The 54,987-nt window shown below is 66.9% G+C and carries 55 protein-coding genes (2 of these 55 running past the window's edge); 17 read left to right on the top strand and 38 right to left on the bottom strand.

Annotation, left to right across the window (positions count from 1 at the left end):
- From LE197_RS29615 to LE197_RS29605, 3 genes are all read right to left on the bottom strand, one after another.
- A protein-coding gene (locus tag LE197_RS29615; RefSeq protein ID WP_003112641.1) for an adenosine deaminase crosses the window boundary here: on the bottom strand, window positions 1–670 show its 5' portion. It extends 281 nt beyond the left edge of the window; only the first 670 of its 951 coding nucleotides appear in the window; it begins with the start codon at window positions 668–670; its stop codon lies beyond the left edge, outside the window.
- A 104-nt stretch (window positions 671–774) separates the two neighbouring features.
- Window positions 775–1,737: an oxidoreductase gene (locus LE197_RS29610; protein ID WP_003112640.1), complete on the bottom strand. Its 963-nt coding sequence runs from the start codon at window positions 1,735–1,737 to the stop codon at window positions 775–777.
- A 72-nt stretch (window positions 1,738–1,809) separates the two neighbouring features.
- Window positions 1,810–2,907 carry a BMP family ABC transporter substrate-binding protein gene (locus tag LE197_RS29605; protein ID WP_003118576.1) on the bottom strand — a complete coding sequence of 366 codons (1,098 nt, stop codon included), beginning with the start codon at window positions 2,905–2,907 and terminating at the stop codon, window positions 1,810–1,812.
- Window positions 2,908–3,145: 238 nt separating this feature from the next.
- Between LE197_RS29605 and LE197_RS29600 the strand changes: the two genes are divergently transcribed.
- Both LE197_RS29600 and LE197_RS29595 read left to right on the top strand, forming a co-directional pair.
- Window positions 3,146–3,661, top strand: coding sequence for a nucleoside 2-deoxyribosyltransferase (locus LE197_RS29600; RefSeq protein WP_003106720.1), 516 nt, complete (start codon window positions 3,146–3,148; stop codon window positions 3,659–3,661).
- Between the two features lie 121 nt (window positions 3,662–3,782).
- The gene (locus tag LE197_RS29595; protein ID WP_003106722.1) at window positions 3,783–4,409 is read left to right on the top strand and encodes a nucleoside 2-deoxyribosyltransferase; all 627 of its coding nucleotides are present in this window, start codon (window positions 3,783–3,785) and stop codon (window positions 4,407–4,409) included.
- Window positions 4,410–4,436: 27 nt separating this feature from the next.
- Here the strand turns inward: LE197_RS29595 and LE197_RS29590 are convergent, their stop codons facing one another.
- Both LE197_RS29590 and LE197_RS29585 read right to left on the bottom strand, forming a co-directional pair.
- Window positions 4,437–5,489: a nucleoside hydrolase gene (locus tag LE197_RS29590; protein WP_003106723.1), complete on the bottom strand. Its 1,053-nt coding sequence runs from the start codon at window positions 5,487–5,489 to the stop codon at window positions 4,437–4,439.
- Between the two features lie 107 nt (window positions 5,490–5,596).
- Entirely contained in the window at window positions 5,597–6,946 is a 1,350-nt protein-coding gene (locus tag LE197_RS29585; protein ID WP_003106724.1) for an 8-oxoguanine deaminase, read from the bottom strand.
- Window positions 6,947–7,403: 457 nt separating this feature from the next.
- On the opposite strand from LE197_RS29585, the gene ppk2 reads away from it, so the two are divergent.
- A complete protein-coding gene (gene ppk2 / locus LE197_RS29580) occupies window positions 7,404–8,300 on the top strand; it encodes a polyphosphate kinase 2 (RefSeq protein ID WP_003121626.1) in 897 nt (298 codons plus the stop codon).
- A 79-nt stretch (window positions 8,301–8,379) separates the two neighbouring features.
- Here ppk2 and ahpF read toward each other — a convergent pair whose 3' ends face one another.
- The 5 genes from ahpF to LE197_RS29555 form a co-directional block, all read right to left on the bottom strand.
- Window positions 8,380–9,945 carry an alkyl hydroperoxide reductase subunit F gene (ahpF, locus tag LE197_RS29575; protein WP_003083830.1) on the bottom strand — a complete coding sequence of 522 codons (1,566 nt, stop codon included), beginning with the start codon at window positions 9,943–9,945 and terminating at the stop codon, window positions 8,380–8,382.
- Between the two features lie 143 nt (window positions 9,946–10,088).
- On the bottom strand, window positions 10,089–10,652 hold the full coding sequence (gene ahpC / locus LE197_RS29570; RefSeq protein WP_003083828.1) for an alkyl hydroperoxide reductase subunit C: 564 nt from the start codon (window positions 10,650–10,652) through the stop codon (window positions 10,089–10,091).
- Between the two features lie 164 nt (window positions 10,653–10,816).
- Window positions 10,817–11,743: an ABC transporter permease gene (locus LE197_RS29565; RefSeq protein WP_003083821.1), complete on the bottom strand. Its 927-nt coding sequence runs from the start codon at window positions 11,741–11,743 to the stop codon at window positions 10,817–10,819.
- Between the two features lie 21 nt (window positions 11,744–11,764).
- Window positions 11,765–12,862, bottom strand: coding sequence for an ABC transporter permease (locus tag LE197_RS29560; protein ID WP_003107144.1), 1,098 nt, complete (start codon window positions 12,860–12,862; stop codon window positions 11,765–11,767).
- Window positions 12,862–14,433 carry an ABC transporter ATP-binding protein gene (locus LE197_RS29555; protein ID WP_023112603.1) on the bottom strand — a complete coding sequence of 524 codons (1,572 nt, stop codon included), beginning with the start codon at window positions 14,431–14,433 and terminating at the stop codon, window positions 12,862–12,864. Before LE197_RS29555 ends, LE197_RS29560 begins: the two co-directional genes overlap by 1 nt.
- A gap of 1,110 nt (window positions 14,434–15,543) precedes the next feature.
- On the opposite strand from LE197_RS29555, the gene guaD reads away from it, so the two are divergent.
- Complete coding sequence (guaD, locus tag LE197_RS29550; RefSeq protein WP_003142418.1) at window positions 15,544–16,914, top strand: guanine deaminase; 1,371 nt, start codon at window positions 15,544–15,546, stop codon at window positions 16,912–16,914.
- Between the two features lie 112 nt (window positions 16,915–17,026).
- Here guaD and bauR read toward each other — a convergent pair whose 3' ends face one another.
- Window positions 17,027–17,944 (bottom strand): HTH-type transcriptional activator BauR, encoded by a 918-nt coding sequence (gene bauR, locus LE197_RS29545; RefSeq protein ID WP_003083805.1) that lies wholly within the window; start codon window positions 17,942–17,944, stop codon window positions 17,027–17,029.
- Between the two features lie 134 nt (window positions 17,945–18,078).
- Between bauR and bauA the strand changes: the two genes are divergently transcribed.
- The 4 genes from bauA to gabP all read left to right on the top strand — a co-directional run bounded on the left by bauA (window position 18,079) and on the right by gabP (window position 22,885).
- The gene (gene bauA / locus LE197_RS29540) at window positions 18,079–19,425 is read left to right on the top strand and encodes a beta-alanine--pyruvate aminotransferase (protein WP_003083801.1); all 1,347 of its coding nucleotides are present in this window, start codon (window positions 18,079–18,081) and stop codon (window positions 19,423–19,425) included.
- On the top strand, window positions 19,425–19,712 hold the full coding sequence (gene bauB / locus LE197_RS29535) for a beta-alanine degradation protein BauB (RefSeq protein ID WP_003083790.1): 288 nt from the start codon (window positions 19,425–19,427) through the stop codon (window positions 19,710–19,712). The genes bauA and bauB overlap by 1 nt, the downstream gene beginning before the upstream one ends.
- Before the next feature lie 83 nt (window positions 19,713–19,795).
- Window positions 19,796–21,289 carry a CoA-acylating methylmalonate-semialdehyde dehydrogenase gene (locus LE197_RS29530; protein ID WP_003083788.1) on the top strand — a complete coding sequence of 498 codons (1,494 nt, stop codon included), beginning with the start codon at window positions 19,796–19,798 and terminating at the stop codon, window positions 21,287–21,289.
- A 168-nt stretch (window positions 21,290–21,457) separates the two neighbouring features.
- Window positions 21,458–22,885, top strand: a complete 1,428-nt coding sequence (gene gabP / locus LE197_RS29525) for a GABA permease (protein ID WP_003083784.1) — start codon at window positions 21,458–21,460, stop codon at window positions 22,883–22,885.
- Between the two features lie 81 nt (window positions 22,886–22,966).
- On the opposite strand, the gene LE197_RS29520 is transcribed toward gabP, so the two are convergent.
- Window positions 22,967–23,308, bottom strand: a complete 342-nt coding sequence (locus LE197_RS29520) for a zinc ribbon domain-containing protein YjdM (protein ID WP_003101229.1) — start codon at window positions 23,306–23,308, stop codon at window positions 22,967–22,969.
- 72 nt (window positions 23,309–23,380) lie between these two features.
- Window positions 23,381–23,881, bottom strand: a complete 501-nt coding sequence (locus tag LE197_RS29515) for an LEA type 2 family protein (RefSeq protein WP_057386938.1) — start codon at window positions 23,879–23,881, stop codon at window positions 23,381–23,383.
- A 100-nt stretch (window positions 23,882–23,981) separates the two neighbouring features.
- Between LE197_RS29515 and LE197_RS29510 the strand changes: the two genes are divergently transcribed.
- From LE197_RS29510 to LE197_RS29495, 4 genes are all read left to right on the top strand, one after another.
- Window positions 23,982–24,602, top strand: a complete 621-nt coding sequence (locus LE197_RS29510) for a hypothetical protein (RefSeq protein ID WP_003101226.1) — start codon at window positions 23,982–23,984, stop codon at window positions 24,600–24,602.
- Window positions 24,603–24,777: 175 nt separating this feature from the next.
- A complete protein-coding gene (locus tag LE197_RS29505) occupies window positions 24,778–25,005 on the top strand; it encodes a CopG family ribbon-helix-helix protein (protein WP_003083775.1) in 228 nt (75 codons plus the stop codon).
- Window positions 25,002–25,283 (top strand): type II toxin-antitoxin system toxin ParE, encoded by a 282-nt coding sequence (parE, locus tag LE197_RS29500; protein ID WP_003083773.1) that lies wholly within the window; start codon window positions 25,002–25,004, stop codon window positions 25,281–25,283. Before LE197_RS29505 ends, parE begins: the two co-directional genes overlap by 4 nt.
- 299 nt (window positions 25,284–25,582) lie before the next feature.
- A complete protein-coding gene (locus LE197_RS29495) occupies window positions 25,583–26,491 on the top strand; it encodes a LysR family transcriptional regulator (RefSeq protein ID WP_057386940.1) in 909 nt (302 codons plus the stop codon).
- Between the two features lie 31 nt (window positions 26,492–26,522).
- On the opposite strand, the gene LE197_RS29490 is transcribed toward LE197_RS29495, so the two are convergent.
- The 7 genes from LE197_RS29490 to LE197_RS29460 all read right to left on the bottom strand — a co-directional run bounded on the left by LE197_RS29490 (window position 26,523) and on the right by LE197_RS29460 (window position 32,332).
- Window positions 26,523–26,933 carry an aegerolysin family protein gene (locus LE197_RS29490; RefSeq protein ID WP_003110659.1) on the bottom strand — a complete coding sequence of 137 codons (411 nt, stop codon included), beginning with the start codon at window positions 26,931–26,933 and terminating at the stop codon, window positions 26,523–26,525.
- Between the two features lie 179 nt (window positions 26,934–27,112).
- On the bottom strand, window positions 27,113–27,847 hold the full coding sequence (locus LE197_RS29485) for a GntR family transcriptional regulator (protein ID WP_003117208.1): 735 nt from the start codon (window positions 27,845–27,847) through the stop codon (window positions 27,113–27,115).
- 100 nt (window positions 27,848–27,947) lie between these two features.
- Entirely contained in the window at window positions 27,948–28,634 is a 687-nt protein-coding gene (locus LE197_RS29480; RefSeq protein ID WP_003083762.1) for a FadR/GntR family transcriptional regulator, read from the bottom strand.
- A gap of 48 nt (window positions 28,635–28,682) precedes the next feature.
- Entirely contained in the window at window positions 28,683–30,032 is a 1,350-nt protein-coding gene (locus tag LE197_RS29475; protein WP_003119513.1) for a C4-dicarboxylate transporter DctA, read from the bottom strand.
- A gap of 229 nt (window positions 30,033–30,261) precedes the next feature.
- On the bottom strand, window positions 30,262–30,849 hold the full coding sequence (locus tag LE197_RS29470) for a 2-hydroxychromene-2-carboxylate isomerase (protein WP_003119512.1): 588 nt from the start codon (window positions 30,847–30,849) through the stop codon (window positions 30,262–30,264).
- 24 nt (window positions 30,850–30,873) lie between these two features.
- Window positions 30,874–31,602, bottom strand: coding sequence for an SDR family oxidoreductase (locus tag LE197_RS29465; protein WP_003083755.1), 729 nt, complete (start codon window positions 31,600–31,602; stop codon window positions 30,874–30,876).
- Between the two features lie 256 nt (window positions 31,603–31,858).
- Entirely contained in the window at window positions 31,859–32,332 is a 474-nt protein-coding gene (locus LE197_RS29460; RefSeq protein ID WP_003083753.1) for a winged helix-turn-helix transcriptional regulator, read from the bottom strand.
- A gap of 131 nt (window positions 32,333–32,463) precedes the next feature.
- Between LE197_RS29460 and LE197_RS29455 the strand changes: the two genes are divergently transcribed.
- Window positions 32,464–32,916, top strand: a complete 453-nt coding sequence (locus LE197_RS29455) for a GNAT family N-acetyltransferase (RefSeq protein ID WP_003083750.1) — start codon at window positions 32,464–32,466, stop codon at window positions 32,914–32,916.
- A 39-nt stretch (window positions 32,917–32,955) separates the two neighbouring features.
- On the opposite strand, the gene senC is transcribed toward LE197_RS29455, so the two are convergent.
- The 5 genes from senC to LE197_RS29430 all read right to left on the bottom strand — a co-directional run bounded on the left by senC (window position 32,956) and on the right by LE197_RS29430 (window position 37,042).
- The gene (gene senC / locus LE197_RS29450) at window positions 32,956–33,591 is read right to left on the bottom strand and encodes a cytochrome c oxidase copper chaperone SenC (RefSeq protein ID WP_003083748.1); all 636 of its coding nucleotides are present in this window, start codon (window positions 33,589–33,591) and stop codon (window positions 32,956–32,958) included.
- Between the two features lie 25 nt (window positions 33,592–33,616).
- Window positions 33,617–34,531, bottom strand: coding sequence for a heme o synthase (cyoE, locus tag LE197_RS29445; RefSeq protein ID WP_003083746.1), 915 nt, complete (start codon window positions 34,529–34,531; stop codon window positions 33,617–33,619).
- Between the two features lie 25 nt (window positions 34,532–34,556).
- On the bottom strand, window positions 34,557–35,630 hold the full coding sequence (locus tag LE197_RS29440; RefSeq protein ID WP_003115033.1) for a COX15/CtaA family protein: 1,074 nt from the start codon (window positions 35,628–35,630) through the stop codon (window positions 34,557–34,559).
- Between the two features lie 64 nt (window positions 35,631–35,694).
- Window positions 35,695–36,273, bottom strand: coding sequence for a hypothetical protein (locus tag LE197_RS29435; RefSeq protein ID WP_057386942.1), 579 nt, complete (start codon window positions 36,271–36,273; stop codon window positions 35,695–35,697).
- Entirely contained in the window at window positions 36,248–37,042 is a 795-nt protein-coding gene (locus tag LE197_RS29430) for an SURF1 family protein (protein WP_073666586.1), read from the bottom strand. Before LE197_RS29430 ends, LE197_RS29435 begins: the two co-directional genes overlap by 26 nt.
- 15 nt (window positions 37,043–37,057) lie before the next feature.
- Here LE197_RS29430 and LE197_RS29425 point away from each other — a divergent pair, with 15 nt between their 5' ends.
- Window positions 37,058–37,267 (top strand): twin transmembrane helix small protein, encoded by a 210-nt coding sequence (locus LE197_RS29425; protein ID WP_003110653.1) that lies wholly within the window; start codon window positions 37,058–37,060, stop codon window positions 37,265–37,267.
- A 15-nt stretch (window positions 37,268–37,282) separates the two neighbouring features.
- On the opposite strand, the gene LE197_RS29420 is transcribed toward LE197_RS29425, so the two are convergent.
- The 4 genes from LE197_RS29420 to coxB are packed head-to-tail and all read right to left on the bottom strand — an operon-like array spanning window position 37,283 to window position 41,472.
- Complete coding sequence (locus LE197_RS29420) at window positions 37,283–38,170, bottom strand: cytochrome c oxidase subunit 3 (RefSeq protein ID WP_003083728.1); 888 nt, start codon at window positions 38,168–38,170, stop codon at window positions 37,283–37,285.
- Between the two features lie 10 nt (window positions 38,171–38,180).
- Window positions 38,181–38,735: a cytochrome c oxidase assembly protein gene (locus LE197_RS29415; RefSeq protein ID WP_003083725.1), complete on the bottom strand. Its 555-nt coding sequence runs from the start codon at window positions 38,733–38,735 to the stop codon at window positions 38,181–38,183.
- A gap of 10 nt (window positions 38,736–38,745) precedes the next feature.
- Window positions 38,746–40,338, bottom strand: a complete 1,593-nt coding sequence (ctaD, locus tag LE197_RS29410) for a cytochrome c oxidase subunit I (RefSeq protein WP_003083723.1) — start codon at window positions 40,336–40,338, stop codon at window positions 38,746–38,748.
- A 9-nt stretch (window positions 40,339–40,347) separates the two neighbouring features.
- Complete coding sequence (gene coxB / locus LE197_RS29405; RefSeq protein ID WP_003101203.1) at window positions 40,348–41,472, bottom strand: cytochrome c oxidase subunit II; 1,125 nt, start codon at window positions 41,470–41,472, stop codon at window positions 40,348–40,350.
- Window positions 41,473–41,843: 371 nt separating this feature from the next.
- Here coxB and LE197_RS29400 point away from each other — a divergent pair, with 371 nt between their 5' ends.
- Window positions 41,844–42,482 carry a hypothetical protein gene (locus LE197_RS29400; protein WP_003161047.1) on the top strand — a complete coding sequence of 213 codons (639 nt, stop codon included), beginning with the start codon at window positions 41,844–41,846 and terminating at the stop codon, window positions 42,480–42,482.
- Here the strand turns inward: LE197_RS29400 and LE197_RS29395 are convergent.
- The 9 genes from LE197_RS29395 to vgrG1b all read right to left on the bottom strand — a co-directional run bounded on the left by LE197_RS29395 (window position 42,469) and on the right by vgrG1b (window position 53,332).
- Window positions 42,469–44,040: a SulP family inorganic anion transporter gene (locus LE197_RS29395; RefSeq protein ID WP_057386944.1), complete on the bottom strand. Its 1,572-nt coding sequence runs from the start codon at window positions 44,038–44,040 to the stop codon at window positions 42,469–42,471. The two genes, LE197_RS29400 and LE197_RS29395, sit on opposite strands and share 14 nt — an antisense overlap.
- A 210-nt stretch (window positions 44,041–44,250) precedes the next feature.
- The gene (locus tag LE197_RS29390) at window positions 44,251–44,979 is read right to left on the bottom strand and encodes a carbonic anhydrase (protein ID WP_057386946.1); all 729 of its coding nucleotides are present in this window, start codon (window positions 44,977–44,979) and stop codon (window positions 44,251–44,253) included.
- A gap of 375 nt (window positions 44,980–45,354) precedes the next feature.
- Complete coding sequence (locus tag LE197_RS29385) at window positions 45,355–46,587, bottom strand: TIGR02270 family protein (protein WP_015502134.1); 1,233 nt, start codon at window positions 46,585–46,587, stop codon at window positions 45,355–45,357.
- 6 nt (window positions 46,588–46,593) lie between these two features.
- Window positions 46,594–47,508 carry a WD40/YVTN/BNR-like repeat-containing protein gene (locus tag LE197_RS29380; RefSeq protein WP_003110650.1) on the bottom strand — a complete coding sequence of 305 codons (915 nt, stop codon included), beginning with the start codon at window positions 47,506–47,508 and terminating at the stop codon, window positions 46,594–46,596.
- 10 nt (window positions 47,509–47,518) lie between these two features.
- Window positions 47,519–48,466, bottom strand: coding sequence for a DUF4150 domain-containing protein (locus LE197_RS29375; protein WP_057386948.1), 948 nt, complete (start codon window positions 48,464–48,466; stop codon window positions 47,519–47,521).
- Window positions 48,467–49,504 carry a 3-oxoacyl-ACP synthase gene (locus LE197_RS29370; RefSeq protein WP_003161052.1) on the bottom strand — a complete coding sequence of 346 codons (1,038 nt, stop codon included), beginning with the start codon at window positions 49,502–49,504 and terminating at the stop codon, window positions 48,467–48,469.
- Window positions 49,501–50,613, bottom strand: coding sequence for a DUF2169 domain-containing protein (locus tag LE197_RS29365; protein WP_023105767.1), 1,113 nt, complete (start codon window positions 50,611–50,613; stop codon window positions 49,501–49,503). The genes LE197_RS29370 and LE197_RS29365 overlap by 4 nt, the downstream gene beginning before the upstream one ends.
- A 16-nt stretch (window positions 50,614–50,629) precedes the next feature.
- Window positions 50,630–51,079: a DUF6484 domain-containing protein gene (locus LE197_RS29360; protein ID WP_003101196.1), complete on the bottom strand. Its 450-nt coding sequence runs from the start codon at window positions 51,077–51,079 to the stop codon at window positions 50,630–50,632.
- Between the two features lie 27 nt (window positions 51,080–51,106).
- The gene (gene vgrG1b / locus LE197_RS29355; protein ID WP_059309747.1) at window positions 51,107–53,332 is read right to left on the bottom strand and encodes a type VI secretion system spike protein VgrG1b; all 2,226 of its coding nucleotides are present in this window, start codon (window positions 53,330–53,332) and stop codon (window positions 51,107–51,109) included.
- Between the two features lie 253 nt (window positions 53,333–53,585).
- On the opposite strand from vgrG1b, the gene eagT6 reads away from it, so the two are divergent.
- Window positions 53,586–54,020, top strand: a complete 435-nt coding sequence (gene eagT6 / locus LE197_RS29350) for a type VI secretion system effector EagT6 (RefSeq protein ID WP_003083692.1) — start codon at window positions 53,586–53,588, stop codon at window positions 54,018–54,020.
- A 15-nt stretch (window positions 54,021–54,035) separates the two neighbouring features.
- Window positions 54,036–54,987 carry the 5' portion of an NAD(P)+ glycohydrolase Tse6 gene (tse6, locus tag LE197_RS29345; protein WP_003104959.1) on the top strand. 341 nt of this gene lie beyond the right edge of the window, so the window shows 952 of its 1,293 coding nt (coding positions 1–952); it begins with the start codon at window positions 54,036–54,038; the stop codon falls past the right edge of the window.

Genomic DNA, 54,987 nt, shown 5'->3' with positions numbered 1-54,987 from the left:
CGAAGGCGCGTACGCCGTGGTCGATGCGCTCGACCTTGAGCAGGTCGAGGGCTTCCCATATGTACTCGGGCGGCCCCTCCTCGCCGGCATGGGCGACGGTGAGGAAGCCTTCGCTGCGGGCCCGGTCGAAGACCCGCTGGAACTTGCTCGGCGGATGCCCTACTTCCGAGCTGTCGAGGCCGACGGCGATGAAGGCGTCGCGGAACGGCAGCGCCTGGTCGAGGGTTTTCTGCGCCTGTTCCTCGCTGAGGTGGCGGAGGAAGCTGAGGATCAGCCCATGGCGGATGCCCAGCAGCTTCTCGCCGTCCCGTAGCGCGGCGCGGATGCCGGCGAGCACCACCTCGAAGGGAATGCCGCGATCGGTGTGGGTCTGCGGGTCGAAGAACGGCTCGACGTGGACGACGTTCTGCGCCTTGCACTTCTGCAGGTAGGCCCAGGTCAGGTCGTAGAAGTCCTGCTCGGTGCGCAGCACGTCGGCGCCGGCGTAGTAGAGGTCGAGGAATTCCTGCAGGTTGTTGAAGGCGTAGGCCTTGCGCAGGGTCTCGACGTCGTTCCAGGGCAGGGCGATGCGGTTGCGCTCGGCGAGGGCGAACAGCAGCTCCGGCTCCAGGGTACCTTCCAGGTGCAGGTGCAGTTCGGCCTTGGGCAAGGCGTTGAGCCATTCGTACATGGGGTGGGTTCTCGATCAGGCTGGTCTTGGCCGGCAAGTTTAACCTGTCCCGGGAGTCAGGCCCGCGGCAAACCCACGAGCCGCTCCCGCGCGCGACGGGCGGCTCAGGCCGTTTCGCCGCGCCGATAGGCATAGGTCTGCGCGAAGCGCGAGGTCAGCCAATCGCCACAGGTGGTCGGCGGATACTTCGGCGGGTTGTCCGCGTCGAAGCAGCCCGGCAGGCAGCGGATCTCGGTGTCCATGTGCGGTTCGGCGAAGAACGGCATGGAGTAGCGGTGCACCCCGCGCGGGCTGATCACCCGGTGCGGGGTCGAGCGGTAACGGTCGTTGCTCCAGCGCGCCATCATGTCGCCGATGTTGACCACGAAGGTGCCGTCGATGGGCGGCGCGTCGATCCATTCGCCCTGGCGGTTCTGCACTTGCAGGCCACCGGCGGCGTCCTGGTAGAGCAGGGTCACGCAGCCGTAGTCGGTGTGCGCGCCGGCGCCGGGCTGGTCGGCGCTCTGCCGGGCCGAGGCCGGCGGATAGTGGATCAGGCGGAACACGCTGACCGGCTGCTCGAAGCGGCGATCGAAGAAGTCCTCCTCGATCCCCAGGGCGATGGCCAGGGCGCGCAGCACGGTACGGGCCAGCGCCAGCATGTCGGCATAGTGTCCTTCCAGCAGGGCCTCCCAGCCGGGCAGGTCGGGGTGTCGGTTGGGCCCGTAGAAGGATTTGCCGGCGCGCACGTCGGGATGCTCCGCCGGCAGGTGCAGGGCCATGTCGAAGGTCTCCTTGAAGTCGCTGGGCAACGCCGGGTCGAGCTGCTCGGTGGCGATCGCGCCATAGCCGCGATGATTGCGGCTACGGGTGATATCGATCTTCAGCTTCTCTTCGACGGGCAGCGCGAAGAACTCCCGCGCCGCCGCCAGCAGGGCTTCGAAGCGCGCGGCCGGCAACGGGTGTCCGGCGATGTAGAAGAAGCCCCACTCGCGGCAGGCCTGGTCGATCCGCCGCGCCACGTCGTTCCAGGCGCCACGGTCGGCGCCGTAGAGCGGGGCGATGTCGATGATGGGTAGACGGTCCAATCGCGCTCTCCTCGATGGGTCCTGTACGGAAAGTGCCTGCGCTCGGCGACTTTTTCCATACAAGGCCAGGGCTCACTTCGGCAGGTCGGCCTTGATGCCTTCCACGTAATAGTTCATCGACGCCAGGTCGGCATTGGTCGCGCTGACGCCGGCGGCGAAACGCTCCTTGCCGGACTGGTCGCGGATCGGCCCGGTGAAGGGGTGGAAGGCTCCGCTGCGGATCGACTCGATCAGCCTGCCCGCCTCTTCCCGCACCGGCGCCGGCAGCACCTCCTGGTTCAGCGGCAGGACCACCGTACTCTCGGCCAGGCCACCCCAGAAGTCCTCGGATTTCCAGGTGCCGTCCATCACCGCCTGGGCCGAGCGGATATAGTGCGGGCCCCAGTCGTTGACGATCGAGGTGAGCACGGTCTTCGGACCGAAGTGCTGCATGTCCGAGGCGTAGCCCACGGCGTACACCCCGCGACGCTCGGCGGCCTGGATCGGCGCCGGGCTATCGGTGTGCTGGAACACCACGTCGACGCCCTGGTCGATCAGCGCGTTGGCCGCGTCGGCCTCCTTGCCCGGATCGAACCAGGTGCTCACCCACATCACCTTGAGTTCGGCCTGCGGGTCGTATTTGTCCAGCGCCAGCTGGATCGCGTTGATGTCGCGGATCACCTCGGGAATCGGAAACGAGGCGATGTAGCCGATCTTGTGGCTGCGGGTCATCTTCGCCGCGAGGAAGCCGCCGACGTAGCGTCCCTCGTAGGAGCGCGACAGGTAGGTGCCGAGGTTCCTGTCGCGCTTGTAGCCGGTGGCGTGCTCGAAGGTCACCTTGGGAAACTGCCGGGCCACCTTGGCGGTAGGGTTCATGTAGCCGAAGGAGGTGGTGAAGACCAGGCCGTAGCCGTCTTTCGCCAGGTTGCGGATGACCCGCTCGGCGTCGGCGCCCTCGGCGACGTTCTCGACGAAGCTGGTCTTCACCTTGTCGCCGAAGTGCTCCACCAGTTCGCGGCGGCCCAGTTCGTGCTGGTAGGTCCAGCCGTGGTCGCCGACCGGGCCGACATAGACGAAGCCGATCTTCAGTGGTTCGGCGGCCTCGGCGGCGAGAGCGCAGGCGCCGAGGCCGAGGACGGCGGCAAGGCGGCGCAGGACGGACATGCGGGATTGCGTGCGACGGTGTTTCATGGATGGGCGTGCTCCGGTGAGTGCAGGGTTGGCCATCGGGCGTGGCTTCGCGTTCAGCCCGCCCGCCGATGCAATTACCTGACCACCCGGACAACTCCGCTCAAGCTCGCGCTTCTGCGCGCCGCGTCATGCCGGCGCGGCTGCAGGACGGTGCAGCGCGCCATCGCTTGGTGCATGCCGGCGCCGCCACGATGGCGCTACCATGGGCGCTGGCTTTCCGTAACAAGGCACGCACGCGATGACCGCGATCTACCTGGCCGGGCCGGACGTCTTCCGCCCCGACGCCGAAGCCCATGGCGAAACCCTCAAGGCGCTCTGCGCCGAGTTCGGCTTCGTCGGCCTCTACCCGCTCGACCACGCCCTGCCCGCCGACATCCGCGAGCCAGCCGCACAGGCCGCCTGGATCTACCGCGCCAATGTCGGCCTGATCGAGCGCGCCGACTGCGTGCTGGCCAACCTCGAACCGTTCCGCGGCAGCGAGCCGGACAGCGGCACCGCCTTCGAAGTGGGTTACGCCCTGGCCCTGGGCAAGCCGGTATATGCCTACCTCAGCGATGCCGGCGCCTACGCCGAGCGCCTCGCCCGGCTGGCCCCGGAATGGCTCGGCGAGCACCCCGGCGAGGACCGCGACGGTTGGCAACTGGAGGGTTTCGGCCTGCCATTGAACCTGATGCTGGCGGTGCCTTCGCGGCTGGTCGCCGGCGGCCCGCGCGAGGCCCTGCGACGCCTCGCCGAGGAACTCGAGCGCGCCTGACATCGCGGGAAGGCCGTCGCCTAGCTGCTGGCAGATAGCCGCCGCCCGGCCCGTCGCTTGCCGGCCATAATCCTGGACAACAACGGCCCCATCCGGGAGGCCGGCCTGCAAGAGGCATCCGATGAACCGATCCAAGGGTTCCAGCAGCCGTCGTACCTTCCTGCGCCTGGCAGCCCTGCTGCTGCCCGCCGGCGCCCTGCTCGGCAGCCTGCCGGGCGTACGCGCCGCGGCCAGGCCGCGGAAACTCTATCTGGCCGGTCCCGATGTGTTCCGCGCCGACGCCGTCGCCCACGGCGAAGCACTCAAGGCACTGTGCGCACGCTACGGTTTCGAGGGCCTCTACCCGCTGGACAACGCGCTGCCGAAACAGCTCGCCGAGCCGCGCGAACAGGCGGCCTGGATCTACCGCGCCAACATCGGCCTGATCGAACGCGCCGACGCGGTGCTGGCCAACCTGAACTTCTTCCGCGGCGCCGAGCCGGACAGCGGCACCGCCTTCGAGGTCGGCTATGCCACCGCCCTCGGCAAGCCGGTCTATGGCTACGTCGACGACGCCGGCAGCTACGCCGAGCGGATCCGCCGGCACACCCCGGAGCTGATCGGCGAGGATCCGACCCGCGACCGCGACGGCATGACCCTGGAAGAGTTCGGCCTGCCGCTCAACCTGATGCTGGCGGTGCCGGCAACGCTAGTCGTCGGCGACGCCGAGCAGGCCCTGCGCCAACTCGCCAGCCGGCGCCACGGCTGACCCGGCGCCGGCCGTACGGCGAGAGACTCAGGGCAGGCGGGCGATACGCTCGGTGAGCAGGTCGAAGAACCCCTGGGCGTCGCCCTCGTTGATCCACTCGACGTTGGCCGGCTGCTTGAGGCCGCCGTACCAGTCGGCCACGGTCTGGCCGAAGGTGATGCCCTCGCGGCTGTCGACCTGCACGTTGATCCGCTTGCCCTTGAACAGCGAGGGCTTGAGCAGGTAGGCGACCACCGTGGCGTCGTGCACCGGGCCGCCCTTCAGGCCGTAGTACTTGATGTCGTACTGGACGTAGGCGTCGAGGATGTCGGCGACGGTCTTGCCGGCCTGGTTGCCGAGGTTGCGCAGCTTGGCGATGCGCTCGGGGCTGGTGAGGATCTTGTGGGTCACGTCGAGCGGCAGCATGGTGATCGGCGCCCCGCTCTTGAGCACGATTTCCGCCGCGTGGGGGTCGGCGAAGATATTGAATTCGGCGGCCGGGGTGATGTTGCCGCCGTTGAAGTGGGCGCCGCCCATGATCACGATCTCGCGGATGCCCTTGACGATGTCCGGGGCCTGGGTCAGGGCCAGCGCGAGGTTGGTCTCCGGGCCGAGCATGGCCAGGGTCACGCTCTTCTCCGGCGCCGCACGCAAGGTGCGGATCAGGTAGTCCACGGCGTTACCTTCGGCCAGCGGCTGCTTCGGCTCATGCACCTCGACGCCGCTGATGCCTTCGCTGCCGTGCACGTCGGCGGCGTAGATCGGCGTGCGCAGCAGCGGTCGCGGGGCGCCGGCGTAGACCGGGATATCCGGACGCTTGCCCCACTCGCGGGCCAGCCGGGCGTTACGCGCGGTCTTTTCCAGCGGCACGTTGCCGGCGACGGTGGTCAGCGCCTGGATCTTCAGCTCCTTCGGCGAGGCCATGGCGAACAGCAGGGCGATCACATCGTCGGCGCCCGGATCGGTGTCGATGATCAGCGTCCGCGGCGATGGCGGCGCCACCGTTTCGGCAGCGGACAGAGGAAGGCTGGCGGGCATCAGCAGGGCGAGTCCTAGCAGAAGGCTGCAAAAGCGATTGCATGGGCGGGCGGCGCGTGACATGGGGCGGCTCCTGGTGGGGAATGCCACAGTCTAGCCAGTTGCGGGCCACGCGCCGACCTATGCGAACCGACAGAGGAAGCCTGGCGCCTCCTCTGTCGGCGCCCGCCTCACCCGGCGATCAGGGCGCTCGCCGCCTCGCGGTGGCGGGCGATCAGGGCGGCCAGGTCGAGCCCTTCCACGGCACCGTCGACCACTCGCCAGGCGCCGCCGACCATTACCCGGTCGGCACGGTCGGCAGCGCACAGCAGCAGCGCCGAGAGCGGGTCGTGGCTACCCGAGAAGCGCAGCTCGTCGAGCTTGAACAAGGCCAGGTCGGCCTGCTTGCCGGGGGCCAGCTCGCCGATGTCGCTGCGCCCGAGCAGGCGTGCCGAGCCACGGGTTGCCCAGCCCAGGGCGAGTTCCGGGGTGATCCGCTCGGCGCCGTAGCGCAGGCGTTGCAGGTACAGGGCCTGGCGCGCCTCGAGGATCATGTTCGAGGCGTCGTTGGAAGCCGAGCCATCGACTCCCAGGCCGATCGGCGCGCCGGCCGCCTCCAGCTCCACGGTCGGGCAGATGCCCGAGGCCAGGCGCATGTTCGAACTCGGGCAATGGCAGATACCGGTGCCCGCCTCGCCGAGCCGGCGGATCTCCTCGGCGTTGAAGTGGATGCCGTGGGCCAGCCAGGTGCGCGGGCCGAGCCAGCCGACGCTATCCAGGTAGTCCACGGTACGCAGGCCGAAGCGCTGCAGGCAGAAGTCTTCCTCGTCGAGGGTCTCCGCCAAGTGGGTGTGCAGGCGTACGTCGTGGCGCGCCGCCACTTCGGCGCTGGCGCGCATGATCTCCGGAGTCACCGAGAACGGCGAGCAGGGCGCCAGGGCGATCTGCACCCGGGCACCGTCTCCGCGCTGGTGGTAGCGGGCGATCAGTCGCTCGCTGTCGGCGAGGATGGTCTCGGCTTCCTGCACCGTCTGCTGCGGCGGCAAGCCGCCGTCCTTCTCGCCGAGGCTCATCGAGCCGCGGGTGAGCATGGCGCGCATGCCCAGTTCCTCGACCACCCCGGCCTGCACGTCGATGGCCTGTTCGAGGCCGCCGGGAAACAGGTAGTGGTGGTCGGCGGCAGTGGTACAGCCGGACAACAGCAGCTCGGCCAGCGCCACCTTGGTGGCCAGTGCGAGTTTCTCCGGGGTCAGCCGCGCCCAGACCGGGTAGAGGGTCTTCAGCCAGGGGAACAGCGGCTGGTTGACCACCGGCGCCCAGGCGCGGGTGAGGGTCTGGTAGAAGTGGTGATGGGTGTTGACCAGCCCCGGCAACACCACGTGCCGGCTGGCGTCGAACTGGCTGGCGCAGGGCTGCGCGGGCTGTTGGCCGGCGCCGAGCAGCTCGACGATGCGGCCGTCTTCGACGACCAGGCCGCCGGCGGCGTCGAGACCGTTGGCGGTGAAGATGGCGAGGGGATTGCGAATCCAGGTGCGGGACATGTGCGGACCTTCGTCGGATCGGCGGGCCGGCGCGAACGCTGCCGGCCCTCGGTTGATGAGAGCCAGCTCAGTGTTCACCCTGTCTGCTGATCCAGGTCCGCGGGGCGACGACGGGGCGCCACGCGCGTGGCGATATCCTACAAGGGATTTCTGGAGAGGTGTAAGGCTTTCCTCCCGGTGGCGGCCGGGCGCGGTTTGATGGGGGTCAACGGACGCCTCCCGGCAGGGGCATAGAGTGGGGGACTGCATAGCTGAAAACGTAGAACGGAAGGAGTCCCGCATGAGCGAAGAACCCACTGTCAGTCCCCCCTCCCCCGAGCAACCCGCCGCGCAGCCGGCCAAGCCGGCCCGGCCAGCCGCCCGCCGCGCCCCGCGCAAGCCGGCGACCCGCCGCCCGCGAGTGGCCAGCCCGGCGCAGAAGGCCCGCGAGGAGATCCAGGCAATCAGCCAGAAGCCGGTGGCCCTGCAGGTCGCCAGTGCGCCCCACGGCAGCAGCGAGGACAGCACCTCGGCGAGCCTGCCGGCGAACTATCCCTATCACACGCGGATGCGCCGCAACGAGTACGAGAAGGCCAAGCACGACCTGCAGATCGAACTGCTCAAGGTGCAGAGCTGGGTGAAGGAGACCGGCCAGCGCGTGGTGGTCCTGTTCGAAGGCCGCGACGCCGCCGGCAAGGGCGGCACCATCAAGCGCTTCATGGAACACCTGAACCCGCGCGGCGCGCGGATCGTAGCCTTGGAGAAACCGTCCTCCCAGGAGCAGGGCCAGTGGTATTTCCAGCGCTACATCCAACATCTGCCCACCGCCGGCGAGATGGTCTTCTTCGACCGCTCCTGGTACAACCGCGCCGGCGTCGAGCGGGTCATGGGCTTCTGTTCGCCGCTGCAATACCTGGAGTTCATGCGCCAGGCGCCGGAGCTGGAGCGCATGCTCACCAACAGCGGCATCCTGCTGTTCAAGTACTGGTTCTCGGTGAGCCGCGAGGAACAACTGCGGCGCTTCATCTCGCGCCGCGACGATCCGCTCAAGCACTGGAAGCTGTCGCCCATCGACATCAAGTCTCTGGACAAGTGGGACGACTACACCGCCGCCAAGCAGGCGATGTTCTTCCATACCGACACCGCCGACGCGCCGTGGACGGTCATCAAGTCCGACGACAAGAAGCGCGCACGACTCAACTGCATCCGCCACTTCCTGCACTCGCTGGACTACCCGGACAAGGACCGGCGCATCGCCCATGAGCCGGACCCGTTGCTGGTGGGGCCGGCCTCGCGGGTGATCGAGGAGGACGAGAAGGTCTACGCCGAGGCGGCCGCCGCGCCGGGCCACGCGAACCTGGATATCCCGGCCTGAGGCGGGCGGTCGCGCCAACGAAAACGCCCGGGGCGCTTTCGCGCTCCGGGCGTCCCTGGTTCGACGGTCGCTGGCCGGGTCACTCCGGCGCGGAGGTCCGGATCAGGTGGTCGAAGGCGCTCAGCGAAGCCTTGGCGCCCTCGCCCACGGCGATCACGATCTGCTTGTACGGCACCGTGGTCACGTCGCCGGCGGCGAAGATGCCGGGCAGCGAGGTCTCGCCACGGGCGTCGACGATGATCTCGCCGCGCGGCGACAGCTCGACGCTGCCCTTGAGCCACTCGGTGTTGGGCAGCAGGCCGATCTGCACGAAGATGCCTTCCAGCTCGATCGACTTGAACTCCTCGGAGTTGCGGTCCTTGTACACCAGGCCGGTGACCTTCTGGCCGTCGCCCTTCACTTCGCTGGTCAGGGCGCTGGTGATCACCTCGACGTTCGGCAGGCTATAGAGCTTGCGTTGCAGCACGGCGTCGGCGCGCAACTTGCTGTCGAATTCCAGCAGGGTCACGTGGGCGACGATGCCGGCCAGGTCGATGGCCGCCTCGACGCCAGAGTTGCCGCCGCCGATCACCGCCACGCGCTTGCCCTTGAACAGCGGGCCGTCGCAGTGCGGGCAGAAGCACACGCCCTTGGCCTTGTATTCCTGCTCGCCGGGCACGCCCATTTCGCGCCAGCGAGCGCCGGTGGCGAGGATCAGGGTCTTGGCCTTGAGGCTGCCGCCGCTCTCGAACTGCACCTCGTGCAACTCGCCGGTGTTCTTCGCCGGAACCAGCTTGCTGGCGCGCTGCAGGTTCATGATGTCGACCTCGTAGTGACGCACGTGCTCTTCCAGCGCCCGCGCCAGCTTCGGCCCTTCGGTCTCCTGCACCGAGATGAAGTTCTCGATGGCCATGGTGTCCAGCACCTGGCCGCCGAAGCGCTCGGCGGCGACGCCGGTGCGAATGCCCTTGCGCGCGGCGTAGATCGCCGCCGCGGCGCCGGCCGGGCCACCGCCGACCACCAGCACGTCGAAGGCGTCGCGGGCGGTCAGCTTCTCGGCGTCGCGGGCGGCGGCGCCGGTGTCGATCTTGGCGAGGATCTCTTCCACGCCCATGCGGCCCTGGCCGAAGACTTCGCCGTTGAGGTAGATGCTCGGCACCGACATGATCTGGCGCGCCTCGACCTCATCCTGGAACAGCGCGCCGTCGATGGCGACGTGACGGATGTTCGGGTTGAGCACGGCCATCAGGTTCAGCGCCTGGACCACGTCCGGGCAGTTCTGGCAGGACAGCGAGAAGTAGGTTTCGAACTCGAAGGTGCCCTCGATGCCCTTGACCTGCTCGATCACGTCCGCGTCGAGCTTGGAGGGGTGGCCGCCTACCTGCAGCAGGGCCAGCACCAGCGAGGTGAATTCGTGGCCCATGGGGATACCGGCGAAGCGCAGGCCGATGTCCGCACCGGGGCGGTTCAGCGAGAACGACGGTTTGCGCGCATCGCTGCCGTCGGTCTTCAGGGTGATCTTGTCGGTCAGGCCGACGATGTCTTGCAGCAGGCCCAGCAGCTCGCGGGATTTGTCGCTGTCATCGAGGGACGCGACGATCTCGAACGGCTGGCTGACCTTTTCCAGGTAGGCCTTCAACTGGGTTTTAAGATTGGCGTCCAACATGGTTCAGCTCCTCGAAATTCGGGCAAACGTATCCCCGGCGGATGGGACATCCGCCCTGCACGGCGCGTTGGCTGGGTGAAGGGCGGACGATCCGCGAGGATCGTCCGCCGGAGAGGCTGGCGGCGAATGCCGCCGGCGCGGTCTTAGATCTTGCCGACCAGGTCCAGGGACGGAGCGAGGGTCTTCTCGCCTTCCTTCCACTTGGCCGGGCAGACTTCGCCCGGGTGGGCGGCGGTGTACTGGGCGGCCTTCAGCTTGCGCACGGTCTCGCCGACGTCACGGGCGATCTCGTTGGAGTGGATCTCGACGGTCTTGATCACGCCTTCCGGGTTGATCACGAAGGTACCGCGCAGGGCCAGGCCTTCTTCCGGGATGTGCACGCCGAAGGCGTTGGTCAGCTGGTGGGTCGGGTCGCCGATCAGCGGGAACTGGGCCTTGCCGACTGCCGGGGAGGTTTCGTGCCAGACCTTGTGCGAGAAGTGGGTGTCGGTGGTCACGATGTAGACCTCGGCACCGGCTTTCTGGAACTCGCCGTAGTTGTTGGCGGCGTCTTCGATCTCGGTCGGGCAGTTGAAGGTGAAGGCAGCCGGCATGAAGATCAGGACCGACCACTTGCCCTTCAGGGATTCCTCGGTCACCTCGATGAACTTGCCGTTGTGGAAAGCGTTGACCTTGAACGGTTGGACTTGAGTGTTGATCAGGGACATCAGTCGTTCCTCTCTCAGTTGAATGGGGTGTTTCAAATCGACTGGGAGAATCTTAACGGGGTTCGGCAAAAATGCCCCATTGATTTAGGCCATCAGTGAAATTATCTAAATCTATCGAAGAATATATAAATAGTTAAAACAACTAATCGAAGAACCTGCCCTCGTCAGTGCCCGGCCTTCCACGGCTGGCCCAGGGAAACCGGGGCATACAGCCGGGTGCGCAGGGCATCGCGGGAGAGCAGGACCAGCACCAGGATGGTCGCCGCATAGGGCAGCATCGCCAGCAGGTTGGCCGGAATCGACAGCCCGATCCCCTGGGCCACCAGGTGCAGGATGCTGGCCAGGCCGAACAACCAGGCACCGAGCAGCACGCGGAACACCCGCCAACTGGCGAAGACCACCAGCGCCAGGGCGATCCAGCCGCGTCCGGCGGTCATGTTCTCCGCCCACATCGGCGTGTAGGCCAGCGATAGGTAGGCACCGGCCAGGCCGGCCATGGCGCCGCCGAAGAGCACCGCCAGGGTGCGCACGCGCAGCACCGGCAGGCCCATCGCGCTGGCCGCGTCGGGGTTCTCGCCGACCGCCTGGAGAACCAGCCCGGCGCGGCTGCGCAGGAGCATCCAGGCGACCGCGGCGAACAGCGCCAGGCTCAGGTAGACCAGCGCGTCCTGGGCGAACAGCATGCGCCCGAGCAGCGGCAACTCGCCCAGCACCGGCAGCGCCAGCGGGGCGAACCCTTGCAGCGGCTTGCCGACCCAGGCGGCGCCGACGAACGACGACAGGCCGACGCCGAAGATGGTCAGCGCCAGCCCGCAGGCCACCTGGTTGGCGTTCAGGTACAGGGCGACCCCGGCGAACAGCGCCGCCAGCAGCATGCCGGCGAGCACCGCGAGGAGCACGCCGAGCCACAGGCTGCCGCTGGAGAAGGCGACCATGAAGCCGATCACCGCGCCGAACAGCATCATCCCCTCCTGGCCCAGGTTGAGCACCCCGCTTCTCTCGCAGACCAGTTCGCCCAGGGCCACCAGCAGCAGCGGAGTACCGGTGCGGACCATGGCGAACAGCAGGTTGTCGAGCAGATCGATATCCATCGTGGTTCCTCGGCGGTTCGGTCAGGCCAGGGCGTCGCGCAGCGCCGGGCGCTTGCGCCAGCGTCCGTGCAAACGTGGGCGGTAGAGGATCAGCACGTCACAGGCGAGGAGGAAGAACAGCATCATCCCCTGGAACAGCCCGGTCAGCGCCAACGGCAGGTTGAGGCTCATCTGCGCGGCCTCGCCGCCGAGGTAGAGCAACGCCATCAGCAGGCTGGCGCAGAGGATGCCGAACGGATTGAGACGGCCAAGGAAGGCCACGGTGATCGCCGCATAGCCGTAGCCCGGCGAGACCTGCGGCACCAGTTGGCCGATCGGCCCGGCGACCTCGCAGACGCCGGCCAGGCCTGCCAGCGCGCCGGAGAACAGCAGCACGAACCAGACCAGGCGCTTCTCGCGGAAACCGACGAAACCGGCGGCGCGGCGGTCGAGGCCGAGCACGCGGACCTGGAAACCGAGGAAGCTGCGCTGCGCCAGCACCCAGACCGCCGCCAGCGCCAGCAGGCCGAACAATGCGCCAAGGTGCACCCGGCTGTCCTCGAACAGCGCCGGCAGGCGGCTGGCCTCGCCGAACAGCGCCGACTGCGGGAAGTTGAAGCCATCCGGGTCCTTCAACGGCCCGTGCACGCCGTACAGCAGCAGGTTCAGCGCGATGTAGTTGAGCATGATGGTGGTCAGGATCTCGTTGGCGTTGAAGCGCGTTCGCAGCCAGGCGGCGAACCCGGCCCAGAGCGCCCCGGCAGCGGTGCCGGCGAGCAGCACCCAGGCCAGCGCCCAGCGGCTCTGCCAGTCGAGCAACTGGATCGCCACCGCGCTGCCGGCCAGGGCGCCGACCAGCAACTGGCCCTCCGCGCCGATGTTCCACACGCGCGCCTGGTAGGCCAGTGCCAGGCCGAGGGCACAGAGCAGGATCGGCATGGCCTTGACCAGCAGCTCGCCGAGCCCATAGAGGTCGCTGAGCGGCTGTACCAGCACGGTATGCAGGGTCTGCCACGGATCGTGGCCGAGACAGGCGAACAGCAGCGCACCGCAGACCAGGGTCAGCAGCCCCGCCAGCAGCGGAGAGGCCAGCAGCATCCAGCGTGACTGTCGGCCGCGCGGTTCCAGGGACAACAGCATCACAGGCTCCCTTGGGCAACGGCGCCGGCGACCGCCGCCGGCGCCTCGAATTGACCGGCCATCCAGCCGCCGACCTGCTGCGGCGAAGCGCTCGCGGTGGCGACCGCCGGGCACAGCCGACCCGAACACAGCGCGGCGATGCGGTCGCTGAGCAGGAACAGCTCGTCGAGGTCCTCGGAGACCACCAGGATCGCCGTACCGGTATCGCGCAAGGCGATCAGCGCGCGGTGGATCAGCGCCGCCGCGCCGACGTCCACGCCCCAGGTGGGATGCGCCGCCACCAGCAGGCGCGGGGCCTGGAGGATCTCGCGGCCGAGAATGAACTTCTGCAGGTTGCCGCCGGAAAGGCTGCGTGCCGGCGCCCCGGCACCCGGGGTCTTCACGGCGAAACGGCGGATGATCTCCTCGGCCAGCGCCAGCACCTTGCGCCGCCGGACCAACCCGCGCTTCACCAGACCCTGCTGGAAGGCGGTGAGCAGCGCATTGTCCGCCAGGCTCATCTCCGGCACCGCGCCGTGCCCCAGCCGCTCGGCGGGCACGAAGGCCTGGCCGGCGCGGCGCCGCGCATCCGGCGCCAGGTGCGCGCCGGCGCAGCCGCCGAGGCGGATGCGCTCGGCCTGGGCGCGCGGCAGGCGCACTTCGCCGCTGAGCAGGGCAAGCAACTCGTCCTGGCCGTTGCCGGCGACCCCGGCGATACCGAGGATCTCGCCGCTGCGCACCTCCAGGTCGAGGCCAGCGAAGGACACGCCGAAGGGGTCCGGGTTGCGCCAGTGCAGGTCGCGCACCTGGAGGAAAGGCGCGCCGCCGGTGACCTTCGGATACTCCGCCGCCAGGCCCTCGGCGTCGCCCACCATCAGCCGCGCCAGCTCGAGATCGGAACATTGCGCCGGCACGCACTGTCCGGCCACCCGTCCGCCGCGCAGCACCGTGGCGCGCTGGCAGAGCGCACGGACCTCGGCCAGCTTGTGGCTGATGAAGAGGACACTGCAGCCCTCCTCCGCAAGACGGCGCAGGGTGACGAAGAGATCCTCGGCCTCGCGCGGGGTCAGCACCGAGGTCGGCTCGTCGAGGATCAGCAGGCGGATGTCCTGCATCAGGCAGCGCACGATCTCCACCCGCTGGCGCTCGCCGATGGACAGCCCATGGACCAGCCGGCGAGGCTCCAGCGGCATGCCGTAGCGCTGCGACACCTCGCGAATACGCGCCTCCAACCGGCGCGGGCTGCCCGCCTCGGCGCCGAGGGCGAGCGCGATGTTCTCCGCCACGCTGAGCGTCTCGAACAGGGAGAAATGCTGGAACACCATGCCGATCCCCAGCGCCCGGGCGCGAGCCGGGTCGCGTACCTGCACCGGCTCGCCCTGCCAGCGGATCTCGCCAGCATCGGGACGGGTCACGCCGTAGATGATCTTCATCAGCGTGCTCTTGCCGGCGCCGTTCTCACCGAGCAGGGCGTGGATCTCGCCGGCGTCGATGCACAGGTCGATGCGGTCGTTGGCCAGGCAACCCGGATAACGCTTGCTGATCCCGCGCAGTTCGAGGCGCGGCGGCGCGAAGGAGGAAGGTGCGGACATGGCGGACCCGATCGGTTGCTCGACGATGCGGCGGCCGGTGCAAATACCTGGCCAGGAGGTCAGGAAAGCCCTGGAACGCGGCTTGCACCGGGAGCCACGGGCCAGGCTCCCGCGCCGAGCGGCACCAAGCCGGGGCACGCCTGGGACGCCGCGGCACATTTGCGGGCAACCCTGCGGCGCACCCGCGTGAGCATTTGTCGCAAAACAGTCATCACCACCTTGCTCACAGAGTTATCCACAGCGTGTCGGGAGCCCATCCGGGACCTTGGGAAGCCTCCCGCGCCGATCGTCCCGGCGATTTTCGCAACATTGGCGATGGACAGAAAACAGCCAACCCGGCAGGCCATGGGCGCGACCTGGCAAGGCATTTTTTCCAACACTTTGCCAACAGCTTTATCCACAAGATATCGACAGCCGTTCGGAGGAGCACGGCAGGACGATCTCTCCCGGCCAAGCCACGGGTCGGCCGAATCCCTGGGGCAGCCCCGGCGGCCCGCTTCCGGCAAAGTTTGCCAACAGCTTTTCCACAGGAAACCCGCGGAACGGGAATGCCCGTGAAAATGTCTCCAGGACTTCCCCTTTAGACGCCATGATGCCCATGAATACTGGGTTTTCCGGCTTTCCAGGAAAGTCCGCGGCGATCGACGGAAGCATGCTCGGCGGCGCCATGGGTGGATCCGCTGTCCACAGTTTCGCGATGCACCGTCGTGGCGCATTCCACAGCACCTTTTCCCTGGCTCTTTCGCCAACCGGGAGAAATCCTGCGGCTCCGTCCAATGCCTTTCCCCCGACCGCCGAAGGCATTTTTTCAACGGGGAATGCGAACAGCTTTTCCACAGACAAACCCACAGAAGCGCCAGTTGCCGACCGGGCATTGCGCAAGGCGGATTCAAGGTGCCGGAACGCTTTCCGCGGATCGCCTGCCGGAAGCCAGATGGGCACATCCCGCAATGGCTCGTGCAATCTTTCCGCACACGCGCTACACACAGACTTATCCACAGCATGCGCACAGTGCATAATGGCGGAAGCGAGATCACGCGCCAAAGACGGGATATTTCCGTCGATTTCCCGGACTAAAGAGGCGAAAGCGCCATTCCGGCAGCAGAGGAGATGAACGATGCAGTACCTGCTGGCAACTTCGTCCCCCCACTTATCCTGCACTCCGACCACGGCGGGAGCGCGATGAGCAGTTCGGCCCATCGCGGGCGGATCCTGCATTTCCTCGGCGACCCGGCGAAACTCGGCGACAAGGCCTGGGAGTATTTCGAGGACGGCCTGCTGTGGATCGAACACGGCCACGTGCGCGCGCTCGATCACGCAACCTACCTGCTGCCGCAACTGCCCGCCGACCTGCCGCTGGAGGAGCATCCGCAGCGCCTGCTGCTGCCCGGCTTCGTCGATTGCCATGTGCATTACCCGCAACTCGGAGTGATCGCCTCCTACGGCACCCAACTGCTGGACTGGCTGGAAACCCACACCTTTCCCGCCGAGCAGCGCTTTGCCGATGCCGGCTACGCCGCCGCCCAGGCCGAGCTGTTCCTCGACGAACTGCTGCGCCACGGCACCACTACCGCGCTGGTGTTCGGCACGGTCCATGCGGTATCCGCCGAGGCATTCTTCCAGGCCGCGCAGAAGCGCCGCCTGCGGATGATCGCCGGCAAGGTGCTGATGGACCGCAACGCGCCGCCGGCGCTGTGCGATACCGCGGCCAGTGGCTACGCCGAGAGCCGCGCGCTGATCGAGCGCTGGCACGGCAACGGGCGCCTGCAATACGCGGTCACCCCGCGCTTCGCGCCGACCTCCTCGCCCGAGCAACTGGCCGCGGCGGCGCGCCTGCTGGACGAGTATCCCGGCGTCTACCTGCACACCCATCTTTCGGAGAACCTCAAGGAAGTCGCCTGGGTCGGCGAGCTGTTTCCCCAGGCGCAGGACTACCTGGACGTCTATCATCGCGCCGGCCTGGTCGGCGAACGCAGCGTGTTCGCCCATGGCATCCATCTCTCCGAACGCGAATGCCGCTGCCTGGCGCACAAGAACGCGGCGCTGGCGCACTGTCCCAGTTCCAACCTGTTCATCGGCTCCGGCCTGTTCGACCTTGGCCGCGCCCAGCAATACGGCATCCGCGTCGGCATCGGTAGCGACGTCGGCGGCGGCACCAGCCTGTCGCTGCTGGCCAACCTCGCCGACGCCTACAAGATCCAGCAATTGCGCGGCACCAGCCTCGATCCGTTCCAGGCGCTCTACCTGGCCACCCTCGGCGGCGCCAGGGCGCTCGACCTGGACGGCCTGGTCGGTAACTTCCTGCCCGGCCGCGAAGCCGACTTCGTCGCCCTCGACCTGGCCGCCACGCCGATGATCGCCCAGCGCATGGAGCATGCGCGCGGCCTGGCCGATACCCTGTTCGTGCTGAACACCCTGGGCGACGACCGCGCGGTGGCGGAGACCTGGGTGATGGGGGAGCGGCGCCATGTGAAGGGGTGAGAGTCTCTTTCCCGCGTTGGCTCGGCCCGTCGCTGCATGCCACCTCCTCGCGCCGTAGAGAAAAGACGCCGTTCGGCGGGCGGCCGAAGCTCGCGTTACTCCATCCGCGCCCTCACGACACCGCCACCGCCTCCAGGAAGCGCTCCAGCACCAGGTTCGGCCGGCGTCCCTTGCGGGTCACGATGGTCAGCGCGATGGCATAGTGGAAACGCTCCGGCAGCAGGGGCCGCAGCATCCCGGCGGCGACCCAGTCGGCAGCGTAGTGCGACGGCAGGTAGCCGATGAAGTTGCCGGTCAGGATCAGGAATGCCATGCCCTCACGGTCCGAGGCGCTGGCGCTGTTGTTCAGCTCCTGATGGCGCGCCTGGGCTTCGGCGGGCAGGCGGTAGCTGGGCGCCACGGCGTCCGCGGCGAGCACCTCGTCCACCGCGATATCGCCGTCGGCGCGCTCGAACAGTGCGTGGCCGCGGCTGCAATAGAGCTGCGCGTGCTCGTCATACAGCGGCAGGTACTCGAGCCCCGACAGCGGACTGATCAACGGCACCACGCCGACATGCAGGTGGCCGTCGAGCACGCCCAGTTCGATCTCGTTGGGGGTGGTCATGCCGATGTTGATCCGCACCTGCGGTCCCTGCCCCTTGAGCGCGCTGAGAGCGTGGGTGATGCGCATCTGCGGCAGGGTCACCAGGTTGTTGATGATGCCGATGTTGAGTTCGCCGCGCAGGTGCTGGTGCAGGTCGTTGACCTCGGCGCGGAACCCCTCCAGCGCCGCCAGCAGGGTCTGGGTCGCGCGATAGACCTCGCGGCCCTCGTCGGTCAGGGCGAAGCCGGCGCGGCCGCGCTGGCACAGGCGCATGCCCAGGCGCTTCTCCAGGTCGCCCATGTGCAGGCTGATCGCCGAGCGGCTGAGGCCGAGAGTGCTCTCCGCGGCGGAGAAACTGCCGCACTCGACGATGGTCTTGAAGATGCGCAGCAGGCGGATATCGAAATCGCTGACCTGGCCGAGCGACGGGTTGCGGGATTTGGCCATTATTGTTTTACCCAGTCGAAACTAAACGTGAGAAGAATAAGCTTTATCTAACCTTTCGTCAGGGCCAAGCTTGATCCAACGCTCCGCCGCCGCGTGCGCGGAACCTTCCAACAAGAAAGCCCGAGGATCGAACGATGAACCAGCCGCTCAACGTGGCCCCGCCGGTTTCCAGCGAACTCAACCTGCGCGCCCACTGGATGCCCTTCTCCGCCAACCGCAACTTCCAGAAGGACCCGCGGATCATCGTCGCCGCCGAAGGCAGCTGGCTGACCGACGACAAGGGCCGCAAGGTCTACGACAGCCTGTCCGGCCTGTGGACCTGCGGCGCCGGCCACTCGCGCAAGGAAATCCAGGAGGCGGTGGCTCGCCAGCTCGGCACCCTCGACTACTCGCCGGGCTTCCAGTACGGCCATCCGCTGTCCTTCCAGTTGGCCGAGAAGATCGCCGGGTTGCTGCCAGGCGAACTGAACCACGTGTTCTTCACCGGTTCCGGCTCCGAGTGCGCCGACACCTCGATCAAGATGGCCCGCGCCTACTGGCGCCTGAAAGGCCAGCCGCAGAAGACCAAGCTGATCGGCCGCGCCCGCGGCTACCACGGGGTCAACGTCGCCGGCACCAGCCTCGGCGGGATCGGTGGCAACCGCAAGATGTTCGGCCAGCTGATGGACGTCGACCATCTGCCGCACACCCTTCAACCGGGCATGGCGTTCACCCGCGGGATGGCCCAGACCGGCGGCGTCGAGCTGGCCAACGAGCTGCTCAAGCTGATCGAACTGCACGACGCCTCGAACATCGCCGCGGTGATCGTCGAGCCGATGTCCGGCTCCGCCGGCGTACTGGTACCGCCGGTCGGCTACCTGCAGCGCCTGCGCGAGATCTGCGACCAGCACAACATCCTGCTGATCTTCGACGAGGTGATCACCGCCTTCGGCCGCCTGGGCACCTACAGCGGCGCCGAGTACTTCGGCGTCACCCCGGACCTGATGAACGTCGCCAAGCAGGTCACCAACGGCGCCGTGCCGATGGGCGCGGTGATCGCCAGCAGCGAGATCTACGACACCTTCATGAACCAGGCGCTGCCCGAGCACGCGGTGGAGTTCAGCCACGGCTACACCTACTCCGCGCACCCGGTCGCCTGCGCCGCCGGCCTCGCCGCGCTGGACATCCTGGCCAGGGACAACCTGGTGCAGCAGTCCGCCGAGCTGGCGCCGCACTTCGAGAAGGGCCTGCACGGCCTGCAAGGCGCGAAGAACGTCATCGACATCCGCAACTGCGGCCTGGCCGGCGCGATCCAGATCGCCCCGCGCGACGGCGATCCGACCGTACGTCCGTTCGAGGCCGGCATGAAGCTCTGGCAACAGGGTTTCTACGTGCGCTTCGGCGGCGATACCCTGCAATTCGGCCCGACCTTCAACGCCAGGCCGGAAGAGCTGGACCGCCTGTTCGACGCGGTCGGCGAAGCGCTCAACGGCATCGCCTGATGAGCGGCCGCCCGCAAGCCGTACCCACCGTGCAGGTGGACAACGCCGAGGTGATCGTGACCGAATGGCGCTTCGCCCCCGGCGCGGAAACCGGGCGCCACCGCCACGGCCACGACTATGTGGTGGTACCGCTGACCGACGGCACGCTGCTGCTGGAAACCCCCGAGGGCGACCGCCACGCGCCGCTGGTCGCCGGACAGGCCTACTTCCGCAAGGCCGGCGTCGAGCACAACGTGATCAACGCCAGCGCACACGAAGTGGTCTTCGTCGAGACCGAGATCAAGTAATCCGCACCCGCTCCCCAGGGAGCGGGTAAAGGGAAAGGGCCACGGCCCTTTCGTCACCCCTAGCGAAGAGAGAACAAGACAAGATGGGCACCCTCCACCACCTGATCAACGGCGAAATGGTCGCCGACAACGGCCGCAGCGCCGACGTCTTCAACCCCTCCACCGGCGAAGCCATCCACAAGGTCCCGCTGGCCGACGGCAAGACCCTGCAGAAAGCCATCGATGCCGCCAAGGCCGCTTTCCCGGCCTGGCGCAACACCCCGCCGGCCAAGCGTGCACAGGTGCTGTACCGCTTCAAGCAACTGCTGGAGCAGAACGAGGCGCGGATTTCCAAGCTGATCAGCGAAGAGCACGGCAAGACCCTGGAAGACGCCGCCGGCGAACTCAAGCGCGGCATCGAGAACGTCGAGTACGCCTGCGCCGCCCCGGAAATCCTCAAGGGCGAGTACAGCCGCAACGTCGGCCCGAACATCGACGCCTGGAGCGACTTCCAGCCGATCGGCGTGGTCGCCGGGATCACCCCGTTCAACTTCCCGGCGATGGTGCCGCTGTGGATGTACCCGCTGGCCATCGCCTGCGGCAACACCTTCATCCTCAAGCCCTCCGAGCGCGACCCCAGCTCCACCCTGCTGATCGCCGAGCTGTTCCACGAAGCCGGCCTGCCGAAGGGCGTGCTGAACGTGGTGCACGGCGACAAGGAAGCCGTGGACGGCCTACTCCAGGCGCCGGAAGTGAAGGCCATCAGCTTCGTCGGCTCGACCCCCATCGCCGAATACATCTATGCCGAGGGCACCAAGCGCGGCAAGCGCGTGCAGGCCCTGGGCGGCGCGAAGAACCATGCGGTGCTGATGCCCGACGCCGACCTCGACAACGCCGTCAGCGCGTTGATGGGTGCCGCCTACGGCTCCTGCGGCGAGCGCTGCATGGCGATCTCGGTGGCGGTATGCGTCGGCGACCAGGTGGCCGACGCGCTGATCGCCAAGCTGGTTCCGCAGATCAAGGCGCTGAAGATCGGCGCCGGCACTTCCTGCGGCCTCGACATGGGCCCGCTGGTCACTGCCGCCGCGCAGGCCAAGGTCACCGGCTACATCGACAGCGGCGTGGCCCAGGGCGCGGAGCTGGTGGTGGACGGCCGCGGCTACCAGGTCGCCGGCCACGAGAACGGCTTCTTCCTCGGCGGCAGCCTGTTCGACCGGGTGACCCCGGAAATGACCATCTACAAGGAAGAGATCTTCGGCCCGGTGCTGTGCGTGGTTCGCGTCAACAGCCTGGAAGAGGCCATGCAGTTGATCAACGACCACGAATACGGCAACGGCACCTGCATCTTCACCCGCGACGGCGAGGCCGCACGCCTGTTCTGCGACGAGATCGAGGTCGGCATGGTCGGCGTCAACGTCCCGCTGCCGGTGCCGGTGGCCTACCACAGCTTCGGCGGCTGGAAGCGCTCGCTGTTCGGCGACCTCCACGCCTACGGCCCGGACGGCGTGCGCTTCTACACCCGGCGCAAGGCCATCACCCAGCGCTGGCCGCAGCGGGCCAGCCACGAGGCCTCGCAATTCGCCTTCCCCAGCCTCTGAAGGCTGACGACGACAGGCATGGTCGGTAACGACCATGCCTTTTTTCTTTTTCCGCAATCAGGAGTCCGCAACGTTCCACCGCCGTGAAACCTCACCCACGGCCGCACCCATGGCGTCGCCCACAAGGCGGCCCAGACCTTGCCCAAGAACAATTAAAGGGTCTCAACGATGTCCAAAGTCGTACTGGCTTCACAACTGCCGAACAAGCGCAACGCCTCGCTCGCGCCCGGCCTGAAACAACGCCACGTCACCATGCTGTCGATCGCCGGGGTGATCGGCGCCGGCCTGTTCGTCGGCTCCGGCCATGCCATCGCCGCCGCCGGCCCGGCCGCCCTGCTCGCCTACCTGATCGCCGGCACCCTGGTGGTGCTGGTCATGCGCATGCTCGGCGAAATGGCGGTCGCCTCCCCCGATACCGGTTCCTTCTCCACCTACGCCGACCGCTCCATCGGCCGCTGGGCCGGTTTCACCATCGGCTGGCTCTACTGGTGGTTCTGGGTGCTGGTGATCCCACTCGAAGCGATCGCCGCCGCGGCCATCCTCAACGCCTGGTTCCCGGCCATCGACACCTGGATCTTCGCCCTCGCGGTGACCTTCCTGCTCACCGTCACCAACCTCTTCAGCGTGGCCCGCTACGGCGAGTTCGAGTTCTGGTTCGCGCTGCTCAAGGTGATCGCCATCATCGCCTTCATCGTGCTCGGCGCGGTGGCCATCGTCGGCGGCCTGCCGGAGCGTGAGGTCAGCGGCCTGTCCAGCCTGATGGCGAGCCACGGCGGCTTCGTGCCGAACGGCTACGGCGCGGTGCTCGGCGCCCTGCTGACGACCATGTTCAGCTTCATGGGCACCGAGATCGTCACCATCGCCGCCGCCGAGTCCAAGGACCCGGCGAAGCAGATCACCCGCGCCACCAACTCGGTGATCTGGCGGATCGGCCTGTTCTACCTGGTGTCGATCTTCATCGTGATCTCCATCGTGCCGTGGAACGACCCGCTGCTGATCCAGGTCGGCTCCTACCAGCGCGCCCTGGAGCTGCTGGACATCCCGCACGCCAAGCTGATCGTCGACCTGGTGGTACTGGTCGCCGTGGCCAGTTGCCTGAACTCGGCGATCTACACCTCGTCGCGGATGGTCTTCTCCCTGGCCAAGCGCGGCGACGCCCCGAGCGTGCTCAAGCTGACCAACACCGCCCACGTACCACGCCCGGCGGTGCTGGCCAGCACCGCGGTGGGCTTCCTCACCACCATCGTCAACTACTTCGCACCGGAGAAGGTCTTCACCTTCCTCCTCGCCAGCTCCGGCGCCGTGGCGCTACTGGTGTACCTGGTGATCGCCGTGGCCCAGTTGCGCATGCGCAAGCAATTGCAGGCCAGCGGCCAGCCCATCGAGTTCCGCATGTGGCTATATCCCTGGCTGACCTGGGCGGTGATCCTGTTCATCGTCGCCGCGCTGAGCATCATGCTGATCATGCCGGAGCACCGTCACGAGGTGTTCGCCACCGCTCTGCTGACGATCTTCACCGTCTGCCTCGGGCTGCTCAACGCGCGACGCAAGCCGCGCCTCGGCGAGGACTACGCCGGGAAGACGGCGCGGGTCTGAGTCCACCACCGGGGGAAGAACACAGACAGCCCTCCAAAGAAAAGCCCGGCCAATGGCCGGGCTTCTTCAGGCAAGGTCGTCTCAGACCTTCCTGACGAATTCCGATTTCAGCTTCATCGCGCCAATGCCGTCGATCTTGCAATCGATGTCGTGGTCGCCGTCCACCAGGCGGATGTTCTTCACCTTGGTGCCGACCTTGACCACCAGCGAGGAACCTTTCACTTTCAGGTCCTTGATCACGGTGATGGTATCGCCGTCCTGGAGAACGTTGCCCACCGAATCCTTGATCACCTTGCCATCATCGGACGCCGTAGCGGCCTCGTTCGGCGACCATTCATGGGCGCACTCCGGGCAGACCAGCAGCGCACCATCCTCGTAGGTATATTCGGAGTTGCATTGGGGACAGGGCGGCAGCGTGCTCACGGCATTCTCTCTTCAGCAGGGGGACGAAAACCGCAGATTATATAGGGTTTCTCGCTCCCCTGCCGAACCGACTCAGAGCCCCTTGGTCTTCGGCGCGTCGACGGCCGGCCCGGAGAAGTCGAGGGTGCCCTTTTCGCTGAAGCGCACGGTGCCGAACAGGCCTCCGGCGAGCTTGCCCTTCACCACGTAGGGCATGCCCCGGGTCGGCGCGTTGTTGCTCAGGCCCCAGGCCTGGCGGAAGGCGGAAAAGGCGGAGACGGTCAGCGGCACGCTCACCACCCGCTCGCCGAAGCGCGGCACCTCGCCGGTCTGGTCGCTGACGCCGCTGGCCAGGGGCTGGCCGTTGACGTCGAGGTCGAGGGCGATGCCGTTGTATTCGATCGGCTCGTCGTTGGGGTTCTGTACCCGCAGCTTGACCATGAAGCGCATCTCCATGCCTTGCCCCGGCAGGGGTTCCAGGCCGACCAGGTCGATACGCAACGGATCGCGCTGGCCGAAGGTGCTGCAGGCGCTCAACAGGACGCCCAGGCACAGGGCCGGCAGCAGGCGGCCGAGGTTCGCAGGCAGGCGCATGGGTTCTCCTCCTTGGGTCGAATGTGCGCCCATGGTGCCACAGCCGCTAGAATTCGCCGCGCAGCCGATCCGGCTGCGCCAATGGACAAAGGACATGCCCATGCCTACACGCGTTCTGCGCGGCCTCGTCGCCGCCCTCCCACTGTTCCTCGCCGCCTGCTCGGACTCCGCTCCATCCAGCGAGGAGATCGCCCGCCTGCTCGCCGAGCGCGGCTTCGACAAACCCGCCTGCGCCAGCTCCACCCTGTTCAAGACGTTCCCGGTGACGCTCTCCGACAGCTTCTCCGGCCCCGGCCCGGCGAAAGGCAACGCTGCGGTCTACGACGCGCTGGTCGGCGTCGGCCTGCTGCGCCGCGACGGCGATTCCTACGACCTCACGCCCGCCGGCCGCGAGGACTACAAGCCCGAGTCGAAGGCCTTCTGCTACAGCAGCGGCTTCGACGTCAGCGTCCGTTCGGTGGACCCCGCCAAGCCCGACGACTACGGCCCGGCCGTGGAAAAGGGCTGGTTGGTCACCGTCGAGGTCAAGCCACGCGAAGTGAAGGACTGGGCGAAGAACCCCGAGGTGCTCAAGCAGGCCAGCCTGACCACCCTGCAACAGATCACCCAACCACAGGTCGGCCAGGTCTCGCTGGTCAAGCCACGCGGCGAGGAAGGCTACAAGCTCGTCAACACCCGCTTCTCGCCCAGGCAGGGCTTCCACTTCAACCAGGCCTGGTAATCCCGCGCCACCCTTCCGCCCGCCCCGCTCGGGGCGGGCTCCTCATTCAACCCACTGATCGATAAAGGTTTTTTCGTCGGACGAAACAGCCTGGCGATTGCTCGCCCGAGGGCTTTCGTATACATTCGTTTTCACTGTAAACACCGTATACAACGAAAACGAAGCTGATCAGAAAATGAGCACCGTAGTCTCGTTCCGCGCCGATGACGCCCTGGTCGCGGCCCTCGATGAACTGGCCCGCGCCACCCACCGCGACCGCCCGTATCACCTGCGGCAGGCGCTCGCGCAGTACCTGGAAAGGCAGCAGTGGCAGGTCGCTGCCATCGATGAAGGCTTGGCCGATGCCAATGCCGGTCGCCTGCTGGAACACACCGAGATCGAGAAGCGCTGGGGGCTGCAATGAGCCTGAAGTGGACCCGCAAGGCGGCCGCCGACCTGGACGCCATCTACGACCATTACGTCGTGCTGATCGGCCCGGAAAAAGCCCTGAAAGCCGTCCAGGACATCGTCGAGCAGGTGAAACCGCTGCAGCAGGTAGCCAACCAGGGGGCAGGGCGGCCCAGCGAGGTGCCAGGCGTACGCACCCTGACCCTGGAGCGCTGGCCGTTCAGCGCCCCTTTTCGGGTAAAAGGTAAGGAAATCCAGATTTTGCGCATCGACAGGGTCGAAATTACCCCCTAAAAGTGGTCACACGGTTACAAGATGTTTCAAAACGAATATTTACCTTGACTTGTACGTAGTTACTTATTTCGGACAAAACATCCATAACTCACAAGAAATGGACATTTTTCGACCAGACAAATGAGAGCGACCAACTTGCGACCACTGCAACCTGATTAGTTCTTTAACTGACTTATGCTTCGCTCCCATACGCATCCGTATTTTTCCGAAACCCGACGACCTCGCCCGCTGGGCACGCTTTCTCGCGCTTTTTCCGGTGATTTTTTCCCAGACGCAGTCTCCCGCAAGGAGGAACCGGCATGGATTCGCTGAAAGGCATGGCGATCTTCGCCACTGTGGTGGACAAGGGCTCGATGGCAGCCGCGGCCCAGAGCCTGGGCATGACCCCTTCGGCAGTCAGCCAGCAGATCCGCAAGCTGGAGAGCCGCGCCCAGGTCACTTTGCTGCATCGCACCACCCGCCGGCTGACCCTGACCGAGGCCGGCGAGGCGTTCTATCGCAGTTGCGCGCAGATGCTGGCGATCGCCGAGGAAGCCGAGCGGCGGCTTGGCGAATGGCGCGATGCGCCGGTGGGCGAGTTGCGCTTGGCGGCGCCGGTGGGGTTCTCCGGCACGCTGATCACCCAGGCGCTGAAACCGTTGCTGGAGAACCACCGCCAGTTGCGCCTGCAACTGTTCTTCCAGGACGAGCGCATCGATCTGGTCGCCGAGCGCATCGACCTGGCGATCCGCGTCGGCAATCTCGCCGACTCCAGCCTGGTGGCGCGCCACCTCGGCGACTGGAGCAGCGTGCTCTGCGCGGCGCCGGCCTATTTGCGCCAACGGGCGCCGATCAACCGTCCGGAGCAGTTGACCGAGGTCGACTGGATTTCCCTGAACACCTCGAACCACCTCAACCACCTGACGCTCAGCGGGCCGGACGGGGAAGTCTGCAAACTGCGCCTGGAGCCACGGGTGGCCGCCAACGGGATGCTCGCGGTGCGTCAGTTCACCCTCGACGGACTCGGCGTGTCCTACCAGCCGCTGCCGGAGGTGCGCGACGCGCTGAACGACGGGCGCCTGCAACAGCTATTGCCGGAGTGGAGGATTCCCGGGCTCGGCATCTATGCGGTGACGCCACGGCGCGAGGCCCAGCCGGCCAAGGTGAAGGTCGCCATCGAGGCGCTGCGGCGAGCGTTCGCCACGGACGGGGATGAGCGCTGGAGCTGACCGACGGACTGCCGGCCAGCTCCAGGTACCGTCAGGAGAAGCGGCCGAGGGTCAGGGTGACCTCGCCGATGTCCGTGCCCGTGGCGTTGCCGCCGCTGGTGATGCCGGCATAGTCCGCCGATGCCGGCGTGAAGCCCCAGGTGTTGGTGGCGCCGGATTTCCACGGGTCATCCCAGCTGAAGGTGCCCATCTTGGTGTTGCCGTCGTAGCAGTCGAAGCTGCCCTGGGTGCCGGACGAAGCGTTCTCCCGTCCGCAGGAGGCGATCCATTGCGGGCTGCCGGCCTGCACGTTCATGCTGCTGACTTCCTCGGTGGAAATCTCGTCGTCCTTGTTGGTGTAGCGGTAGAACTTGCCCCATTGCAAGGTGGCGTTGCGGATGCCCACCGTGCCGATGGATTTGGATACCACGACCTTCACTGCGATCCATTCTGCGTATGCCATGTCGATCTCCGTTAACCATGCGTTCACAGCTTCCTGTAGGACGTCACGGACAGGACCGGGCGCTCACAACGGACCCTTGGCTACTTCGACCAGCACGGCGCCATCCCTGACCCGCTTCACTATAGGCTGGCCACCAGCCACCACCGCCTGCCAGATCTGGTAGGCGGCGGCCGGGGAGGTCAGGCCCTCCGGCGTTTTTCCCCGCGAGGGGCCTTCATGCCGAATGCCTCGCGCAGGTCGGTGGTGGGTGGCGGCAGGAAGCGCATGCGGGCGAACAGGCCTCGCAGGTAAGCGTCCATCAGCGCAGCCGCCGCCGCGCTGTCGCCGTCCTCCAGGGCATCGAGCAAGGCGCGCTGCGCGGCGCAGGCCTCGGCGGTATAGACCGCCCCCTTGTTCAGCGCGATGTCCAGCGAGGCGCGTGCCACCAGGCCGCGGACGAAACCCTGCAGCAAGGGATTCTCGGTCAGTTCGGCCAGGCGCAGGTGGAAGCGCCCGGCGAGACGGATCAGCCCGGCGCTGTCGCGGGCCGCGAGGCAAGCCTGCTCCTCGTCGACCAGCGCCCGTAGCTCGGCAAGGGCGGCGGGATCCAGCCCCGCGGGCAGTTGCCGCACCACTTCGCTTTCCACCAGCAGGCGCGCGTCCAGCACCTGCCGCGCCTGGCGCTCGTCCGGGCGGGCGACGCTGGCGACCTCCTTCGGCGGCATCACCACCGCGCCGTCCTCGGCGAGACGGGTGAGGGCACGCTGGATGGTGCCGTTGCTGACCCGGAAGATCTGCCCGAGGGTTTCCTTGCTCAGCTTGGCGGCCGGCGCCAGGCGCTTTTCCAGGATTGCCGTGTAGATGCTTTCGTAGACGAAATGGCTGGTGGGGCGCAGCGCGGCGCCCTGCTGGGTACGTGCTTCGAATCCGACCATGTTCACACCTGTCGAGTCGTGCTTGTGGGCCTTCGCAGGCGGCGGACGAAAGCCGTCCGGGCGCCGCGACGGACCCGGGTTGGAACCCTGGCGCGGGCGATCAGACCTGCGGCAAGCGCAGGTCGATGTTCAGGCGCGCGCCTTCGTTGAGGATGTGCTGACGCATCGCCTGGCTCGCCCGCTCGCTGTCGTGCTGGCGGATCGCACGGAGGATGGCGTCGTGTTCCTGAAGGATCTCCTCGGCGTATTCCGGCTGGCGGCGCACCAGGTTGTCGCTGCGCTCCAGGGCGCTGCCGATCTGTTCGGAAACGCTGAGGAAGATCGGGTTCGAGGTGAGCTTCACCAGGCGCCGGTGGAAGGCCGTGTAGGCCTCAACCAGAGCCTGCGGGTCGCCATCCTCGACCGCTTCGCGCAGGTCCAGCAGCAACAGCCGCAGTTCGCTGATCTCCGCCGCCCCGGCGCTCTGCGCGACGATGCCGACGATGAACGGCTCCAGCGCATAGCGCAGTTGCAGGACGTCTTCCATGGTCGCCTCGCCGGGCGCCGCGACCTCGCGCAGCGGTTCGCTGCGTTCGAGGACCATCACGCCCTTGCCCGGCAGCGAACGGACCACGCCCAGGGTCTCCAGGACCATGATCGCCTCGCGCAGGCTCGGCCGGCTGATTTCCATCTGTTCAGCCAGCTCGCGCTGGCCGGGCAACATCTGGCCGGCGACCCAGCGACCCTGCTCGATGGTGTCGAGCAGGCGCTGGGCAACCGCGTTGACCAGCTTGGACGAAGAAAACATGTCGCCTCCCTTTACTTGCCAATCGGACGTGCAACGCGCCTCGGCGCGTCAGCCATGCAGCTTGCCTTCCCCGGCCACCGCGCTGCGCTTGAGCGGCTCGCCGTCGGCCTTGGCCGGCGCCTCCAGGCGCCCGTCGAGTATGGCCTGCGCGCGCGGCATATCGATGTCGTTTTCCCAGCGGGCGATGGTCACGGTGGCCACGCAGTTGCCGATCAGGTTGGTCAGCGCGCGGCCGATGCCCATGAACCAGTCCACCGAAAGCACCAGCACCAGGCCGGCCACCGGGATCGCCGGCACCGCGGTGAGGGTGGCGGCGAGGATCACCAGGGCCGAGCCGGGAATGCCGTGGGCGCCCTTGGAGGTGACCAGCGAAACCAGCAGGATGGTGACCAGGTCGGTCATCGCCAGCGGCGTGCCGGTGACGTGGGCGATGAACACCACCGCCAGGGTCAGGTAGATCGAGAATCCGTCGAGGTTGAACGAGTAGCCGGTGGGAATCACCAGGCCTACCGTGGAGCTGCGGATGCCCATGTGCTCGAGCTTGCGCATCACCTGCGGCAGCACCGCGTCGGAGGAGGCGGTGCCCATCACGATCAGCAGCTCTTCGCGGAAGTAGCGCAGGAACGGCAGCATGCGCACCCCGGAGAGACGCAGGACGCTACCGAGCACCGCCATGACGAAGACCAGGCAGGTGGCGTAGAACACCAGCACCAGCGCGCCCAGGTGGCTGAGCGAGTCAACGCCGTAGCGGGCGGTGGTGAAGGCCACCGCGCCGAACACGCCGAGCGGTGCCAGGCGCACGATCATGCCCATGATGCGGAACACGATGTGGCTGAATTCGTTGATCAGGCGGGCCACGCCGCTGGCCTGCTCGCCGACCAGGTTCAGGGCGCTGCCGAACAGCACGGAGAACAGCAGGACCTGGAGGATGTCGTTCTCGGCGAAGGCGCTGAACACAGAGGTCGGGATCAGGCCCATGAGGAATGCCACGGGGCCGTGGATCTCCTGGGTGCGCCCGGTATACAGGGCGACGTCGCCGGCGGGCAGTTCGTTGAGATGGATGTTGGCGCCGCTGCCCAGGCCCAGGCTGTAGGCGACCACCAGGCCGAGGACCAGGGCGATGGTGGTGAGGATTTCGAAGTAGATCACCGACTTCAGGCCGATGCGGCCGACCTTCTTCAGGTCGCCGGCGCCGGAGATGCCGTTGACCACCACGCAGAAGACGATCAGTGCGATGAGCATCTTGATCAGCTTGATGAAGCCATCGCCCAGCGGCTTCATCTGCACGGCCAGGTCGGGAATGCCGACCCCGCAGATCACGCCTATCACCAGGCCAATCACGACTTGCAGGAATATCGAGCGGGAACAGCGCTTGATGAACATCGCAGGAGTCTCCATTCGGCGCTTCCATCGGGCCTCGCGGAGGCGGGCGATGAACGCATTTTTATTGTGGTATTACCGGTCTGACCAGTTCAGCCTATACGCAAAGAAGTCAGCCTGACAAGCCGCTATCGGCGGGCGCGACGAATGGCCAGGAACGACGGCACGCGCGGGCCGCAGCCGGGAGGAGGGCGCTCGGATGGCGCAAGGCGGCGGGCCAGAGCGGCTCGCCGCGGGGAAGGGGAGGTCAGCCGGCGAGGGCCTCGGCGACGAAATCGAGGCGATCCTGGCCGAAGAACAACTGGTCGCCGACGAAGAAGCTGGGCGCGCCGAAAACGCCGCGCCGCACCGCCTCTTCGGTGGTCGCCTTGAGCCCCTCCTTGACCTGCTCGTCGCCAACCAGGCGGAGGAACTCATCCGGATCGAATCCAGCCTCCGCCAGCACCTGGGCGACCACCTCGGGCTTGCCGAGGTTCTGCTGTCGTACCCACAACGCTTCGAACACCGCTTTCAGGTAGGGCTGGAACCCTTCGCCGCCGAGATAGCCCTGGGCGCCGCGCATCAGCGTCAGGGTGTTGATCGGGAAGGCCGGGTTGAAGGCCAGCGGCACGCCGTAGCGTTTCGCATAGCGCGCCAGGTCGTGGAGGGTGTAGCGCCCCTTGGCCGGCACCTCGATCGGCGAATGGTTGCCGGTGGCCTTGAACACGCCGCCCAGCAGCATCGGCCGCCAGGCGATGCTCGCGCCATGGGCGGCGGCGATGCGCGGCAGTTGGGTCCAGGCGAGGTAGGTGGTGGGACTGCCGAAGTCGAAGAAGAACTCGATTTGCTTGCTCATGCGTGGCTCTTTCCGTGGCGGGGATCAGAAGGTTTCCATCCAGGGGCGCAGGTCCAGTTCGTGCACCCAGCAGTCGCGCGGCTGGCAGTGGATCTGCCAGTAGGTCTCGGCGATGTGCTCGGGATCGAGGATGCCGTCCTGCTCCTTGCGCTTGTACAGCTCGGGCAGGGTTTCGCGGATGAAGTCGGTGTCGATGGCGCCGTCGATGATCGGGTGGGCGACGTGGATGCCCTTCGGCCCCAGCTCGCGCGCCATGCTCTGGGCCAGGGCACGCAGGGCGAACTTGGCGCCGGAGAACGCGGCGAAATGCGCGCGGCCGCGCAACGAGGCGGTGGCGCCAGTGAAGATGATCGTTCCGCGCTGCCGCGGCAGCATCACCCGCGCCGCCTCGCGGCCGGTGAGGAAGCCGCCGAAGGCGGCCATCTCCCAGACCTTGCGATAGACCCGTTCGGTGGTTTCGGTGATCGGGAACCAGACGTTGGCGCCGACGTTGAAGATCACCGCCTCCAGCGCACCGACCTCACCCTCGATGCGGGCGAAGAGGTCGATCACCTGCTGCTCCTGGCGTGCGTCGCAGCCGCAGGCCAGGGCCTCGCCGCCTTGGTCGCGGATGGCCTGCACCAGCGGCTCCAGCTTCTCCGCGTTGCGCCGGGCGACGCACGCCACGTAGCCCTCGCGGGCGAACCGCCGGGCGATGGCGCCACCGGTGGCGTCGCCGGCGCCCATTACCAGAACCGCTTTGCGCTGGGTCATTGCAGAGGCCTCTCTTGTTAGTTCTTTTTTAGAACCCAATAGAGACGATAGTTAGTTCTTAAAAGGAACTTGTCAACTGGCAAGGGCTCGAGTGATATCCGCGCACCAATTACTCTGCCTGTCCCGGCCTGCCCGGCACGTCCTCTCCCTGAAGAGAGGGGACCGGTCGGCGGAGCCTGGTACGACAGCGTCCTTCCTGCCGTAACGCCATCGGCGTTTATCCGCCGATTCGCGTCGGCGGCCAGGCCTGGAACGCTCAGCCGCGCCGCAGCAGGCGCCCCTTCCAGAACAGCCCCTCGCGTACCGTCACGTCCCGCGCGTGCAGCGGCTCACCGCATTCGGAACAGACCAGCACGCCATGCATGTGCTGGCCGCAATGCTTGTGCACATGCTCGAGTGGCGGCCCCTCGACGCCGGCGAGGTGGCGGTCGCCCCAGTTCACCAGGGAAAGGATGGCCGGGTACAGTTCCATCCCTTTCTCGGTAAGCCGGTATTCCTCGCGCAGCGGCCTTTCCTGGTAGGGCACCTTGGCCAGTATCTCCGCTTCGACAAGGCGCTTGAGGCGGTCGGCGAGGACGTGGCGGGTCACGCCGAGGCTGCGCTCGAAGTCGTCGAAACGGCGCACGCCGAGAAAGCAGTCGCGCAATACCAGCAGGGTCCAGCGATCGCCGAGGATCGCCAGCACCCGCGCCAGCGAACAGGGTTGTTCGCTCAGTTCTTCCCAACGCATGAGACACCTCCAGCCGTTCGGCAAAGGATAGCCGCGTGGGTTCTGAAACGAAACCGACCGGCCACGCCTTTCCAGCGGCCCGCCGCCCATGGCATAACCGCGTTCCTGTCTCCTGTCCCGGAATCCCGACCATGTCGCTCGACTGGACCTGCAAGCACCACGCCGACCTCACCCTGAAGGAACTCTACGCGCTGCTGCAATTGCGCACCGAGGTCTTCGTGGTGGAACAGAAATGCCCCTACCAGGAAGTCGACGGCCTCGACCTGGTCGGCGATACCCATCACCTGATGGCCTGGCGCGACGGCCAGTTGCTCGCCTACCTGCGCCTGCTGGACCCGGTTCGCCACGAGGGCCAGGTGGTGATCGGCCGGGTGGTCAGTTCCTCGGCCGCGCGCGGCCAGGGGCTCGGTCACCAGTTGATGGAACGCGCGCTGCAGGCGGCGGAGCGCCTCTGGCTGGACACCCCGGTGTACCTCTCGGCCCAGGCCCACCTGCAGGCCTACTACGGCCGCTATGGCTTCGTCGCGGTCACCGAGGTCTACCTGGAAGACGACATCCCGCACATCGGCATGCGCCGGGCCTGAGGCCCGGAACGCCGCGGACGGTGGGGGAAGGAAAGGGAATCAGGCCTGCGGCTTGAGCACGCCGGGCAGTTGGGCTTCCAGCTTGGCGTTGTTCAGCGGCGCGCGGATGAAGCCGTGCTGCTCGCCGTCCGGACCGATGATCACCAGGTTGCCGCTGTGGTCGACGGTGTAGTTGGGCTTGCTGGTGTCGGCGGGGATGTAGGGGATGCTCATGGCGTTGGCCAGCTTCTGGATGTTCTCCGGAGTGCCGGTGAGCCCCTGGAAGCCGGCGTTGAAGTAGCCCAGGTATTGCTTGATCTGCTGCGGCGTGTCGCGGTTCGGATCGACGCTGACGAATACCACCTGCAGGTCGTCGCGCACCTCCTGCGGCAGCTTGCCCTGCAATTCGCGGAGCTGGGCGAGGGTGGTCGGGCAGACATCGGGGCAGAAGGTGTAGCCGAAGAACAGCAGGTGCCAGCGACCCTTGAGACTGGCAGTGCTGACCGCCTGGCCGTCCTGGTTGGTGAACTCCAGCGCCGGCACCTTGCGCGTCTGCGGCAGGATCACGATGCCGGCGTCGAGCAGCACGGTGGGATCGGCCTGGCGCTGGGCGGTGAGCACCTTGTGCACGGTGAGGCCGAGGACCAGGGCGACCAGGGCGACGAGGACGAGGACGGTCTTGTTGACTCGAGTCATGGGTGGGCAAGGCTCTAGAGTGGGATCAGAGAAGCAGCTTCAGCGGCAGATAGTGGTCCACCAGCAGCGCCATGAACAGCAGGAACAGGTAGACGATAGAGTACTTGAAGGTCTTTATCGCCGCATGTGGCCGGCTGTCACAGTAGAGCGCCCAGGCCCAGTCGAGGAAGCGCGCGCCCAGGGCCAGGGCGCAGAGCAGGTAGACCAGCCCGCTCATGTGGATGACGAACGGCATCAGGCTCACCGCGAACAGCACCAGGGTATAGAGCAGGATGTGCAGCTTGGTGTAGCGCTCGCCGTGGGTCACCGGCAGCATCGGGATGTCGGCCTTGGCGTATTCGTCCTTGCGGTGGATGCATAGCGCCCAGAAGTGCGGTGGGGTCCAGGCGAAGATGATCAGTACCAGCAACAGCGGCTCGGCGCTCAGGTGGCCGGTGATGGCGACCCAGCCGAGCAGCGGCGGCGCCGCCCCGGCGAGCCCGCCGATGACGATGTTCTGCGGCGTGGCGCGCTTCAGGAAGCCGGTGTAGAGCGCCGCGTAGCCGAGCAGCGAGGCGAGGGTCAGCCAGGCCGTCAGCGGGTTGGTGAAGGCCAGCAGCACGGCCATCCCGGCCAGCGCCAGGAGCAGCGCGAAGCCCAGCGCCATGCTCGGCGACACCCGGCCCTCGGCCAGCGGCCGCTTGTGGGTCCGCGCCATGATCGAGTCGATGCGCCGGTCCACCACATGGTTGACCGCCGCCGCCGCGCCGGCACAAAGGCCGATGCCGAGGTTGCCGAAGATCAGCACCTGCCAGGGCACGAAGCCATCCAGCGGCGCCTTGGTGGCGAGCAGCATGCCGATCAGCGAGGTGATCAGCATCAGCACCACGACCTTGGGCTTGGTCAGTTCGAGGAAGTCGCGCCAGGTCGGCTGGCTGTGGCGATCGATGACGGTGGCCATATCCTTACCTCCATCCTTCTGTCTGTCAGGCGGCCTTCAGCCGCGAACCTTGCGCCGGCGGCAGCGTGCGGCGCACGCGCTGCGGCGACGGTGCCGGCGCGCGGACGCTGGCCGGCGCGCGCAGGCGATAGTTGACCAGAACCAGGCTGAGCAGCAGCAGGGCGCCACCGCCGTTGTGCGCCACCGCCACCGGCAGCGGCAGGTGCAGCAGCACGTTGCTGATGCCCAGGCCGATCTGCAGCGACAGGCCGAGCAGCATCAGCGCGGTCGGCCAGACCAGGCCGCTGCGCTGCAGGCGCCAGGCGAGCAGCAGGAGGACCAGGGTCACGCACAGCGCGCCGATCCGGTGGGTCATGTGGATCGCCGTGCGCGCGTCGCTGTCGAGCTGGCCGCCGAGGTAGTTGGGGCCGATGTGCTGGGTCAGGTGGAAGCCGTTGGCGAAGTCCATCCGCGGCCACCACTCGCCATGGCAGGTGGGCAGGTCGATGCAGGCCACCGCCGCATAGTTGCTGCTGACCCAGCCGCCGAGGGCGATCTGGCCGATCACCAGGAGCAGGGCCAGCCCCGCCAGTCCGCGGGTCGCCGCCGGGTAGCGCCGCGCCGCGAAGCGTCCGGAGAGGCGCAGGGCGAGGAGAAAGAGCAGCGCCAGGGTGGTGAAGCCGCCGAGCAGATGGGCGGTGACCACCTGCGGCCAGAGCTTGAGGGTCACCGTCCACATGCCGAAAGCGGCCTGCGCGATCACCACCGCGAGCAGCAGCAGCGGCAGCTTCAGCGGTTGGCCGTCGCGCCCGCGGCGGACCAGCGCATGCAACGCCAGGCCAAGGATGAGCAGGCCGAGGGCGCCGGCGAAATAGCGGTGGATCATCTCGTTCCAGCCCTTCTGTGCCTCCACCGGGGCGTCGGGGAAGTGCAGTTCGGCGTGGGCCAGTTGCGCCTCGCTCAGCGGCACGTGGACGAAGCCGTAGCAGCCTGGCCAGTCCGGACAGCCGAGGCCGGCGTGGGTCAGCCGGGTATAGGCGCCGAGCAGGACCACCACGGCGGCCAGCAGGGTCGCCAGCACGGCGACGGTGAAACCGGGTTTGCGGGTTGCGCCTGACATTCGCGGGCCCCTTTTTCTTGTCGTTCTGTCCTCATCGGGCCGGGAACCGCGCCGGCCACGCCGATCAACCGATATGCGAGAGCTTGAGCAGCAGTTGCACGTCCTTCAGCAACTTCTTGCCGTTGGCCTTGGCGTCGTAGCGCAGCACCAGGTTGCCGTGCGGGTCGACCACCCACAGCAGCGGCCGCTCGCCACCGCCGGCCTTGTCGTACAGGGCCGGGTCCAGGCCGTAGCGCTGCAGGCGCGGGTAGTCCTGCCTCACCAGGTTGGCGAAGGCCGCCGGCAGCTCGCCGCTGGCGGCCAGGGCGTGGCCGGCGCGCGAGGCTTCGCGGCCGAGGGCGATGTTGACTTGGCGGGCCAGGTAGACCAGTTGCCGGCAGTCCTCGCCGCAAGTGCCCGGCGCGGTCACCAGCAGTTGCCACTGCTCGCCCTGGCTGCGTCCCTGCACGCCGAGGTCGGCGGGGGTCTGGCCGTTGCCGATCAGCGCGCCGCTGTAGCTGCGCCCCTGTGGCACCCAGAAATTCCATTTGTACATGGCGCTGGCGAGCAGCATCGGCCCCACCACCAGGCCGATGATCGCCAGCAGTTGCAGGCGGCCGCGGGCGCGGCGCGGACGTTCAGGCATCGGAATCGCGAGACTCATGGTTTTTCTCCCGTGCGCGGCGCACACCGAGGTAGAGGTAGAGGGCGAGCAGGGCCGTCGCCAGGGCGAACCACTGCACGGCGTAGCCGGTGTGCCGCTCCGGCGGCATCGAGACCAGGGGCCAATCGGTGTCGAAGCTGGCGTCGCCCGGTTCCAGGCGGATTTCCCAGGGCAGCCCGGCGCGACCGAAGGCCTGCCACAGCGCCGGGATGTCGAGCTGGGTCACCAGGCGCGGCCAGCCGCCGGCCGGCGCGTCGGCCAGGTGCAGGCCGCCGGGTGGCGGCAGGTAGGTCCAGGCATCGAGCAGGAGGACGCGGTCGGGGGTTTCCAGCGCCGGCGGCGAGCGTCGGTCGCTCCAGGCGACCCAGCCGCGGTTGACCAGCAGCCAGAGGCCGCTGGCCTGGTCGTAGAAGGGTTGCAGCACCTCGACCCCGGCCTGCCCGTTGCGCAGCCGGTTATCCAGCAGCAGCGTATGCCGCTCGTCGAAGCGGCCGTGCAGGCGCACGCGGACGTACGCCGGGTCGCGCAGCCCCTCTAGCTGCCCGGGCGACACCGGCTCGGCGCCGCGCCGGGCCTCGTAGCTGGCCAGCAGGGCGCGCTTCTCGTCGGCCCGCTGCAACTGCCAGGTGCCCAGCCAGAGCAGCACCGGCAGCAGGCCGAGGACCACCAGGGTCGGCAGCAGGCCGGGGCGGAACACGCCACGCATGCTGCGTCTGTCATTGCGTCCGGCCTCCCCGAGGCGCTGGCTATACTGCATGAATCCCCCCATCGCCGGAGTCCCACCATGTTGAAAGTGGCGATCGTCCTGCTACTGCTGGCTACCCTGGTGAGCCTGTTCAGCGGCCTGTTCTTCCTGGTCAAGGACCAGGGCCATGGTTCCCGCGTGGTCAATTCGCTGACCGTCCGCGTGGTGCTCGCCGCGGCGACCCTGGCGCTGGTCGCCTGGGGCTTCTACAGCGGCGAGCTGAACAGCCACGCGCCCTGGCATTTCTGATTCCCCCGGTGGCGGTCAGATCACGTAGACGAAGATGAACAGGCCGATCCAGACCACATCGACGAAGTGCCAGTACCAACTGGCGGCCTCGAAGCCGAAGTGGTGCTCGGCATCGAAGTGACCGCGCAGGATGCGGATCAGCATGATGCTGAGGATCAGCGCGCCGAGGGTCACGTGGGCGCCGTGGAAGCCGGTGAGCATGAAGAAGGTCGAGCCGTAGATACCGGCGCCGAGGGTCAGGCCCAGCTCGTTGTAGGCGTGCACGTACTCCTCGGCCTGCAGGATCAGGAAGGCGATCCCCAGCAGCACGGTCAACGCCAGCCAGGCCTTGAGCGGGCCGCGCTTGTTCTTCTTCAGGGCGTGGTGGGCGAAGGTCACGGTGAAGCTGGAGGTGACCAGCAGGATGGTGTTGATCAGCGGCAGCTTCCACGGCTCGATCACCGCGCTCGGCGGCGGGAACAGCTTCGGGTCCGGGGTCTGCAGCAGCGGCCAGCTGTACTGGAAGTTCGGCCAGAGCATGTGCGCCACGCCCTTGGCACCCTCGCCGCCGAGCCAGGGACCGGCGAAGTGGCGGACGTAGAACAGCGCGCCGAAGAAGGCGGCGAAGAACATCACCTCGGAGAAGATGAACCAGCTCATGCCCCAGCGGAACGAGCGGTCCATCTGCGCGCTGTAGAGTCCGGCGCGGCTCTCGCGGATGACGTTGCCGAACCAGCCGAACAGCATGTAGGCGATGATCAGCCCGCCGACGAAGAAGATCCACGGGCCATGGGACTCCTTGTGGCCGGCGGTGAGGTCGTTGAACCAGGTACCCAGGCCGAACACCGTCACCAGCAGGCCGATGCTGGCGATGATCGGCCACTTGCTCTGGGCGGGGACGTAATAGTGTTCGTGGCTTGCCATGTTGTTCTCCTTATCGCCCCGCAACCGGTACGGGCGGCTTCCGCGCAGTGATATCGAAGAGGGTGTAGGCCAGCGTCACGTGCCGCACATCCTTGGGCAGATCGCGGTCGACGATGAAGCGCACCGGCATCTCGATGCTCTCGCCGGGTTGCAGCACCTGCTGGGTGAAACAGAAGCATTCGGTCTTGTGGAAGTAGGCGGCGGCCTCGGCCGGGGCGATGCTCGGGATGGCCTGCGCAGTCATCGGCTTGTCGCTCGGGTTGCGCGCGTAGAACACCATCTGGTTCACCGCGCCGGGATGCACCACCAACTGGTCGCCGGCGGAGCGGAACTCCCAGACCATGTCGATATTGTTCGAGGTCATGAACTGCACCTTCACCTCGCGCCCGACATCCACCTGCTGTTCGCCGCTGTAGGCGCTGCCGGCGGTCTTGCCGTTGATCCCCAGGGCGCGGCACATCACGTCATAGAGCGGCACCAGGGCGAAGCCGAAGGCGAACATCAGCACGGTCACCAGCAGCAGGCGGCCGACCAGGCGGCGGGTATCGACCTTGGCATCGCTCATGACGCGCTCCTCACTTGACCTCGGGCGGGGTGCTGAAGGTGTGGTAGGGCGCCGGCGAGGGGATGCTCCACTCCAGGCCCTCGGCGCCGTCCCAGGGCTTGGCAGGGGCCGGCTTGCCGCCGCGGATGCACTTGATGACGATGAACAGGAACAGCAGCTGGGTGGTGCCGAACATGAAGGCGCCGATCGACGAAACCATGTTGAAGTCGGCGAACTGCAGGTTGTAGTCGGGGATCCGTCGCGGCATGCCGGCGAGGCCGACGAAGTGCATCGGGAAGAACGCCAGGTTCATGCCGATGAAGCTCATCCAGAAGTGCAGCTTGCCGAGGGTCTCGTCGTACATGTGGCCGGTCCACTTCGGCAGCCAGTAGTAAGCCGAGGCGAAGATGCCGAAGATCGCGCCGGGCACCAGCACGTAGTGGAAGTGGGCGACCACGAAGTAGGTGTCGTGGTACTGGAAGTCTGCCGGGGCGATCGCCAGCATCAGTCCGGAGAAGCCGCCGATGGTGAACAGGATGACGAAGGCCACGGCGAACAGCATCGGCGTCTCGAAGGTCAGCGAACCCTCCCACATGGTGGTCACCCAGTTGAACACCTTCACCCCGGTGGGCACCGCGATCAGCATGGTGGCGTACATGAAGAACAGCTCGCCGGTGACCGGGATGCCGACCACGAACATGTGGTGCGCCCAGACCACGAAGGAGAGGAAGGCGATGCTGGCGGTGGCGTAGACCATCGAGGTGTAGCCGAACAGCGGCTTGCGCGCGAAGGTCGGGATGATCGCACTGACCGCACCGAAGGCGGGCAGGATCATGATGTACACCTCGGGGTGGCCGAAGAACCAGAACACGTGCTGGAACAGCACCGGGTCGCCGCCGCCGGCGGCGCTGAAGAAGCTGGTGCCGAAGTGGATGTCCATCAGCATCATGGTCACCACGCCGGCCAGCACCGGCATCACCGCGATCAACAGGAACGCGGTGATCAGCCAGGTCCAGACGAACAGCGGCATCTTCATCAGGGTCATGCCCGGGGCGCGCAGGTTGAGGATGGTGGCGATCACGTTGATCGCGCCCATGATCGAGCTGATCCCGGCCAGGTGGATGGCGAAGATGAAGAAGGTCACGCTGTGCGGGGCGAAGGTGGTCGACAGCGGCGCATAGAAGGTCCAGCCGAAGTTGGGGCCGCCGCCGGGCATGAACAGGGTGCTGACCAGCAGGCCGAAGGCCGCCGGCAGCAGCCAAAAGCTGAAGTTGTTCATCCGCGGCAGGGCCATGTCCGGCGCGCCGATCATCAGCGGGATCATCCAGTTGGCCAGGCCGACGAAGGCCGGCATCACCGCGCCGAAGACCATGATCAGGCCGTGCATGGTGGTCATCTGGTTGAAGAACGCCGGCTCGACGATCTGCAGGCCGGGCTGGAACAGCTCGGCGCGGATCACCATGGCCATCGAGCCGCCGAGCAGGAACATCATGAAGCTGAACCACAGGTAGAGGGTGCCGATGTCCTTGTGGTTGGTCGTCAGCACCCAGCGCATCAGGCCCTTGGCCGGTCCGTGGTGGTGGTCGCCGGCATGGTGGTCGGGCGTATCGATCACAGCACTCATGGCGGTCTCCTATTGTTGTTTCTGCTTGTAGGCGACGACGTCTTTCGGGGTGACCATGTCGCCATCGTCGTTGCCCCAGGCGTTGCGCTCGTAGGTGATCACCGCGGCCAGGTCGACCTCGTTGAGCTGCTTGCCGAAGGCCGCCATGGCGGTGCCGGGCACGCCGTTGAAGACCACTTCCAGGTGGTGCTCCTTGGGCCCGGTGACGATCTTCGAACCCTTCAGCGCCGGGAACATCGGCGGCATGCCCTGGCCTTCGGCCTGGTGGCAGGCGGCGCAGATGGTGTGGTAGACCTTGTCGCCGCGCGCGACCAACTCTTCCTTGGTCCACTCCTTGCTGGTCAGTTCCTTGACCTTCGCCGCCTCTTCCTTGCGCTTGGCCAGCCACTGGTCGAACTCGGCCTTGGGCTTGACGTCGACCACGATCGGCATGAAGCCGTGGTCCTTGCCGCACAGCTCGGCGCACTGGCCACGATAGATGCCGGGCTCGTCGACCTTGGTCCAGGCCTCGTTGACGAAGCCGGGGATGGCGTCGCGCTTGACCGCGAAGGCCGGCACCCACCAGGAATGGATCACGTCGCTGGAGGTGATCAGGAAGCGCACCTTGGTGCCCACCGGCAGCACCAGCGGCTCGTCCACCTCCAGCAGGTAATGCTCGTCCTTCGCCTGCCGGTTGTGGATCTGGTCCTGCGGGGTGGCCAGGTTGCTGAAGTACTCGACGTCCTGGCCCAGGTACTTGTACTGCCACTTCCACTGGTAGCCGGTGACCTGCACGTCCAGCTCCGGCTCGGAAGTGTCGTAGATGTGGATCAGGGTGCGGGTGGCGGGCACCGCCATCACCACCAGGATCACGAACGGCACCACCGTCCAGAGGATTTCCACCGTGGTGCTCTCGTGGAAGTGCGCCGGCTGCTGGCCGGTGGAGCGGCGGTGGACGATCATCGACCAGAACATCGCGCCGAAGACCAGCACGCCGATCACCACGCAGATCCAGAAGATGGTCATGTGCAGGTCGAAGACGGACCGGCTCACCTCGGTAGCGCCCGGGGCCATGTTGACCGTCCAGGCGGCATTCGCCTGGCTGATCGCCGAGAGCAAAAGGAAGCCCATCCAGACTCGTGGATGTCGCAGCATTCGGGTTCCCCTTATCGTTGTTTTTATCCCGCCGGCAGACGCCAACGGCCAAGGGGTGGACCGCCAAGACAACGAACTTTGACCGTCGCACCTCGGCACACAGCAAGGCAGGCCGGGTTCATCAGGTTCAGCATTCGAGTGGGAGTATAGACAGCGGCTGCGACATAACAACGCAGCGTAAAAACGTCGCTGGAAAGTGCCGATTCTTCTCTAAAAGCCGCGAGCGGCGTGGCTTTGCAGGCGAATGGTGGCCGCCTGATATATCATCCTCGCATAACCACGAAGCGATTATGACAATCGCGTCTTAGCCGGCGCGCGCCGCCGGCTATGTTTCTCCTCTTCTTCACCATCCCCGTTGTATGGGAGACCCCATGAACACCGCTGCCCTCCGTGAACTCATCCAGCAGGCGCACCTCAGCGAAGCCCGCCACGGTTACCTGGCTGATCTGATAGCCAGCCGCCTGCCCCGCCTGCATCGCACCATCCAGCCGCAAGGCGAGAACACGGAAGACATACTCACCCGCTTCGTCCACGCCTACGTCGAACAGGTACCGGACCTGCTCGACGCCGCCAACAGCGTGGCCCGCGAAGCCGGCATCGAGGAACGGATCAAGCCGGTGCTGAAGGTCGCCGAGCAGTTCTTCCTCACCCCGCCGGCGTTGCTCGCCGGCCACGACGGCCTCGACGCCCTGCTCGACGAAGCCTACCTGGCGCACCGCCTGGTGGAAGAAGTGAACGACCGCTACATCGCCCACTTCGGCCAGGCACTGATCCCACTGGACACCACCGTAGCCAACCTGGTGGCCCACCAGTTGATCGGCGAGCCCTTCGCCAACCGGCTGGACGAAGCCGTCCACCATGCAGTGGAGAACATGCTCGACGCCACCACCTTCGACGCCGACTCGGCCCGCGCCTACCGCGAGAACCTGAAGAACCCGCGGGTGGTCGCCGCCTGGCAGCAGTGGCCGTGCCTGTCGAAGCAGCTCGGGGTGGAACTCAGCCTGGGCTGACCGCCCCGCCATTGCGCGCGCCGCCCAACCCGACGCTGCCGCGCAGGCGCCCTTCCAGGCGACGCTTCAAGGCGCGCGGTTCGATCACCAGGCGCGAGCCCTGCACCGGTGCCATCCGCCCCCAATCCTCGAGCAGCTCCATGCAGGCATGGTCGACATAGCTGAGGTTATCCATCGGTACGTGCAGGGTGGTCCCCGGCTTGACCTCGTCGAGCACCCGCGACAGCGCCGGCACCTTGAGGAAAGTCGCGGCGCCGCTCAGGCGCAGCTCGGCTTCATGCTCGCCGGTGTAGCGCAGGGCGATCTTCAGCCGCGCCGCCTTCAGCACCAGCTTCAGCAGGGTCAGGGCGAAGCCCACCAGCACGCCGGTCAGCAGGTCGGTGAAGACGATGGCCAGGGCGGTGGCCGCGTACACCAGCATCGGCATCCGGCCGTAGCGAGAGAGGTTGCCGAGGGCCTTGAAATCGACCAGCTTGACCCCGGTATAGACCAGCACCCCGGCCAGGCTCGCCACCGGAATCTGCCGCAGCAGGCTGCCGAGCAGGAGGACGAAGGCGAGCAACCAGAGGCCGTGGAAGATCGCCGAGGCGCGGGTTCGCGCACCGGCGTTGACGTTGGCCGAGCTGCGCACGATCACCCCGGTCATCGGCAGCGCGCCGAGCAGGCCGCAGAGCATGTTGCCGACACCCTGGGCGGACAACTCGCGATCCATGTCCGAGCGCGGGCCGTCGTGCAGGCGATCCACCGCCGCCGCCGAGAGCAGGGTCTCCGCACTGGCGATGAAGGCCACCACCACCGCCGCCAGCAGCAGGGAGGGATCGGCCAGGACCAGCAGGTCGGCCGGGCGTAGCCAGTCGATGGCCTCGCCGAGGTTGGCCGGTACCTCGACCCGCCGCACGTCCAGCGCCAGCCAGAGGCTGGCCAGGGTCGCCAGGCTCACGCCGAGCAGCGCGCCGGGTAGGAAGCGCAGGCGTTGCGGACGCAGCTTGTCCCAGCCCCACATCACCGCGATGGTGCCCAGCCCGAGCAGCGCCGCGTCGAGGCCGCTGTCCATGCCCAGCGAACCGAGCGCGGCGAACGCCGCCTGGGGGAATGCCAGCAGGTTGTCGAGGCCGGACGCCTTGGGCGCCAGGTCGAGCATCACGTGCAATTGCGAAAGGACGATGAGGATGCCGATGCCGGCGAGCATCCCGTATACCACCGCCGGCGAGGTGACCCGGAACCAGCAGCCCAGGCGCAGCCGCCCGGCGAGCAGCTGGATGGCGCCGGCGAGCAGCAGGATCGGCCCGAGCATGGCCACCCCGTAGGTACGCACCAGTTCGAAGACCAGCACCGCGAGGCCGGCCGCCGGGCCGCTGACCTGTAGCGGCGAGCCGGCCAGGAAGCCGACCACCAGGCCACCGACGATGCCGGTGAGCAGGCCCTTGGCCGGCGGCATCCCGGAGGCGATGGCGATGCCCATGCACAGCGGCAGGGCGACGAGGAACACCACCACGGAGGCCATCAGGTCCCGCGGCAACGTGTCCCGGAGGGACGGAAACACCTTTGAAACATGCATGGCACAGTTCTCCTGCGAATTTTTTCCACGACGAGGGAGCGACGCCAGGACCAGGCCCGGCGCCGGTTGTGTGTGCGCAGTGTGTTTTTTCTTGTAATAGCGACCCGTTCAGCCCCGGAACGGGGCTTCCCAGAGGTCGTCCATGGCAGGAACGGCGAAAGGTGACGCGAAAACGCTGTTGTTATCCGGCGGCCCGCACGGCCGCCGCTATCACGAGGTCAGGTAGCGCGGCGCGGGCGTGGCCATCGGCACCGGATGCTCGCCGTCGAGGGGCAGGAAGCGACCCTGCTTGGCGTCGTAGGCGCGGATCTGCGCACTCTCGATGTCGTACACCCAGCCGTGGATGAACAGTTGCCCACTGGCCAGGCGCGAGGCCACCGAGGGGTGGGTGCGCAGGTGATCGAGCTGGGCCACCACGTTCTCTTCGGTAAGCACCCCGAGGGTGTCGTGGCTGGCGCCGCAGTCGCAGTTGTCCGCCACCACCGTGCGCGCCACCTCGGCGTGCCGCAGCCAGGCCTTGACCGTCGGCATGCGTTCCAGGGTCTGCGGGTCGAGCACGGCGCGCATCGCCCCGCAGTCGGAGTGGCCGCAGACGATGATGTGGTGCACGCCCAGCGCCAGCACGGCGTATTCGATGGCGGTGGAGACGCCGCCGTTCATCTGCCCGTAGGGCGGCACCACGTTGCCGACATTGCGGGTGACGAACAGGTCGCCGGGGGAACTCTGGGTGATCAGCTCGGGAACGATGCGCGAATCCGCGCAGGTGATGAACATCGCCCGCGGCCGTTGGCTGTTGGCGAGCTTCTTGAACAGCGCCTGCTGCTCGGGAAAGACCTCCCGGCGGAAATGCTGGAATCCATCGACAATCCTTTTCAATGCGTCGTCAGCGCTTTCCTGCTCTGGAGAATCGGACTTAACGCCCCGCATACGGTCTGGCATGGTTCGGAACCTCGATGAATGGATCGATTGAATTTTCCCACGTCTGCCGACGCTTTCCCCATAGGAAAAAGGCACAACAAACGCAGAGCGACCTACGTGACCGATCGGTCACTTCTGGTGCTCAACGCTAATGCCCGAAGCTTAACCATAAATTAAAAAATCCCTCTATCTCGCACGTTGCCAGCTTTTTTCACGATATTTCCAGAGGATGTCGACAGGCTATCATGGCAAACGAGTGGCATTTCCATTCGCCCCGCATAAGTGGTGAAAGGTTTCAGTCAACCGGTTGGCTACGTGCAGGGAAATTCGTCGAATGGGAAAACCCGGCGCACCGCGCCAGCGGCCATGACCTGGCCGCCCGGCGCCAGCCAGCTATCAGAACAGGTCCAGTTGGCGGCGCACCGGCGCACCGGTGGGGAACAGCGGCAGGTTCGGCACGAAGCGCGCCAGCAGGCACGCCGCAGCCATTCGCTGGCGTTGCTGGCCGTTGCGCAGGACCTGGCGGCAGCGCGCCTCGCCCAGAGGTTCGCCGAGCAGGTAGGCGCGCCCGGCGACGAAGCGTGCGCCGTGGTCCCGCCACCAGGCGGTAACCCGCGCCGCGTCCGGCCAGGTGAGGTTCTCATCGTCGTCGAGGGCGACGTCTTCGTCGTCGGGATCGTCGTTGGGGCCAGGGTCGTAGTCGGGCAAGGCCTCCAGCTCCAGGTCGAGCAGCGCCAGGTCGGCGCCGGTGATCAGGCTGAAGGCCTCGCCGGCGACCCGCGCCAGACTCTCGTCGCGCATCTGCTGGATCAGCCAGGGCACCGCCACCGGATCGCCGAACAGGCCGGTGGCCTGGATGCCGATCCGCCGCGTGTCCGCCGCCTGCATCAGTTGGCGAATCCAGGCCATGCTGGTGTCACGCGGCTGCCAGGCGAGCAGCACCATGGTCGCCGGCAGCTGGAACGGGCCGGGCTGCCCGGCGAACGCACGCAATGGCCCTAACGCCTCCTCGTCGCCCATCTGCGCGGTGGCCCAGTTGGCCCAGAAGCGCAGGCTCGGGTCGTCGTGGGCGCGGTAGGCGCGGATATTCGCCATCAGGTCGCGCCGACGCAGTTCGCCGGCGGTGCGCGCGGCGCGCGCCAGCACCGCCGGGTCGGCGTGGCCAAGGGCGGACAGCAGCGCCGGCCCCGGGTCATGCCGGTGCATGCCGCAGGCGGCCAGGCCAATGGCGCGGAACAGCGGCTCGGGCGAGGCCAGCAGGCGCTCCACCCAGGGCCGCGCCTGGCCCCAGTCGAGCCAGCCGAGGGCTGCGGCGAAGAATCGCGCGCCCTCGGGAAAACGCCGTAGGTGCTCGCACAACTGGGCCAGGGCTGTACCGTTCGTGCCACGAAACACCAGTATCGCAGCGACGAAAACCTCTCCCTCGGCGTTTGTGTCCAGCGCCTTCAGCACCAGGTCCAGGCTCCTCAGTCCACCTATCTGCAACGCATCCAGATGCGCCTCAATCCGATTGTCGAGATCCAGCAGGTGCGCCAGGTCGTAGTGGGGAGCACGCACGGCATGGTCGCGCAGCCCCGCCAGAAAGCCGGCCTCCTCGACGTGCTGGTCGATGACAGCGGCGACATTCATCGTCGATCAGTTCTCCGGGCAGACATGACGCTGCCAGGTGCCGCCGTCGTAGCTGAGCACGCATTCATCGCCCACCACCCACATCACCTCGGGTTTGGCATCGATGGCGTAGTAAGCCTTCTTACCCTGCACTGGCACCTTGGTCTCACTCAGGCGCGTACCGTCGTACTCGAGCAACTGGTCGGTCGCGGTCACATAGAGCTTGCCGGCGAACTCCACCATATTCTCCAGTACCTCCGAGCACAGGTCGCGGTCGCCGATATCGGTCCAGCCGACCTGTGCGCTGCCGCGTAGCAGGATGCCGCCGGAACCGCCTATGTAGACAGTGCCATCGGCGGCGCAGTGCACGCAGTAGAGCGGCAGGTTGGTGGGCGCCGCCGATGCCTGCCAGCCCTTGCCGTCCCAATGCCAGATGGCGCCGGCATCGCCGACGGCATACACATCGTCGCGCGAAAACCCGTCTATACCGTTCAGGCAAGCGGTAACCTCGTCCCCCAGGGGGACATAAAGCCCCTGGTCGATACGCTGCCAAACGCCCTTGTTCTGCCGCAGCACCTGGTTCTGGGTGCCGCAGGCATAGAGCTCACCGTCCACCTCGCAGAGATCCATCAGGTAGACGTTGTCGATGTCCAGCGTGGCATCCGTGCTGGACTGCCCGGACGGGTGTTCACGCAACAGGCCGGCGCGTCCCAGGAAGCAGTAGTCACCTTTCTGCTGCCCGCGCCGCGGACTCCTCTGCAGGGCGCTGTAGACGACTTCGGGGATATCGTAGACGTGGAACCAGTCGTCCTGGTCGATCATCATCACCCGGGTCACGCTGGGTTCCGCGCCCTCCAGGTAGAGGTGCCCGGCGAGCAGCGCCTCTTGAGGCCCGATCGCAATGACGTTGGTGAAATAGAGGGCGGTCTCGCTCTTTGCCATGGTTCAGTTCCTATGGACGTCCCGCAGGTGCCGGCGCGGAACGCGCGGGTGGTATGACTTTTCCCGCCGCGCCCGAGGCGCGGAGGTTCGTGGCGGTGGTGCAGCCCGCCCCCTTCTTGGGCTTGGCCTTGTAGTACTGGTCGAGCTGGAAGGCGACGCACTCCTTTTCTTTTTTCGTCAGCTCGCGCGGCGGGCTCAACGCTCCCCCTGCCGAAGCAGCCGCGGTGTTGCGCGCGGTTTCGTACTTGAACGGCTTGCCTTTGTCGAAGTGGTCCAGTTCGACCGGATCGAACTTCGCGTGACAACGCTTGTGCGAGCCCTGGTGCTGGTTGCCGCGCGACACACAGATCACCGGGGCCTTGGAGTGGCTGTAGCCGGCCTTGCCGCGCATACAGCGACCAGGAATCAGGTGGTGGCCGGTCTGTGCGCCCCCGCCCGCCGTGCTAGGGCACGCCTTGCTGTAGGGCTGCAGGCGCAGGTGCTCCATGCCGGCACACTTGCCGCCCGGCTTGAAGGCCGCCTTCATCTTCGAGGTGTGCGGCCAGGTCGCGGTATTGCCGGGAGAGGGGTTGTGGTTGTGGGTGGTCAGGTCGAGATGGCGGACGACGTTCAGGCCTTCGATCTTCACGTCCATCGACCATGAAGTGAAATAGACCTTGCCGGTATTGGTACTGGTGATGATGCCTTTCTTCGGCGCACGCCCAGCCTCGTCGCCGTAGCTCTTCTTGAAGTGGCTCTTGTTCTTGAGCATCACTTCCTTGCGGGTGATCCTTACGGTCCGGCTACCTCGGGTGGTGTCCTTCGACATGCCGGTATTAGGGTAGGGGACCGGCACGCCCAACGGCGTCGGTGGTGCCTGAGGCGGCGTGAAGCAGACGTCGGGGAACGACGCTATCGATTTCCCCGAGGCCGACTTGCAGGAGAGCTCGCGGCCGTTGGCATAGACCTCGTTGGCCATCTAGTTCGCCCTCACTCGCTGGTAGCCAAGCACCACCGCGGCCCGTTCGCCAGCATCGTTGCCCGAATGACAGAGTACCTGCGGGCCGTGTGCATACCCCTTGCGTGAGGCGGCAAGGGCGATGCACAGCAGCGCGGGGCCTGTCATCGCTCCGCACTCGCCGATGCAATCCGCAGGGCTCCAGAGTTCGACGCGCTCCTTGCGCACCCGCAGGGTTCGACTCAAGGCCAGCGCGGCCTCCTTGAAGTAATACTGCTCGCCGGGGAGGTCTGCCAGGCGATAGTCGACAAGTTCGTAACCGAACCCGCAGTCCGCGAACGCCGCTTTCACCGCCTGGGTGAGGCCGTCCGCCCGCAGCGGCAGGCCCTCGCTTTCGACGGTAGCCTTCTCCACCCCGAACCCCAGCCCCAGGCACAGCAATTGCGGTTCCTCGCTGGCGCACGCGGCCGTCACCAGTACCGCCGCCGCGCCTTCGCCGGGGATGAAGCCATCCTGGCAGTGGCTGCCCAGCAGCCGGTCGCGTTCCTGGTAGGCCGCCAGCGTCGCCGCGGTCAGGTAGGAATCGACTCCGGCGATCAGCACCTTCGAACACCCCTGTTCGATGAGCTTGCGCGCGTTGAGGAGCGCCACCGCGGCGCTCACCCGACCGCGCGGGATGACACAGGAACGTTCATGGAAGCGGTAACCCAGGCGCTCTTCGATGGCCTGTAGCAAAGGCTGCTCCAACCCCGCCAGTCGTCCGGGCCGGTCGACTTCGGCAACGCCAAGCAGCAACGGCATTTCGCGAATGTCCTCGGCGGGCAACCCGGCCACACATTCGGCGATGGCCATGGCAGCCATCCCCACCAATTGCGCGTAGCCGGAGGACGGCTCGGGCAGCATCACCGGAGCGCCGACCAACCATTCGCCGCCCTGGTCGATGAAACGCGTCTCCTGGAAGTTGTCCAGGGCGCAGCGGATCGCCGCGCAGCTGGCCGGCGCGCTGAGGCCGACCGCGCTGACCATGCCGGAGGCGACGATGCTCAGGACCTGGCTCATGCCTCGTCCTCCTCGGCCTGGCGGCTGCGTACCAGTGCGGCAAGCGAGGGGTAGTAGTCCTTGCCCAGCTCGCGGGCACGCCACCAGGCGGCGGACTTGCTGCCGACCAGCACCTGGGCGATCTCGAACAGGTTGCGCTTCAACGGTCGGCGAATGCGCCAGGTGACTTCCACGCGACGGGCGTCGCAGTCCACCAGCAGGGTATCGATCCGTGCCTGCGCGGTTTCGTGGCCACCCTTTTTCAGGAAGAAGGTCACCGGGACCTCCCTGCGCGGCACGCGGAAGGCCGCGCGCTCCTCGCCGGTGAGGTTGAGCAGCAGGACCTCCTCGCCGCCGCGCAGATGGTCGGTCCACTGGTCGGCCGGCGCGGACTGGAAGTAGCGCTCGTCGAAGTCGGCGGGCAGGAACGGGAAGCGCTCGGCCAACCAGGCGTCGTCGTAGCGGCCGGCGAAGCCGACCCGGGCCTGCCAGTGGCGGCCGAGCGGGCCGAGCGCCATCGGCGTGAAGCGGCCGTGGGGGCTGTCCACCGGCTCGCCGAGCTTTTCCGTGGCCGGCATCGGCGTGCCGACGATCTCGGCGGTGTCGGCGCTGCGCGGAAACCAGCCACATCCGGCCGGATTGGCCATGTAGCAATCCATGAAACCGGGGTTGTCCGGCGAGGCATGGCTGCCGCCGAAGGCACTGGCGTAGGAAATGTCCTGGCTCTGGAACGGCTGCGCGACGCCCGCGCCGGCACCGAGCAATCCCGGTTCCCACTGGCGCGGCCCATGCACCGTCAGCGCCTTGCTCACCCGGCCGACGCGGATGCCCGCGGTCAACTGCTGTACCGGCCGCCCGCCGGGCGCCTGGGCGCTGCCCAGCACCAGCACATCGCAGAACGGCTTGAAGGGAACGAACTCGCACTCCCGGCGCGGCGCGGAAAACCCCGGCTCGCCATAGAATTCATCGACCATCAGCAGCGTCTGCTGCTCGTCCAGCAGGCGCGCCTCGCGACCGTCCAGCGGCAGGTCGAAACTGCCCTTGGCGATCACCACCAGCGACTCCCGGCCTTCGGCGTCGAGCCCCTGGTTGTAGGCGGCGGCCAGCGGGGTGGCGTTCAACAGTTCCATGTCGGGCCCGCCGCGCTCAGTTGATCTGCACCGAACCGCCCTTGATCCGGTTGACCCCGGTGGAGCGGCTGGAAAGATAGGCGCCACGGATGATCACCTTGCCGGCGCGGGTCAGGGTGATGCTGGCCTTGCCACAACGCAGGACGATCTCGCGTTCGGCACTGAACTCCAGGCGCTCGCCGTCCAGTTGCGCCAGCGCTTCCTGCGGCAGGCGCTGGATGCGGCCGATCAGCAGCGGCTGGCGCGGATCGCCGGCGACGAACATCAGCGCTACCTGGGCGCCGATGTCGGCGCGACTGAGCTGGGTGGTGGTGGCCGCCGCCAGGCCGTGCTCGCTCGGGCAACCGGGATAGGCGACCACCGGAGCGGCGGCGTCCGGCACGTCGAGGAGGACGCCGATGACCACGCCGTCCAGGCGCGCGGGAAGGGCCGTCGTGGCCCCGGGTAGATGGATCTCGACACTCATGCGCTGACTCCCTGGCTCTGCGCCGCTTCAGTTCTGGAGGATCTTGCGTCCCTTCACCACCACGTTCTTGTCGGCCTTGACGTTGATCGCCCCGGATCCGTCGATGGTGATGTTCTTGCCGCTGATGACGATGCTGCCGTCCTTCTTCATGCGGATGCTGGCGGCACCGGTGACCAGGGTGATCGAGTCGCCGGCGTTGAGCGTGAAGCTCTTGCCCACGTCCAGGCTATCGTCCTTGCCCACCGAGGTATCGCGGCCCTGGCCGACGCTGCGCGACTCGTTCTTGCCGATGCTGGTGCTCTGGTTGCCGCCTATGTCGATGGTCTCGTTGGCGCCCACCGACTCGCTGCGGTCGGCGCCGATGCTGATCGTCTCGTTGTTGCCCACCGACTCGCTACGGTTCGCGCCGATGCTGATGGTCTCGTCGTTGCCGACGTCCTCGGTGCGATTGGCACCGATGCTGATCTTCTCGTTGCTGCCGACCTTCTCGGTGCGGTCGACGCCGATGCTGATGGTCTCGTTGCTGCCGACGTCCTCGGTGCGGTTCGCGCCGATACTGATCTTCTCGTTGTTGCCGACCTTCTCGGTGCGGTCGACGCCGATGGTTATGGTCTCGTTGTTGTCCACGGTCTCGGTGCGATCGTGCTTCACGTGCACGGTCTCGTCGTGGTCGATGGTCTTGGTCCGGTCGTGGCCGACCCAGTGGGTCTCGTCGTTCTCGACCTCGATGTCCTGGTTCTTCTCGGCATGGATGAACAACTGCTCGGCGCCCTTCTTGTCCTCCATGCGGATCTCGTTGAAGTTGGCCGGCGTGCCGCCCTTGCTCGAACGGCTCTTGGTGCCGCTCTGGGTAGCGTTCGCCGGCAGCTCGTAGGGCACCGTCTGCTCGGCGTTGTAGACCCGCCCGGTGATGATCGGCCGGTCCGGGTCGCCTTCGAGGAAGCTGACGATCACTTCCTGGCCGATCCGCGGGATCTGGATCGAGCCCCAGTTCTTCCCCGCCCAGGCCTGGGAGACGCGCATCCAGCAGGAGCTGTTCTCGTTGGACTGGTCGTGGCGGTCCCAGTGGAAATGCACCTTGACCCGGCCGTACTGGTCGGTCCAGATCTCCTCGCCCTTGGGCCCGACCACCACCGCAGTCTGCGGGCCACGGACGATCGGCAGCGGAGTGGTCGGCAAGGGGCGGTAGGCCTGGCCGGCATCGATGCAGTCCAGCTCGCTCTCGAACTGCGCGCCGACCCCGCCGCCGCCGGTCTCGTAGAGTTCCTGGACCACCCGGTACTCGGCGCCGACCACCAGGTACTCGCGGTTCTGGTCCTCGCGCGGGTAGCCGCTGAGCTTGAACAGGTGGCCCGAACCCAGGCCGCGGGCGCGGCCGCGCAGGCGCACCCGTTCGTAGCGCGCCTGCAAGGCTTCGATACGGGTCCGCGCGTACTGCTCGCCGTCCTGGCTCTGCACGTATTCGCCGGGGTAGTCGTACAGCGGGTAGTCGGCCGCCGCGTGCGAGCGGGCGATGTTCGAACGCACCTCCAGGCGCGCGCCGGGACGCTGGAAGTCGTAGTCGTTGAGGCTCAGTGAGCCGGACTGCACCTCGCGCGCCATGTGCCAGTCGTAGAAATGGTCGCGCTCGCGCTGTTCCAGGGTCGGCGGGTAGTAGGGCACGCTGGCGTAGTTCGGTGGGCTCTGGTGCGCGCCGTAGGCGTCGGAGAGCACCAGGATGTGGCGGCTCTGCTCGTGGCGGAACCAGTAGTAGATGCCTTCCTGCTCCATCAGCCGGCTGACGAAGTCGAAACTGGTCTCGCGGTACTGCACGCAGTATTCCCACTCGCGGTAGGAGCGGCTCAGGGCGTCCTCGAAGTCGGAGAAGCCGAGGTCGCGGAACACCTGCTTGATGATGTCCGAGACCTTCTGGTTCTGGAAGATGCGGCAGTCGGAGGTGCGCGTCAGCAGCCACAGCCAGGGGCGCAGGGTGACCTGGTAGCTGGCGAACTGGCCGTTGCCGGATCCCTGGCTGCAAGCGGCGACGATGCCGTGGAAATGCCGCCGGCTGCCGTCGTGCAGTTCCAGCGCCAGGCTGGCCGGCTTGCCCAGCAGCCCGTCGAGTGGCAGGTCGGGGTTTTCCGAGATCAGTTCCAGCTCGTAGGCGAACGGCCGGCCGAGCTCTTCGCGACCCTCCATTCGCTGCAATTGCAGGACCTCCGCGCCGAGCGGACTGTCGACCCGGACCAGGCGGGTCTGTTGCGCAAGTGCCATGAAATCATCCTTGATCCACGTCCATCACTGGCGCCGTTGGAGCGGCGCCACCCAAGCAGCATAGGCGCGGATGCGGTGGAAAGGGGAGATGCGTGACACAGATTCCGACGAGCGCCCCGACCGACGGCGAACAGGCAGAAGGCCATCACGAAAGGCCGCTTCGGGCCAGGAAAGCCTTGATTCGCGAGCAACATTCCGTAAAGCTTTTGTCCAGCAATGACTCACTCAGAATCCTAGGGAAGGGGTTAACACAGTGACGCTCTATCGCCTCCACGAAGCCGATCTCGAGATTCCCGATGCCTGGCAGGACCAGAGCATCAACATCTTCAAGCTCCCCGCCAGCGGCCCCGCCCGCGAAGCCAGTTTCGTCATCAGCCGCGACGCCAGCCAGGGCGACGCGCCGTTCGCCGACTATGTCGCCCGCCAACTGGAGAATGCCGAGAAGCAATTGCCCGGCTTCAAGCTGCACAAGCGCTGGGACATCAACATCCACGGCCACGCCGCCGTGCTCCTCGACTACCAGTGGCAGCGCGAGGGCCGCGACCTGATGCTGCGCCAGGTGTTCATCGAGCGCCGCCCGGCGGTGCTGATCACCACCCTGACCACCACCCCGGCTGACCTGCCGCACCACGAGCCGGCCTGGAAGCAGGCGATGCAGACCCTGGTCCCGCGCCCGACCCCTAGCTGATCCGAGTACCGACGCATGGATGCGCAAGCCGCCGCCCGACTGGGCGATGAGATAGCCCACGGTTTCGGTGTCGCCGCGATGGTCGCCGGAGCCGTGGCCGGAGCCCTGATCGGCGCCGCCGTGGTCGCCGCCACCGCCGCCACCGGCGGCCTGGCCGCGGTGATCCTGGCCGGTTCGATCGCCGCCGGCGGGCTGTCGATGTTCCAGATCGTCAAGGGCCTGACCACCATCTTCGAGCTACCCGAGCCGACCACCGGGGTGCTCATACGCGGCAGCTTCAACGTCTACGTGAACAGTCGCAACGCGATGCGCGCCGGCGACGACGTCTCCGCCACCTGCAGCGGCCTGCCGCTGAACCATCCGCTGTGGCCGTTCCCGGTGCTGATCGCCGAAGGCAGCGCCACCGTGTACATCAACGGCAAGCCGGCGGCGCGCCTGCAGAGCAAGATGGTCTGCGGCGCGCACATCAAGACCGGCAGCCAGGACACCTTCATCGGCGGCCCCACCGAGCGGGTGGCCTTCGTCCTCGACCTGGAGGAATGGCTGCACACCGGCCTCGAGGCGCTGGGCCTGGCGGCCCTTGCCGGCGGCCTGCTGCTGGCGGCGATGGCCGGGGTCGCGGCGCTGGCCGGCTTCGTCGCCATCGGCGGGCTGATGATGGGCGGCATGGCCCTGCTCGGCGACCTCGGCGACCGCCTCGGTCCCGGCTACCGCGACCTGTTCCAGGGCGTGGCGGGGATGGCATTGCTGGGCTTCGGGCCGAAACTCGCCGGTCGTCGTCCGGCAGCGGTGACCTCCGAAACCGCGCAACGACGCGCCTACCTGAACAACAAGTTCGGTCGTTCCGGCAACCTCGACCACGACATCAACTACCGCGGGAATCGTGAAACCGCCGCCAAGTTCTTCAAGTCGAAGGACATCGATCCTGCCGATGCCGAGTCGTACATGAACGGCCTGGACTTCAACC

Origin of the sequence: Pseudomonas sp. PS1(2021) (genome assembly GCF_020405165.1) — a bacterium.
Lineage (GTDB): Bacteria > Pseudomonadota > Gammaproteobacteria > Pseudomonadales > Pseudomonadaceae > Pseudomonas > Pseudomonas aeruginosa.
Note: the sequence above shows the minus strand (reverse complement) of the source record. Positions and strands in the feature narration are given on the sequence as shown.

Bases quoted from the DNA above. Each gene is read 5' to 3' on its own strand.
- cyoE (WP_003083746.1), bottom strand. From the start codon at position 34,531: ATGGCCACCGTCATCGATCGCCACAGCCAGCCGACCTGGCGCGACTTC.
- LE197_RS29495 (WP_057386940.1), top strand. From the start codon at position 25,583: ATGGATTCGCTGAAAGGCATGGCGATCTTCGCCACTGTGGTGGACAAG.
- gabP (WP_003083784.1), top strand. From the start codon at position 21,458: ATGTCCAAAGTCGTACTGGCTTCACAACTGCCGAACAAGCGCAACGCC.
- LE197_RS29585 (WP_003106724.1), bottom strand. From the start codon at position 6,946: ATGTCCCGCACCTGGATTCGCAATCCCCTCGCCATCTTCACCGCCAAC.
- guaD (WP_003142418.1), top strand. From the start codon at position 15,544: ATGAACGATGCAGTACCTGCTGGCAACTTCGTCCCCCCACTTATCCTG.
- LE197_RS29455 (WP_003083750.1), top strand. From the start codon at position 32,464: ATGTCGCTCGACTGGACCTGCAAGCACCACGCCGACCTCACCCTGAAG.
- LE197_RS29515 (WP_057386938.1), bottom strand. From the start codon at position 23,881: ATGCGCCTGCCTGCGAACCTCGGCCGCCTGCTGCCGGCCCTGTGCCTG.
- LE197_RS29440 (WP_003115033.1), bottom strand. From the start codon at position 35,630: ATGTCAGGCGCAACCCGCAAACCCGGTTTCACCGTCGCCGTGCTGGCG.
- bauB (WP_003083790.1), top strand. From the start codon at position 19,425: ATGAGCGGCCGCCCGCAAGCCGTACCCACCGTGCAGGTGGACAACGCC.
- LE197_RS29390 (WP_057386946.1), bottom strand. From the start codon at position 44,979: ATGCCAGACCGTATGCGGGGCGTTAAGTCCGATTCTCCAGAGCAGGAA.
- ahpF (WP_003083830.1), bottom strand. From the start codon at position 9,945: ATGTTGGACGCCAATCTTAAAACCCAGTTGAAGGCCTACCTGGAAAAG.
- LE197_RS29555 (WP_023112603.1), bottom strand. From the start codon at position 14,433: ATGTCCGCACCTTCCTCCTTCGCGCCGCCGCGCCTCGAACTGCGCGGG.
- LE197_RS29490 (WP_003110659.1), bottom strand. From the start codon at position 26,933: ATGGCATACGCAGAATGGATCGCAGTGAAGGTCGTGGTATCCAAATCC.
- coxB (WP_003101203.1), bottom strand. From the start codon at position 41,472: ATGCTGCGACATCCACGAGTCTGGATGGGCTTCCTTTTGCTCTCGGCG.
- parE (WP_003083773.1), top strand. From the start codon at position 25,002: ATGAGCCTGAAGTGGACCCGCAAGGCGGCCGCCGACCTGGACGCCATC.
- LE197_RS29590 (WP_003106723.1), bottom strand. From the start codon at position 5,489: ATGTCACGCGCCGCCCGCCCATGCAATCGCTTTTGCAGCCTTCTGCTA.
- LE197_RS29420 (WP_003083728.1), bottom strand. From the start codon at position 38,170: ATGGCAAGCCACGAACACTATTACGTCCCCGCCCAGAGCAAGTGGCCG.
- LE197_RS29370 (WP_003161052.1), bottom strand. From the start codon at position 49,504: ATGAGCCAGGTCCTGAGCATCGTCGCCTCCGGCATGGTCAGCGCGGTC.
- LE197_RS29375 (WP_057386948.1), bottom strand. From the start codon at position 48,466: ATGGCCAACGAGGTCTATGCCAACGGCCGCGAGCTCTCCTGCAAGTCG.
- LE197_RS29380 (WP_003110650.1), bottom strand. From the start codon at position 47,508: ATGGCAAAGAGCGAGACCGCCCTCTATTTCACCAACGTCATTGCGATC.
- LE197_RS29360 (WP_003101196.1), bottom strand. From the start codon at position 51,079: ATGAGTGTCGAGATCCATCTACCCGGGGCCACGACGGCCCTTCCCGCG.
- LE197_RS29400 (WP_003161047.1), top strand. From the start codon at position 41,844: ATGAACACCGCTGCCCTCCGTGAACTCATCCAGCAGGCGCACCTCAGC.
- LE197_RS29365 (WP_023105767.1), bottom strand. From the start codon at position 50,613: ATGGAACTGTTGAACGCCACCCCGCTGGCCGCCGCCTACAACCAGGGG.
- LE197_RS29510 (WP_003101226.1), top strand. From the start codon at position 23,982: ATGCCTACACGCGTTCTGCGCGGCCTCGTCGCCGCCCTCCCACTGTTC.
- senC (WP_003083748.1), bottom strand. From the start codon at position 33,591: ATGACTCGAGTCAACAAGACCGTCCTCGTCCTCGTCGCCCTGGTCGCC.
- LE197_RS29385 (WP_015502134.1), bottom strand. From the start codon at position 46,587: ATGAATGTCGCCGCTGTCATCGACCAGCACGTCGAGGAGGCCGGCTTT.
- LE197_RS29470 (WP_003119512.1), bottom strand. From the start codon at position 30,849: ATGAGCAAGCAAATCGAGTTCTTCTTCGACTTCGGCAGTCCCACCACC.
- LE197_RS29430 (WP_073666586.1), bottom strand. From the start codon at position 37,042: ATGGGGGGATTCATGCAGTATAGCCAGCGCCTCGGGGAGGCCGGACGC.
- LE197_RS29485 (WP_003117208.1), bottom strand. From the start codon at position 27,847: ATGGTCGGATTCGAAGCACGTACCCAGCAGGGCGCCGCGCTGCGCCCC.
- LE197_RS29435 (WP_057386942.1), bottom strand. From the start codon at position 36,273: ATGAGTCTCGCGATTCCGATGCCTGAACGTCCGCGCCGCGCCCGCGGC.
- LE197_RS29505 (WP_003083775.1), top strand. From the start codon at position 24,778: ATGAGCACCGTAGTCTCGTTCCGCGCCGATGACGCCCTGGTCGCGGCC.
- LE197_RS29465 (WP_003083755.1), bottom strand. From the start codon at position 31,602: ATGACCCAGCGCAAAGCGGTTCTGGTAATGGGCGCCGGCGACGCCACC.
- bauA (WP_003083801.1), top strand. From the start codon at position 18,079: ATGAACCAGCCGCTCAACGTGGCCCCGCCGGTTTCCAGCGAACTCAAC.
- LE197_RS29605 (WP_003118576.1), bottom strand. From the start codon at position 2,907: ATGAAACACCGTCGCACGCAATCCCGCATGTCCGTCCTGCGCCGCCTT.
- LE197_RS29480 (WP_003083762.1), bottom strand. From the start codon at position 28,634: ATGTTTTCTTCGTCCAAGCTGGTCAACGCGGTTGCCCAGCGCCTGCTC.
- bauR (WP_003083805.1), bottom strand. From the start codon at position 17,944: ATGGCCAAATCCCGCAACCCGTCGCTCGGCCAGGTCAGCGATTTCGAT.
- LE197_RS29425 (WP_003110653.1), top strand. From the start codon at position 37,058: ATGTTGAAAGTGGCGATCGTCCTGCTACTGCTGGCTACCCTGGTGAGC.
- vgrG1b (WP_059309747.1), bottom strand. From the start codon at position 53,332: ATGGCACTTGCGCAACAGACCCGCCTGGTCCGGGTCGACAGTCCGCTC.
- LE197_RS29560 (WP_003107144.1), bottom strand. From the start codon at position 12,862: ATGCTGTTGTCCCTGGAACCGCGCGGCCGACAGTCACGCTGGATGCTG.
- LE197_RS29530 (WP_003083788.1), top strand. From the start codon at position 19,796: ATGGGCACCCTCCACCACCTGATCAACGGCGAAATGGTCGCCGACAAC.
- LE197_RS29595 (WP_003106722.1), top strand. From the start codon at position 3,783: ATGAACCGATCCAAGGGTTCCAGCAGCCGTCGTACCTTCCTGCGCCTG.
- LE197_RS29475 (WP_003119513.1), bottom strand. From the start codon at position 30,032: ATGGAGACTCCTGCGATGTTCATCAAGCGCTGTTCCCGCTCGATATTC.
- ctaD (WP_003083723.1), bottom strand. From the start codon at position 40,338: ATGAGTGCTGTGATCGATACGCCCGACCACCATGCCGGCGACCACCAC.
- LE197_RS29460 (WP_003083753.1), bottom strand. From the start codon at position 32,332: ATGCGTTGGGAAGAACTGAGCGAACAACCCTGTTCGCTGGCGCGGGTG.
- LE197_RS29565 (WP_003083821.1), bottom strand. From the start codon at position 11,743: ATGGATATCGATCTGCTCGACAACCTGCTGTTCGCCATGGTCCGCACC.
- LE197_RS29395 (WP_057386944.1), bottom strand. From the start codon at position 44,040: ATGCATGTTTCAAAGGTGTTTCCGTCCCTCCGGGACACGTTGCCGCGG.
- ahpC (WP_003083828.1), bottom strand. From the start codon at position 10,652: ATGTCCCTGATCAACACTCAAGTCCAACCGTTCAAGGTCAACGCTTTC.
- LE197_RS29600 (WP_003106720.1), top strand. From the start codon at position 3,146: ATGACCGCGATCTACCTGGCCGGGCCGGACGTCTTCCGCCCCGACGCC.
- LE197_RS29415 (WP_003083725.1), bottom strand. From the start codon at position 38,735: ATGAGCGATGCCAAGGTCGATACCCGCCGCCTGGTCGGCCGCCTGCTG.